Origin of the sequence: Sulfuricella sp. (assembly GCA_041651995.1) — a bacterium.
Taxonomy (GTDB): domain Bacteria; phylum Pseudomonadota; class Gammaproteobacteria; order Burkholderiales; family Sulfuricellaceae; genus Sulfurimicrobium.
The window spans coordinates 1-57,671 of the sequence record JBAZID010000013.1 but is presented as its reverse complement, the minus strand read 5'-3'; the positions used below and the strand labels follow the sequence as shown (position 1 = coordinate 57,671).

Annotated in this window: 45 protein-coding genes (1 of these 45 running past the window's edge); 28 read left to right on the top strand and 17 right to left on the bottom strand. The window is 58.7% G+C overall.

Going from position 1 to position 57,671, the window contains the following annotated elements; translation table 11 throughout:
* Window positions 1-1,520 carry the 3' portion of a bifunctional protein-serine/threonine kinase/phosphatase gene (locus tag WC392_13315; protein ID MFA5243343.1) on the top strand. The gene continues 220 nt to the left of window position 1, outside the view, so 1,520 of the gene's 1,740 nt are visible here — the last part of the coding sequence; the start codon falls outside the window, past its left edge; it ends in the stop codon at window positions 1,518-1,520.
* Between the two features lie 116 nt (window positions 1,521-1,636).
* The gene (gene hflX, locus WC392_13310; GenBank protein MFA5243342.1) at window positions 1,637-2,989 is read left to right on the top strand and encodes a GTPase HflX; all 1,353 of its coding nucleotides are present in this window, start codon (window positions 1,637-1,639) and stop codon (window positions 2,987-2,989) included.
* A 4-nt stretch (window positions 2,990-2,993) separates the two neighbouring features.
* Here the strand turns inward: hflX and nirD are convergent, their stop codons facing one another.
* The 11 genes from nirD to dnaX all read right to left on the bottom strand — a co-directional run bounded on the left by nirD (window position 2,994) and on the right by dnaX (window position 16,035).
* The gene (gene nirD, locus WC392_13305) at window positions 2,994-3,302 is read right to left on the bottom strand and encodes a nitrite reductase small subunit NirD (GenBank protein MFA5243341.1); all 309 of its coding nucleotides are present in this window, start codon (window positions 3,300-3,302) and stop codon (window positions 2,994-2,996) included.
* 136 nt (window positions 3,303-3,438) lie between these two features.
* The gene (gene nirB / locus WC392_13300) at window positions 3,439-5,865 is read right to left on the bottom strand and encodes a nitrite reductase large subunit NirB (GenBank protein ID MFA5243340.1); all 2,427 of its coding nucleotides are present in this window, start codon (window positions 5,863-5,865) and stop codon (window positions 3,439-3,441) included.
* Window positions 5,866-6,060: 195 nt separating this feature from the next.
* Window positions 6,061-8,799, bottom strand: coding sequence for a molybdopterin-dependent oxidoreductase (locus WC392_13295; GenBank protein MFA5243339.1), 2,739 nt, complete (start codon window positions 8,797-8,799; stop codon window positions 6,061-6,063).
* 32 nt (window positions 8,800-8,831) lie between these two features.
* A complete protein-coding gene (locus WC392_13290) occupies window positions 8,832-9,623 on the bottom strand; it encodes an ABC transporter ATP-binding protein (protein ID MFA5243338.1) in 792 nt (263 codons plus the stop codon).
* Between the two features lie 107 nt (window positions 9,624-9,730).
* Window positions 9,731-10,642, bottom strand: coding sequence for a nitrate ABC transporter permease (gene ntrB / locus WC392_13285; GenBank protein ID MFA5243337.1), 912 nt, complete (start codon window positions 10,640-10,642; stop codon window positions 9,731-9,733).
* A gap of 66 nt (window positions 10,643-10,708) precedes the next feature.
* Entirely contained in the window at window positions 10,709-11,122 is a 414-nt protein-coding gene (locus tag WC392_13280; protein MFA5243336.1) for a globin family protein, read from the bottom strand.
* Between the two features lie 31 nt (window positions 11,123-11,153).
* On the bottom strand, window positions 11,154-12,407 hold the full coding sequence (locus WC392_13275) for a CmpA/NrtA family ABC transporter substrate-binding protein (protein MFA5243335.1): 1,254 nt from the start codon (window positions 12,405-12,407) through the stop codon (window positions 11,154-11,156).
* 183 nt (window positions 12,408-12,590) lie between these two features.
* Window positions 12,591-13,196 (bottom strand): ANTAR domain-containing protein, encoded by a 606-nt coding sequence (locus WC392_13270; GenBank protein MFA5243334.1) that lies wholly within the window; start codon window positions 13,194-13,196, stop codon window positions 12,591-12,593.
* Window positions 13,197-13,352: 156 nt separating this feature from the next.
* Window positions 13,353-13,952, bottom strand: a complete 600-nt coding sequence (gene recR / locus WC392_13265; protein MFA5243333.1) for a recombination mediator RecR — start codon at window positions 13,950-13,952, stop codon at window positions 13,353-13,355.
* 94 nt (window positions 13,953-14,046) lie between these two features.
* Window positions 14,047-14,370, bottom strand: coding sequence for a YbaB/EbfC family nucleoid-associated protein (locus WC392_13260; GenBank protein MFA5243332.1), 324 nt, complete (start codon window positions 14,368-14,370; stop codon window positions 14,047-14,049).
* 15 nt (window positions 14,371-14,385) lie between these two features.
* Window positions 14,386-16,035, bottom strand: a complete 1,650-nt coding sequence (gene dnaX / locus WC392_13255; protein MFA5243331.1) for a DNA polymerase III subunit gamma/tau — start codon at window positions 16,033-16,035, stop codon at window positions 14,386-14,388.
* A gap of 291 nt (window positions 16,036-16,326) precedes the next feature.
* On the opposite strand from dnaX, the gene prsT reads away from it, so the two are divergent.
* The 4 genes from prsT (at window position 16,327) to WC392_13235 (ending at window position 21,800) form a co-directional block, all read left to right on the top strand.
* Window positions 16,327-19,110, top strand: a complete 2,784-nt coding sequence (gene prsT / locus WC392_13250) for an XrtA/PEP-CTERM system TPR-repeat protein PrsT (protein MFA5243330.1) — start codon at window positions 16,327-16,329, stop codon at window positions 19,108-19,110.
* Between the two features lie 173 nt (window positions 19,111-19,283).
* Window positions 19,284-20,078 carry a methyltransferase domain-containing protein gene (locus tag WC392_13245; GenBank protein MFA5243329.1) on the top strand — a complete coding sequence of 265 codons (795 nt, stop codon included), beginning with the start codon at window positions 19,284-19,286 and terminating at the stop codon, window positions 20,076-20,078.
* Window positions 20,075-20,866 (top strand): GNAT family N-acyltransferase, encoded by a 792-nt coding sequence (locus WC392_13240; GenBank protein MFA5243328.1) that lies wholly within the window; start codon window positions 20,075-20,077, stop codon window positions 20,864-20,866. The genes WC392_13245 and WC392_13240 overlap by 4 nt, the downstream gene beginning before the upstream one ends.
* Before the next feature lie 250 nt (window positions 20,867-21,116).
* Window positions 21,117-21,800, top strand: a complete 684-nt coding sequence (locus WC392_13235) for a PEP-CTERM/exosortase system-associated acyltransferase (protein MFA5243327.1) — start codon at window positions 21,117-21,119, stop codon at window positions 21,798-21,800.
* Between the two features lie 113 nt (window positions 21,801-21,913).
* Here the strand turns inward: WC392_13235 and WC392_13230 are convergent, their stop codons facing one another.
* The gene (locus WC392_13230) at window positions 21,914-22,690 is read right to left on the bottom strand and encodes a PEP-CTERM sorting domain-containing protein (GenBank protein MFA5243326.1); all 777 of its coding nucleotides are present in this window, start codon (window positions 22,688-22,690) and stop codon (window positions 21,914-21,916) included.
* 293 nt (window positions 22,691-22,983) lie between these two features.
* Between WC392_13230 and WC392_13225 the strand changes: the two genes are divergently transcribed.
* The 5 genes from WC392_13225 to WC392_13205 all read left to right on the top strand — a co-directional run bounded on the left by WC392_13225 (window position 22,984) and on the right by WC392_13205 (window position 30,971).
* Window positions 22,984-23,850: a ThiF family adenylyltransferase gene (locus WC392_13225; protein MFA5243325.1), complete on the top strand. Its 867-nt coding sequence runs from the start codon at window positions 22,984-22,986 to the stop codon at window positions 23,848-23,850.
* Window positions 23,851-23,980: 130 nt separating this feature from the next.
* Entirely contained in the window at window positions 23,981-24,811 is an 831-nt protein-coding gene (locus WC392_13220) for an outer membrane lipoprotein-sorting protein (GenBank protein ID MFA5243324.1), read from the top strand.
* Between the two features lie 46 nt (window positions 24,812-24,857).
* The gene (locus tag WC392_13215) at window positions 24,858-26,174 is read left to right on the top strand and encodes a hypothetical protein (protein ID MFA5243323.1); all 1,317 of its coding nucleotides are present in this window, start codon (window positions 24,858-24,860) and stop codon (window positions 26,172-26,174) included.
* A 51-nt stretch (window positions 26,175-26,225) separates the two neighbouring features.
* Window positions 26,226-28,532 (top strand): MMPL family transporter, encoded by a 2,307-nt coding sequence (locus WC392_13210; GenBank protein MFA5243322.1) that lies wholly within the window; start codon window positions 26,226-26,228, stop codon window positions 28,530-28,532.
* Window positions 28,533-28,562: 30 nt separating this feature from the next.
* Window positions 28,563-30,971, top strand: coding sequence for a VanZ family protein (locus WC392_13205; protein ID MFA5243321.1), 2,409 nt, complete (start codon window positions 28,563-28,565; stop codon window positions 30,969-30,971).
* Window positions 30,972-30,983: 12 nt separating this feature from the next.
* Here the strand turns inward: WC392_13205 and cphA (WC392_13200) are convergent, their stop codons facing one another.
* Window positions 30,984-33,548, bottom strand: coding sequence for a cyanophycin synthetase (gene cphA, locus WC392_13200; GenBank protein MFA5243320.1), 2,565 nt, complete (start codon window positions 33,546-33,548; stop codon window positions 30,984-30,986).
* A gap of 58 nt (window positions 33,549-33,606) precedes the next feature.
* Window positions 33,607-35,724: a cyanophycin synthetase gene (gene cphA / locus WC392_13195; protein ID MFA5243319.1), complete on the bottom strand. Its 2,118-nt coding sequence runs from the start codon at window positions 35,722-35,724 to the stop codon at window positions 33,607-33,609.
* Between the two features lie 209 nt (window positions 35,725-35,933).
* Between cphA (WC392_13195) and WC392_13190 the strand changes: the two genes are divergently transcribed.
* The 8 genes from WC392_13190 to WC392_13155 all read left to right on the top strand — a co-directional run bounded on the left by WC392_13190 (window position 35,934) and on the right by WC392_13155 (window position 44,298).
* Window positions 35,934-38,228, top strand: a complete 2,295-nt coding sequence (locus tag WC392_13190) for an ABC transporter ATP-binding protein (GenBank protein ID MFA5243318.1) — start codon at window positions 35,934-35,936, stop codon at window positions 38,226-38,228.
* A complete protein-coding gene (locus WC392_13185; GenBank protein MFA5243317.1) occupies window positions 38,221-38,697 on the top strand; it encodes a DUF1854 domain-containing protein in 477 nt (158 codons plus the stop codon). Before WC392_13190 ends, WC392_13185 begins: the two co-directional genes overlap by 8 nt.
* A 36-nt stretch (window positions 38,698-38,733) precedes the next feature.
* Window positions 38,734-39,507, top strand: a complete 774-nt coding sequence (locus tag WC392_13180) for a DUF4197 domain-containing protein (GenBank protein MFA5243316.1) — start codon at window positions 38,734-38,736, stop codon at window positions 39,505-39,507.
* A gap of 16 nt (window positions 39,508-39,523) precedes the next feature.
* Window positions 39,524-41,143 (top strand): NAD(P)/FAD-dependent oxidoreductase, encoded by a 1,620-nt coding sequence (locus WC392_13175; GenBank protein MFA5243315.1) that lies wholly within the window; start codon window positions 39,524-39,526, stop codon window positions 41,141-41,143.
* 57 nt (window positions 41,144-41,200) lie between these two features.
* The gene (locus tag WC392_13170) at window positions 41,201-41,512 is read left to right on the top strand and encodes a DUF2288 domain-containing protein (protein ID MFA5243314.1); all 312 of its coding nucleotides are present in this window, start codon (window positions 41,201-41,203) and stop codon (window positions 41,510-41,512) included.
* 17 nt (window positions 41,513-41,529) lie between these two features.
* Window positions 41,530-42,783, top strand: coding sequence for a nitronate monooxygenase (locus WC392_13165; GenBank protein MFA5243313.1), 1,254 nt, complete (start codon window positions 41,530-41,532; stop codon window positions 42,781-42,783).
* Between the two features lie 9 nt (window positions 42,784-42,792).
* Entirely contained in the window at window positions 42,793-43,221 is a 429-nt protein-coding gene (locus WC392_13160) for a hypothetical protein (GenBank protein MFA5243312.1), read from the top strand.
* 141 nt (window positions 43,222-43,362) lie between these two features.
* Window positions 43,363-44,298: a diguanylate cyclase gene (locus tag WC392_13155; protein ID MFA5243311.1), complete on the top strand. Its 936-nt coding sequence runs from the start codon at window positions 43,363-43,365 to the stop codon at window positions 44,296-44,298.
* Here the strand turns inward: WC392_13155 and WC392_13150 are convergent.
* The gene (locus WC392_13150) at window positions 44,295-46,787 is read right to left on the bottom strand and encodes an FtsX-like permease family protein (GenBank protein MFA5243310.1); all 2,493 of its coding nucleotides are present in this window, start codon (window positions 46,785-46,787) and stop codon (window positions 44,295-44,297) included. The genes WC392_13155 and WC392_13150 overlap by 4 nt on opposite strands.
* A 174-nt stretch (window positions 46,788-46,961) precedes the next feature.
* The gene (locus tag WC392_13145; GenBank protein ID MFA5243309.1) at window positions 46,962-47,648 is read right to left on the bottom strand and encodes an ATP-binding cassette domain-containing protein; all 687 of its coding nucleotides are present in this window, start codon (window positions 47,646-47,648) and stop codon (window positions 46,962-46,964) included.
* Here WC392_13145 and WC392_13140 point away from each other — a divergent pair.
* Window positions 47,647-48,249 carry an arylesterase gene (locus tag WC392_13140; protein ID MFA5243308.1) on the top strand — a complete coding sequence of 201 codons (603 nt, stop codon included), beginning with the start codon at window positions 47,647-47,649 and terminating at the stop codon, window positions 48,247-48,249. The two genes, WC392_13145 and WC392_13140, sit on opposite strands and share 2 nt — an antisense overlap.
* Window positions 48,246-49,130 carry an arginase gene (locus tag WC392_13135; protein ID MFA5243307.1) on the top strand — a complete coding sequence of 295 codons (885 nt, stop codon included), beginning with the start codon at window positions 48,246-48,248 and terminating at the stop codon, window positions 49,128-49,130. The genes WC392_13140 and WC392_13135 overlap by 4 nt, the downstream gene beginning before the upstream one ends.
* On the opposite strand, the gene msrA is transcribed toward WC392_13135, so the two are convergent.
* Window positions 49,127-49,672, bottom strand: a complete 546-nt coding sequence (msrA, locus tag WC392_13130; GenBank protein MFA5243306.1) for a peptide-methionine (S)-S-oxide reductase MsrA — start codon at window positions 49,670-49,672, stop codon at window positions 49,127-49,129. The two genes, WC392_13135 and msrA, sit on opposite strands and share 4 nt — an antisense overlap.
* A gap of 229 nt (window positions 49,673-49,901) precedes the next feature.
* Here msrA and WC392_13125 point away from each other — a divergent pair, with 229 nt between their 5' ends.
* The 7 genes from WC392_13125 (at window position 49,902) to WC392_13095 (ending at window position 57,598) form a co-directional block, all read left to right on the top strand.
* Window positions 49,902-50,453 carry a DUF302 domain-containing protein gene (locus tag WC392_13125; GenBank protein MFA5243305.1) on the top strand — a complete coding sequence of 184 codons (552 nt, stop codon included), beginning with the start codon at window positions 49,902-49,904 and terminating at the stop codon, window positions 50,451-50,453.
* Between the two features lie 43 nt (window positions 50,454-50,496).
* A complete protein-coding gene (locus tag WC392_13120; protein ID MFA5243304.1) occupies window positions 50,497-52,146 on the top strand; it encodes a tetrathionate reductase family octaheme c-type cytochrome in 1,650 nt (549 codons plus the stop codon).
* Window positions 52,147-52,150: 4 nt separating this feature from the next.
* Window positions 52,151-52,750 carry a cytochrome b/b6 domain-containing protein gene (locus WC392_13115; GenBank protein MFA5243303.1) on the top strand — a complete coding sequence of 200 codons (600 nt, stop codon included), beginning with the start codon at window positions 52,151-52,153 and terminating at the stop codon, window positions 52,748-52,750.
* A 230-nt stretch (window positions 52,751-52,980) separates the two neighbouring features.
* Window positions 52,981-53,373, top strand: coding sequence for a hypothetical protein (locus WC392_13110; protein ID MFA5243302.1), 393 nt, complete (start codon window positions 52,981-52,983; stop codon window positions 53,371-53,373).
* A gap of 75 nt (window positions 53,374-53,448) precedes the next feature.
* Window positions 53,449-54,693: a YeeE/YedE thiosulfate transporter family protein gene (locus WC392_13105; GenBank protein MFA5243301.1), complete on the top strand. Its 1,245-nt coding sequence runs from the start codon at window positions 53,449-53,451 to the stop codon at window positions 54,691-54,693.
* A gap of 21 nt (window positions 54,694-54,714) precedes the next feature.
* On the top strand, window positions 54,715-55,869 hold the full coding sequence (locus WC392_13100) for a rhodanese-like domain-containing protein (protein ID MFA5243300.1): 1,155 nt from the start codon (window positions 54,715-54,717) through the stop codon (window positions 55,867-55,869).
* A gap of 97 nt (window positions 55,870-55,966) precedes the next feature.
* The gene (locus WC392_13095; protein MFA5243299.1) at window positions 55,967-57,598 is read left to right on the top strand and encodes a tetrathionate reductase family octaheme c-type cytochrome; all 1,632 of its coding nucleotides are present in this window, start codon (window positions 55,967-55,969) and stop codon (window positions 57,596-57,598) included.
* The last annotated feature ends 73 nt before the right edge of the window (window positions 57,599-57,671 follow it).

Sequence of the window (57,671 nt, the reverse complement as noted above, 5' to 3'; positions counted from 1 at the left end):
ATTCCTGGTCGACCAAGCATGCGGCGACCAGGGTGCTGGGGGCGCTCAACCTGTGGCTCTACAACCAGGGGCAGAAGCTCTACGGCGGCAATTGCGGGCTGGCGACCACCTTCAGCGCCATCGTGCTGAAATCCCGCACCGCCCACCTGTTCCATGTCGGCGACAGCCGCATCCATCTGCTGCGCGATGGCCGCCTGGAATGCCTCACGCGAGACCATCGCGTACATTTCGGCGACAAGAGCGATTATCTGGCCCGGGCGCTGGGCATCGATGCGCGCCTCGATATCGACTACCACACCCGCGCCCTGCAGGCCGGCGACTGCTTCATTCTGACCACGGATGGCGTGCACGACGTCCTTCGCGCGGAAGGCATGGAGCAAATTCTCGCAGCCTGCCCCGGCGATCCGCAGAAACAGGCCGAGGCACTGGTGGTCCAGGCCTTCAGCCAGGGCAGTCAGGACAACATCACCTGCCAGGTGCTGTGCATCGAAACATTGCCGCAGGCCGGCAAGGACGAATTCCTCGAACAGCTGACCCGCCTGCCCTTCCCGCCCGACCTCAAGGCCGGCCAGGTGCTGGATGGCTACCGCATCCTGCGCGAACTCAACGCCACCTCGCGCAGCCAGGTCTATCTGGCGGAAGACACGCTGGATCCGCAGGCCAGGAAGGTGGTCGTCAAAACCCCCTCGCAGAATTACAACGACGATCCGCTTTACATCGAACAGTTCCTGCACGAGGAATGGGTGGCAAAGCGGCTGGATTCGCCACACCTGATCAAGGTCTGCGACCGCGCCGCGCGGCCGCGCACCTTTCTCTACAGCGTGGTCGAATACATCGAGGGCCAGACCCTGCGCCAGTGGATGCGGGACAATCCCGATCCCGGCACCGGCCGCGTGCGCGCCACGGTGGACCAGATTGCGCGCGGCCTGCGTGCCATGCACCGGATGGAAATGATTCACCAGGACCTGAAGCCGGACAACATCCTGATCGACCGCAACAACACCCTGAAAATCATCGATTTCGGTTCCACCCGCATCGCCGGGCTGGCCGAGATACAAAGCGCGCTGGAGCACAACCATATCGCCGGCACGGCAAGCTACTCGGCGCCGGAATACTTCAGGGGCGAACCGGGCAGCGATCGCTCGGACATCTTCTCGCTAGGCGTGATCGCCTATGAAATGTTCACCGGCCAACTGCCCTACGGCGAAATCACCCCCGAGCGGGCCGCGCGGAAAAAATTCACCTACACCCCGGCACGGCTGCACAATCCCGCCATTCCGGACTGGGTGGATGCCGCGCTGGAAAAGGCCACCCACCCCCACCCCAACCGGCGCTACGAGCTCGAATCCGAATTCGTCGCCGACCTGACCCGCCCCAACCAGAGCCTGCTCAACGAAGGACGCAGCCGCCCCCTGCTGGAACGCAACCCGCTGGGTTTCTGGAAAGGACTGTCGCTGATCCAGCTGGTGTTGATTGTGGTGCTGGGATATTGGCTGCTTACAGGTACGCTCAGTGCTTGAACTTCCGCTTGACCGGAAGTGATGGTTGAATCGCCCCGGATTCATAGCCAGTTTTGCACCTTGATTAAGAGGTAGGTACTATCCGGCTTCGCCCACTCAAGAGAAGCAATCCCCGAATGCAAAAAGAAGTCAAAGAGAAGCCCAAATACGCCGTCGTTGCGGCCGTGCAACTGCCGAACGTGAGCGACGTCGAGTTCGAGGCATCGCTGGCCGAGCTGCGCGATCTGGCAAAGACACTGGGTTTCGAGATCACAGCCACCTTCATGCAGAAGCGCTCCAGCTTCGACACGACGGCCTACCTGGGTGCAGGGAAGAGGGAGGAGATACGCGAATTCGTGGACAGCGCGCCAGCGCCTGTCACCTTCGAGCATACGCCACAGGCCGCCGCCGACCCTGACGCCGGCAAGATCGACGTCATTTTCGTCGATCACGAAATCTCGCCGTCGCAGGCGCGCAACCTCGAAATCGAGGCCGGCTGCGAGGTGATGGACCGCACCATGGTCATCCTCGAAATCTTCCACCGCCACGCCAGTTCCCGCGCCGCGCGCGCGCAGGTGGAAATCGCCCGCCTCGGTTACATGGCGCCGCGTCTGCGCGAGGCGGCAAAACTCGCCGGGCCGCAAGGGCGGCAGCGCAGCGGCGCCGGCGGCCGCGGCGCTGGCGAGTCGCACACCGAGCTGGACAAACGCAAGATCCGCGACCGCATCGCCGAGTTGCAGCTTGAGATCGCGGCGATGGAAGTCGAGCGCAAGACGCAGCGCGCGCGGCGGCAGGAGCGCCAGGGAATCGCCAACGTGGCGCTGGTCGGCTACACCAACGCGGGAAAGTCCACCCTGATGCGCGCGCTCACCGGCAGCGAGGTGCTGGTCGAAAACAAGCTCTTCGCCACGCTCGACACCACCGTGCGCGCCCTCCAGCCCGAGAGCAGGCCGCGCGTGCTGGTCAGCGACACGGTCGGCTTCATCAAGAATCTGCCGCACGGTCTCGTCGCCTCGTTCAAATCGACGCTCCAGGAGGCACTTGACGCATCGCTGCTGCTCCACGTCATTGATGCAAGCGATCCCGGGTTCGAGCGGCAGCTAGAGGTCACCGACAAGGTGCTTGACGAAATCGGCGCGAAGGACGTGCCGCGCATCCGCATCTTCAACAAGATCGACCATGTCGGCACTGCGGAGGCGCAAGCCGAACGCGAAGCGGCGCTGCGCGCGCAGTACCCCGATTGCATGGTGATGAGCGCGCGCCGCACGGGCGATGTTGCAGAACTGCGCGAGGCAATCGTCGCGTTTTTCCAGCAGGGCCTTGCGGAAGCCGAGCTTTTCCTTCCCTGGTCGGCACAGCAACTGCGCGGCGAAATCTTCGCCAGTTGCGAGGTGCTGGAGGAGCGCGCCGACGGTGAAGGCGCGTTCCTGCGCATTCGCGGCGAAAGCGAGGCTGTGAGAAGCCTGTGCGAGCGGCTCGGCCAGGCCTGAATTTTCAAACCTGCAGAAACACCACGCCCTCTTCCACCTTGACGGGATAGGTGCCGACGCAGCCCTCGTCCGGGGCCTGCGCCATACCGTCCTCGAAGCAGATATTCATGCCGTGCAGCGGGCAGGTGACGGTGTTGCCGGAGACGATGCCCTGAGACAGCGGGCCTCCCTTGTGCGGGCATTTGTCGTTCATGGCGAAGACTTCATCGCCAGCGTTGCGAAACACCGCGATTTCCTTGCCATCATGGCGCACCACACGCGCACCACGTTGCGGAAACTCGCTAAGGGGCGCGATTCTGATCCAGTTGCTCATTTGAAACTCCTGTGTATTAAGCTGAAAAGTTTGATTTACCACGGAGGACACGGAGAGCACGGAGAAAAAACCATGTAAAACAAAGGAATGTTTTCCTTCGTGCGCTCCGTGTCCTCCGTGGTTCAATCCGGTTTCATCAAACCGAGATAACCTCGAATTCGTGTTTGGCGACGCCTTCCGTGGCTCTTTCCTTCCACGGATCCTTTTCCACCGAAAGGGCGTAGAGCAGGCGCTGATAGAGCGCCTTGCGGCCGGCTTCGTCTTCCAGCACGCGCTTTTTCACGTAATCCATGCCCACGCGCTGGATCCAGTGCACGGTGCGGTCGAGATAGCGGGCTTCCTCGCGGTAGGCCTGGATGAAGGCGCCAGTGTATTCCAGCACCTCCTCTGGAGTTTTGACCTTGACCAGGAACTCGGCAACCTCGGTCTTGATGCCGCCGTTGCCGCCAACGTGAATTTCCCAGCCGGAATCCACAGCAATGATGCCCACGTCCTTGATGGCGGCCTCGGCGCAGTTGCGCGGACAGCCGGAGACGGCGAACTTGACCTTGTGGGGCGCCCACATTTTCCAGAAGGCTTTTTCCAGGTCGATGCCCATCTGGGTGGAATCCTGTGTGCCGAAGCGGCAGAACTGGCTGCCGATGCAGGTTTTCACCGTGCGCAGCGCCTTGCCGTAGGCATGGCCGGAGGGCATGTCCAGGTCGGCCCACACGCCGGGCAGGTCTTCCTTCTTGATGCCGAACAGGTCGATGCGCTGGCCGCCGGTGACGCGGATCATCGGCACTTCGTACTTGTCCGCCACGTCGGCGATACGGCGCAGGTCGGCGGCGGTGGTCTTGCCGCCCCACATGCGCGGCACCACGGAATAGGTGCCGTCCTTCTGGATGTTGGCATGCACGCGCTCGTTGACGAAGCGCGACTGGGCATCGTCCCTGGCCTCGCCTGGCCAGGTCGAGATCAGGTAATAGTTGAGCGCCGGGCGGCAGGTGGCGCAGCCATCCGGGGTGCGCCATTCGAGGAATTTCATGGTGTCCGGGATGGACAGCAGCTTGTGGTCCCGTATCGCGGCACGCACTTCATCGTGGGTGCGCTCGGTGCAGCCGCACACCGGCTTGACCGCCGGCGTGGCGGAGTAGTCGCCGCCAAGGGTGGAGGAAAGGATCTGCTCCACCAGGCCGGAGCAGGAGCCGCAGGAACTGGCGGCCTTGGTATGCTTCTTGACGTCGTCCAGGGTGAAGAGACCCTTTTCCTTGATGGCCTTGACGATATCGCCCTTGCACACGCCGTTGCAGCCGCACACTTCCATTTCATCGGTCATCGCGGCGGCCTTGTTCTGGCCGGCATGACCGCCGTCGCCGAGATTGCTCTGGCCGAACATGAGGTGGTCGCGGATATCCGAAACGTTGCGCCCTTCGCGCAACAGCTGGAAGTACCAGGCGCTGTCCACGGTATCGCCATAAAGACAGGCGCCCACCAGCTTGTTGTCCTGAATCACCAGCTTCTTGTACACGCCACCCACCGGATCGGACAGCACGATATCCTCGGTTTGCCCGCCACCACCGAAATTCCCGGCGGAAAACAGGTCGATACCGGTGACCTTGAGCTTGGTGGACGTGACCGAACCCACGTAGCGGCCGATGCCCATTTCCGCCAGGTGATTGGCGCACACCTTGGCCATTTCGAATAGCGGCGCCACCAGGCCGTAGGAGGTACCGCGATGGCTGACGCATTCACCGATGGCGTAAATGCGCGGGTCGTAGGTCTGCATGGTGTCGTTCACCACGATGCCGCGGTTGCAGTGGATGCCGGCAGATTCCGCCAGGGCGGTGTTGGGACGGATACCCACGGCCATCACCACCAGGTCGGCGGGGATTTCGCTGCCATCCTTGAAGCGCACGCCCGCCACACGGCCATCATTGCCAACGAGCAGTTCGGTCTGCTTCTGCAGCAGAAACCTGAGCCCCTTTTCTTCCAGTGATTTTTGCAGCAGTCTGGCGGCGGTTCGGTCGAGCTGGCGTTCCATCAGCCATTCCCCGATATGGATTACGGTTACGTCCATGCCGCGCAGCATCAGGCCGTTGGCCGCTTCCAGGCCGAGCAGGCCGCCGCCGATGACCACCGCGTGCTTGTGCTTGCCGGAGGCGTCGATCATGGCATCCACGTCATGGATGTCGCGGAAGCCGATCACGCCGTCCAGATCGTTGCCGGGCACCGGCAGGATGAAGGGATTGGAGCCGGTGGCCAGGATCATCCGGTCATATTCGGCGCTGGTGCCGTCTTCCGCATATACCACGCGGTTCTTGCGGTCGATCCTGTTGATCTTCTTGTTGAGATGCAGGGTGATGCCGTTATCGCGGTACCAGTCCACATCATTGAGCATGATGTCCTTGATGGTCTGCTCGCCGGACAGCACGGGGGACAGCATGATGCGGTTGTAGTTGCCGTGCGGCTCGGCGCCGAAGACCGTGATGTCGTACATGTCCGGTGCAAGCTTGAGCAATTCCTCAAGCGTGCGTACCCCGGCCATGCCGTTGCCTACCATCACCAGTTTGATTTTCTTCATCAGTGTTTCTCCAGAAATATTAAGCCTGAATAATCCTTTAGGTCGTAGGTCGGGCTTTAGCCCGACATGTCGGGTTGAAACCCGACCTACAACTCGACTGTGGATCACTAGAGCAAACACCGTGCCAACTATTTAATACATTGTTTTAAAATGTATTATTTAAAATCCGCCGAACTTGATGGGAAACGCATGCACTCAAAGCAATCGCGCCAGGCTGTTCATGCCCTGATTTGGGGCGGAGACAGGTGCCGACTCCCCCAGCATGCGTTTCAGCTCGGGCAGGCATGAGCCGCATTCCGTGCCACAGCGAAGCCCAGCTTGCAGGGCGGCAAGATCGCTGCCCTTGCTGATTGCAGCGCGGATTTCCTTTTCCGATACATTCCTGCAGTTGCATACGATTTTTCCGCGCGTGACCCCGCCCACCGGGGGCGTGTTCACCGGCGCCAGGGCCCACAAACGGATCTGCTCGAAGGGCAGGCCCGCGGCGATCATCTCCTTGAGCCAGTCGCGCGCCAGCGTTTCCCCGGTGAGCCTGGCTCCGATCACCTGGCCCTGATCGACCAGGATGCGCTTGGAAATACCGCGCCTGACATCGTCATAACGGATGGTGGCATCAGGATCATCCAGTCCCAGCAGGCGATCCAGCTGCTCGACCAGGGCAGGATCGACCGGTGCGTCTCCGGCCACGCGCAGCACCAGCACCGGCTCATCCTGCCCGAACAGCCCCAGCGAAGCATGCTGAAAACGCGCCAGCAGCGCCTGCACACGCGGCATCAGCGCAAGCGCGCCATGCCGCCGCAGCGCCACCATCTGCCAGGTGTAGGGCAGCTTCTCGATGCTCACCGCGGCATGCTTGAGTTCCGGCTGGAACGACACCGGGTCAACCGCCGGGGCCGTCAAGGCATTGGCGCCAGGCGTGCTCATGAAGCGGCTGCCCCAGTGCATGGGCAGGAACACCTGGGCCGGCTGCATTTCCGCCGAGGCCTGCACGCGCACCGTGCAGCTGCCGCGCCTGCTTGAAACCCGCGCCACGTCGCCGTCCTTCAGGCCGCGCAGGCGCATATCGGCAGCGTTCATCGCCAGCACCGGCTCTTCGGCATGGCTGAACAGGCGCGCCACCGTGCCGGTGCGCGTCATGCCGTGCCACTGGTCGCGCAAGCGGCCGGTGTTCAGGTGAAACGGAAAGCGGGCATTGGTTGGCTCTGCCACGCCCTGGTAGCGCACATTCGCAAACCGGGCTTTACCCGTGGCGGTGGGGAATACGCCATCGCCGTACAGGCGCGCCTTGCCGCCGGATTCGCCTTCCCTGAACGGCCACTGCTGCGGGCCGCGCTCATCCAGCAGGCGGTAGGACAGGCCGCTGATGTCCAGATCGCGGCCGCGCGTGCTTGCGCGGTGCTCGTTGAAAACGTCCTCCGCACAGGCGTAGGGAAACAGTCCCGGCCCGGCAGGGTGTTTGAGCTTGACGCTCAGGCGCCGCGCGAAATCGCTGGCAATTTCCCAATCAGGCCTCGCCTCGCCGGGCGGAATGCGGGCCGGGCGAACATGGCTGATACGCCGTTCGGAATTGGTCACCGCGCCTTCCTTCTCGCCCCAGCTCGCGGCGGGCAGCAGCAAGTCGGCATAGGGAACGGTTTCGCTGCTGCGGTAGGCTTCCTGCAGGATGACGAATTCGGCACGTTCCAGCGCTTCCCGCACCCTGCCCTGATCGGGCATGGAAAGCGCCGGATTGGTGCACACGATCCAGATCGCCTTGATCTCGCCCTGCCGCATGGCCTCGAACATCTCCACGGCGGTTTTTCCCGGGCGTTCGGGAATGCTGTCCACGCCCCATAGCCTGGCCACCTCGGCCCGATGTTGCGGGTTGGCCAGATCCCGGTGCGCGGGCAGCAGGTTGGCCATCCCCCCGACTTCGCGCCCGCCCATGGCATTCACCTGGCCGGTGAGGGAAAACGGGCCGGCGCCGGGCTTGCCGATCTGGCCGGTGGCCAGGTGCAGGTTGATCAGCGCGGCGTTCTTGTCCGTCCCGTGGATGGACTGGTTCAGGCCCTGGCAATACAGCGACAGGCTGGCGCCCGATTCGCCGAACCACCTGGCAGCCTGAATGATGTCGCGCGCCGGGATGCCGCAAATATCCGCAACGCTTTGCGGCGTGTATTCGCGCACAGTGTCCTTGAGCGCCTCGAAGCCCTCGGTGTGAGCGCGGATGAAATCCATATCTGCCAGCCCCTCCCACAGCAGCACGTGCAGCATGGCATTGAACAGCGCCACGTCCGTGCCGGGCAGGATGGGCAGGTGCAGGTCTGCGGCGGAGGCAGTATCGGTGCGGCGCGGGTCGGCCACGATGATTTTCAGGCCGGGATTGGCCTGTTTGGCGGCCTCGATGCGGCGAAACAGGATGGGATGGGCATAGGCGGTATTGGAACCGGCGATGAAAATGCAGTTTGCCTGTTCGATATCCTCGTAGCAGGCCGGCGGCGCATCCATGCCCAGCGTCTGCTTGTAGCCCGCCACGGCGGACGACATGCACAGGCGGGAATTGGTGTCGATATTGTTGGTGCCGATCAGCCCCTTGGCCAGCTTGTTGAAGGCGTAATAATCCTCGGTCAGCAGCTGCCCGGAAACGTAGAACGCCACGCTGTCCGGACCATGCGCGCGGATAATCCCGGCCAGACGGCCGGTGGCATAATCCAGCGCCTCGTCCCAGCCCAGCCTTTGGCGCGCGGATTCACGTTCCAACCGCAGTTCCGGATAGAGCGCCCGGGTATCGGTCACGGCCGAGCGGTGCAGATTGGCGCCCTTGGTGCAGAGACGCCCGTAATTCGCCGGATGATCGGGGTCGCCGCGCACCTCGACAATTTTGCCCCTATCCGCGCTAATGATGACCCCGCAGCCGACACCGCAGTAACAGCAGACTGATTTGACTTCTTTCATCGCCAATTTCTCCGATACCAATTCCCCCGGCACTAGGCCGCCGGCCGTAGCTGGCGGCGATACAGGAAGTCCAGCACCGCGCCGCGGTATTCGTGGTACCTGGCGTCGTTGGCCAGCGCCAGGCGTTCGCGCGGGCGCGGCAGGTCCACATTGAGGATTTCGCCGATGGTCGCGGCTGGGCCGTTGGTCATCATCACGATACGGTCGGACAGCAACACCGCCTCGTCGACATCGTGCGTCACCATCACCACCGTGCTGTGGGTTTCCGCCGTGATTTTCATCAGCTCGTCCTGGAGATGGGCGCGGGTGAGCGCATCCAGCGCGCCAAACGGCTCGTCCAGCAGCAGCACCTTGGGCTGCATGGAGAGCGCGCGGGCGATGCCAACGCGCTGCTTCATGCCGCCGGAAATCTCGTGCGGATGCTTGTGCTCGGCATGCGTCAGCCCCACCAGCGCCAGCGCCTCGTGGGTACGCTTCTTGAGGTTGGCGCGGCTCTCGCTCTGGCCAAACACGCGCTCCACGGCGAGATGGACATTTTCGAAGCAGGTCAGCCACGGCAGCAGGCTATGGTTCTGGAACACCACCCCGCGCTCCGGGCCGGGACCGGCGATTTCGCGCCCGGCGCACAGCATCGCGCCGTCACTGGGCAGGGTCAGTCCCGCCACCAGGTTCAGCAGGGTGGACTTGCCGCAGCCGGAGTGGCCGATCAGCGCGATGAACTCGCCCTGGGCAATGTTGAGATTGATGTCGCGCAGCGCCACGAATGGGCCTTTCCTGGTGTTGAAGACCTGGCGCACGTTTTCGATTTGGACGTATTTTTCCATGATTTTCTCCTTGGAGGTGAGGCGGGAGGGGTTAGGGGTGAGGCGAAAAAACAGGTGCGCGGTAGATTTTGACTTTCCGCCTCACCCCTCACGCCTTACCCCTCACCTCACTCGTAACTGAACCGTTTAGCCAGCAGAACCAGCGCCTGTTCCAGCAGCAGCCCGACGATGCCGACGATGAAGATGGCGATGATGATGTGTTCGACGTTGAGATTATTCCATTCGTCCCACACCCAGAAACCGATGCCGACGCCGCCGGTGAGCATTTCCGCCGCCACGATCACCAGCCAGGCCACGCCGATGGAAAGGCGGATGCCGGTCATCATGTAGGGCAGCACGGCGGGAAACAGGATCTTGGTGAAGATCTTCCATTCGGACAGGTTCAGCACCTTGGCCACGTTCATGTAGTCCTGGGGAATGCGGTTCACGCCCACGGCGGTGTTGATGATCATCGGCCAGATGGCGGAGATGAAAATCACCCAGACTGCCGCCGGGTTGGCCGCCTTGAACACCAGCAGGCCGATCGGCAGCCATGCCAGCGGTGAAACCGGGCGCAACAGGCTGATGATGGGCGACATCATGGCGCTGAGGAACTGGAAGCGCCCAATCATGAAACCCAGCGGAATGCCGATCAGCGCCGCCATGCCGAAGCCGATGGCCACGCGCTGCAGGGAGGCCAGGATATTCCAGCCGATACCCTGGTCATTGGGGCCATTGCTGTAGAACGGGTCGCTGAACAAGGCGACGGCTGAATCCCAGGTCTTGAGCGGGCCGGGCAGTTGCGGGCTGGTCTGGGACACCAGCGCCCACAGGCCGATGAACAGCGCCAGGCCCAGCACCGGTGGAACCAGCCACTTGATAACCTCCCCAGCCATTTGCCCAATCCTGCCGGGCTTGCTTGCGCCAGGCCCGGTTTTCTCGACAGACGCAACGGCTGCGAGGGATTTGCCTGTCACCACGGTCTCCGGATCTGACATGATTTCTTTCATACTTTCATTTGTTATCTGGATCGCACTCATTTTGAATCTCCTTTTACAGGCACATCAGCCGGCCACCCGGCTCACTGCGCCGGGTGGCCGGAACTTTCACGCCGGGGCGTAAGCGGCCTGTTTCATGGCGGATGACAGCGTGCCGTAGGCTTCCACCCAGGCATCCTTGACCGCCGGGGTGAACTGCTCGCCCAGCCCCTTGCCCAGCGTCCAGATCAGCGCGCTGCCCACGGTGTCGTAATGCGCTTCTGTCACGCCGTAAGCGACATGGCCGCGCCCCAGATCTTCAATTCTTTCCAGAAGGGGGCCGAGATTGTCCAGGCTGTTGACGACGGTGTTGATCATCGCCATGAGCTTGCGTCCTTGCTCGACCATATCGCCCCTGAACATGCCGCGCAGGGAGGGGTCGAGCTCGAACAGCTGGCCATAGAACAACTGCGCCGCCGTGTCCTTGATCGGAAGAACCTGTTGCCAGCTGCTGCGCACCAGTGCAATTTTTTCGGTTTTCATGATGAATTCCTTTCAAAATTATCGAGAATGATTACGCCTTGACCTTGAACCCGGCGGCGTAGGCTTTCGGGTCCTTGCCGTCCCACACCGTGCCGTCGATCATCTTGCTGCTGCGCATGACGTCTTTCGGAATCGGCGTCCTGGTCTGTGTCGCGGCCTGTTTGTAGAGTTCAATCTGGTTGACCTTTTTGGCCACAGCCAGGTAATCCGGGTCTTCCTTGAGCAGGCCCCAGCGCTTGTGCTGGGTGAGGAACCACATGCCGTCCGAGAGGTAGGGGAAGTTCACCGTGCCTTCGTTGTAGAACTTCATGTAATTGGCGTCCTGCCATTTCCTGCCGTTGCCGTTGTCGTACTGGCCCAGCATACGATCCTCGATGGAATCGAAGTCGGTATTGACGTAGGACTTTTCGGCGATGATCTTGGCCACGCCGGAACGGTTTTTCATGTCGTCGATGTATTTGGACGCATCGAGGATGGCCATGATCATGGCGCGCGCGGTGTTGGGGTATTTCGCCACCCATTCCGCCGTGGTGCCGAGCACTTTTTCCGGGTGATCCTTCCAGATTTCCTGGGTGGTGGCAGCGGTGAAACCCACGTTGTCGCGGATGGCGCGCGCGTGCCACGGCTCGCCCACGCAGTAGCCGTCCATGTTGCCGACGCGCATGTTGGCGATCATCTGCGGCGGCGGCACGGTGATGTTCTTGACCTCGGTGAAGGGATTCACGCCGTAGCTGGCCAGCCAGTAATACAGCCACATGGCGTGGGTGCCGGTAGGAAATGTCTGGGCGAAGGTGTATTCGCGCGGCTCCTTCTTGATCAGAGCTGCCAGGCTGGTGCCATCCACCGCGCCCTTGGCCTTGAGCTGGTTGGAAAGGGTAATGCCCTGGCCGTTATGGTTGAGGTTCATGAGTACCGCCATGTCCTTCTTCGGCCCGCCGATGCCCATCTGCACGCCGTAGACCAGGCCATACAGCACGTGGGCGGCATCCAGTTCGCCGTTGGTAATCTTGTCGCGCACGCCAGCCCAGGAGGCCTCCTTGCTGGGCACAATCTTGATGCCGTATTTCTTGTCGAAGCCCATCACCGAAGCGATCACCACCGAGGCGCAATCGGTCAGGGGAATGAAGCCGACTTTCACCTCGGTTTTTTCCGGTGCATCGGACCCAGCCGCCCAGGCACCACTGCGAATTGCCGGATCGACCATGGCCATCAAGGCCCCCGCACCCAATAAAGTTGCACCTTTTTTCATGAAATCTCTCCGGCTGCTTTTGAAATCTTCACTCATGGCTTTCTCCTGGATAAAAAAAACAAAACAAAAAAGGCGTCACATCCGCGAGAGAAATGTCTCCCGCGAATGGACGCCTTTGTCCTTGCTCCGATCGGCTTTGACCGGATTATTTGAATCTTTCTTACAACCCGCCGTTGGGTCGTTGTTTTTTACTTAAGCACTAAGCATGCCAGATTAATGTCACGCCAGTAAATCTGCTACGGAAATCACATTGGCCGCTACTTCAGACAGGCGCAAACCTTTGTCCATGGCCGTTTTACGCAAAGCCTGATAAGCCTCGTCCTCAGACCAGCCGCGCTGTTTCATCAAAATTCCCTTGGCGCGATCCACATCCTTGCGCTCCATAAGCTTGCTTTCTGCTTTTTCCAGATCTGCCCGCATCGCCTGAAACTCGTTGAATCGCGCAATCGCCACGTCCATGATCGGCCGCAAACGCTCGCTCTTCAGGCCATCCACGACATAAGCACTAACCCCGGCTCGGATGGCTGCGCGGATCTTGTCACTATCGTTATCGTGGGTAAACATCACGATCGGGCGCGGCTGATCACGCTTGATAACACAGAGGTTTTCCAGCGTATCGCGGTCCGGCGATTCCGTGTCGAGTATGATCAGATCGGGGTTAAGTTCGGCCACCAGTCCAGGTAGATCGGCGGTGGAAGAGACATGAGCAACAATCTTGCAGCCTGCTTCCTGCAAGGCATTCTTGAGCATCGCCGCGCGTTCGAAGGTTTCATCCACCAGCAGGACACGAAGCGGAAATTCAGATGGAGTGGCGGAGGTTTTCATATCCCGCCAGCAACGCAATTCTCATGCCATGGCAGGCAACTCGTTGATCCTGATAAAAATCAGCTTAGATATGGGGAAGAGACAAATAAGCGCTGAAATATGGGCGCACCAAAATCGGGCACGATTTCCGGCTGATGCGCCAAACCTGCACAGATTTCAGGCGACGTTGCGCCGTTCGAGAACAGCTTGCGCCAAGGTACCGCTATCCACGTGTTCCAGTTCCCCGCCGACCGGCAGGCCGCGCGCAATACGGGTGACCTTGATGCCGCGCGGAGTGAGCAGTTCACTGATGTAATGAGCGGTCGCCTCGCCTTCGACAGTGAAATTGGTGGCAAGGATCACTTCCTGCACGATGCCATCGGCCGCGCGGCGCACCAGGCGGTCGAGGTGAATTTCACGCGGGCCAACGCCATCCAGGGGTGACAGCCGCCCCATGAGCACGAAATACAGGCCGCGGTAGCAATGCGCCTGCTCCATCATCATCAGGTCCGCCGGCATTTCCACCACGCACAACAGGCTGTCGTCGCGCTTGGGCGAAAGGCACAGATCGCAGACTTCGACTTCGCTGAAACTGTTGCATTTCTCGCAGTGGCGGATGGTTTCCAGCGCGTGGGTCAGCGCATGCGCCAGCCGCCCGGCACCGGCCTGATCGCGCTGCAACAGGTGATAAGCCATGCGCTGGGCGGATTTAGGGCCGACACCCGGCAGGCAGCGCAGGGATTCGATGAGATGGTCTAGGCTGGAAGGGGTTTTCATTTTGGGGTGAGGGGTGAGGGGTGAGGGGTGAGGGGTGAGGGGAACGAAGATTTTACGCCTCACCTCTCACCCCTCACCCCTCACGATGCCTGCATCAGAACGGCAGCTTGAAGCCTGGCGGCAGGTTCAGTCCGCTGGTAAAGCCGGACATTTTCTCCTGGCTGGTCTGTTCCACGCGGCGCACGGCGTCGTTGACCGCCGCAGCTATCAGATCTTCCAGCATTTCCTTGTCTTCGGTCATCAGGCTGTCGTCGATGCTGACGCGCTTGATGTCGTGGCGGCAGTTCATGACGATTTTCACCATGCCGGCACCTGCCTGGCCTTCGACTTCTACAGAAGCCAATTGCTCCTGCATCTTTTTCATGTTGTCCTGCATTTGCTGGGCCTGTTTCATCAGACCGCCTATGCCGCCTTTCATCATGGTTTTCTCCTACTAATCAATGGGTTTAATGGTTGATTCAATGATCTGCGCATCGAAATTATCGACCAGATCACGCACGAAAGGGTCCTGTTCGATGGCGGCAATGGCCTCCGCCTGGCGCGCCTGTTTTTCCTGGTGATCCAGTTTCGCCGGAGTCAGCCCGGTCACGCTGCCAAGGGAAATATTCAAAAACACCGAGACGCCGGCAAAATCATCCAGCGCCGCCTTGAGCTTATCCTGGTAGGCCTTTTCCATCAGGTGCTTGTGCTCTTCAGGCACGCACAGCTCGATGCGTTGTCCATCATAGCTTTTGAGCTCGCAATGCTGTGCCAGCATTTTGGCCATGCCGCCCAGCCCGAGCTTCACCACCAAGCCCGGCCAATCACCATCGAAGGGTTTGCCTGCTGCCTCAGTGGCTGGCGGGGCGGGCATCACAGGAGCCGGGGCTGGCTCCTGAACTTTAAGAGGGGGAGGCGGCGCTTCCGGCTGCGGCACCACGGCGGCCGCTGGTGCCGGCTTGACTGTTTTCCTGGCCGCCGCTGCTTCATGTTTTGCGGGCCGCTCCCCTGCTGGCGGCGCATCCAGCGTAAAGGCCAGCATGCGCAGCAACGCCATGCTGAAGCCGGCGAACTCATCCGGCGCCAGGCCCAGATCCTTGCGCCCGTGAAGCGTGATCTGGTAATGGAGTTGCACCTCTTCCGGGCTGAAGCGTTGCGCCAGTTCGAGAATGCGCTGGCGCTCCGGAATATCCTCGCTCAAGGCCTGTGGCACCGTCTGGGCCAGGGCAATCTGGTGCAGCAAGGCCCCCAGATCCTGCAGCGCGGCATCATAAGATAGGCTGCGCTCTTCCATCTGCTCTGCAAGCGCAATCAAGCCGGCGCCATCCGCATCCGCCAGCCGCTCCAGCAGGGTAAACAGGTAACTCTGGTCAATCGCGCCCAGCATGGCGCGCACCTGCGCCTCTTCGACCTTGCCCCCGCCATAGGCGATGGACTGGTCAAGCAGGGACAGCGCATCGCGCATGCTGCCCTGCGCGGAGCGCGCCAGCAATTGCAGGGCAGGCACATCGAATGCCAGGGATTCGCGCTCCAGTACATCCTTGAGATGGCCGACGATGGCGGCGGGCGGCATCTGCTTGAGGTTGAATTGCAGGCAACGCGACAGCACCGTGACCGGAATTTTCTGCGGGTCGGTGGTGGCGAGGATGAACTTGACGTGCTCCGGCGGCTCTTCAAGCGTTTTCAGCATGGAATTGAAGGCCGCCTTGGAGAGCATGTGCACTTCGTCTATCAGGTAAACCTTGAAGCGCCCCGCCGTGGGCGCGTACTGCGCGTTGTCCAGCACCTCGCGCATATTGTCGATACCGGTATTCGAGGCCGCATCCAGTTCCAGCAGATCGATAAAACGCCCGGAATCGATTTCGCGGCAGGTGGCGCAAGTGCCGCAGGGCCTGGAGGTGATGCCGGTTTCGCAGTTGAGCGACTTGGCCAGGATGCGCGCCACGGTGGTCTTGCCCACGCCGCGCGTACCGGTCAGCAGATAGGCATGGTGCAGACGCTGCTGGTCGAGCGCATTGGAAAGCGCCTTCACCACGTGCTCCTGCCCAACCAGCTCGGTGAAGGATTTGGGCCGCCATTTGCGTGCCAGGACTTGATAACTCATAGGCCGGAATTGTATCAGAAACACCCAGCCATGCTTGAAACAGGGAATACCTGCCACGATAAGCAGCCAATAAATTCAGATGCAGGAAGAATGGCCCTTGATTAACCTGGCAATCGCACTTAAAACTATTTAATTTGGTATATGATGCCCAATATTACAACGCGTTATACCCAAGCTGTTACGGCCATGGCATTGAGTTCAGAAGCAGTTCGGATGCATTGAAAACTCGGCCTTGCTGCTCATCCCCGCAGAGTGATATCGCATTGACAAACCGACTTAGGGAATAAAAACATGCCTGATCCCATACAAAAACCAATAAGAATCACCTTCATCCTGTTAAGCGCCGCCCTGCTCATGGGTAGCCTGACCGCCTGCGGCAAGTCACAAACTCCCCAGGCGCTGGTCGCCGAGGCTGAGCAGCTTCAGCAAAAAGGCGACATCAAGGCTGCCATCATCCAGCTCAAGAATGCCTTGCAACAGAACCCGGATGATCCCAAGGCTCGTTATCTCCTTGGTGAGATATACCTCAAAACAGAAGATCCAAAATCTGCCGAAAAGGAACTCCGCAAGGCCTTGAGCCTGGGCATGAGCGCCGCCAATGTGCAAGCTGCCCTGGCAAAGGCCTTGCTCTCCCAGGGCCAGTTCCAGCAAGTTCTGGACGAAACGAAACAGGTTCAGGGAGATAAGGAATCTGCCGAAATATCAAGTTTGCGTGGCAATGCCTACCTGGCTTTGGGCAAAGGCAAGGAAGCCAGAGAATCGTTTGAGCAAGCACTGAAGAGCAAACCTGACTATCCGGACGCGCTTATCGGCCTGGCCAGACATTCGCTCACGGAGGGAAATATCGACGCCGCGGTACAATTCTCCGAACAGGCCGTCAGCAAAAACCCGCAGGACACCAATGCCTGGCTTTTCAAGGGCGACTTGCTGCGTGCGCAGGGGAAAGCCGAACCGGCTCACGCCGCCTATGACCAGGTTTTGAAATTGCAACCAGGTAACAAATACGCGCATATCAACAAAGCCTATCTGGAAATTGCGACAGGGAAATTCGATGCCGCCAAGGCAAATATCGAAGCAGCACGCAAGACAGCGCCAAATAATCTGATCGTTCTCTATACCCAGGCATTGCTCGATTCCCGCCAGGGCAAGCCTGAGGCCGCACTGGAATCCCTGCAGCAAATCCTGCGTGCAGCGCCAGAACACATGCCCAGCATCCTGCTGGCTGGTGCGGTGCAATTCTCGCTGGGTTCGATGCCACAAGCCGAACAACACCTGAAAAAATACCTGGGAGAGAATCCCGGCAATCTTTATGCCCTCAAGCTGCTGGCGTCTACTCTGATGAAAAGCCGCCAGACACAGCAAGCAATCGATGTGCTGTCCCCGGCGCTTGAAGCCGCGCCACAGGATGCGCAACTGTTCGCCCTCGCGGGTGAGTTGTATATGCAGGCTGGAGAATTCAGCAAGGCAACGGATTATTTTTCAAAGGCCAGTGCACTTGCACCAAAATCTGCAAGCCTCCATTCAGCCATTGGCATGAGCAAGCTGGCGCAGGGCGAAAACGAACGCGCCGTGGCCGAAATGGAAACAGCAGTAAAAATGGATGCAAAATCGCCCAAGGCAGGCACCCTGCTGACCTTGACCCATCTTCGCCTCAAGGAGTACGACAAAGCCCTTGCCGCGGCGAAATCCTTTGAAAAAGAACAACCTGACAATCCTCTGCCCTACAACCTGAAAGGCGCGGCCTATCTGGGCAAGAAAGATTTGCCCAATGCGCGTGCAAGCTTTGAAAAAGCCCTTTCCATCCAGCCATCCAATTTTCCGGCGGTGATGAGCCTTGTCCAGCTTGACTTGCAGGAAAAGAAACCGGATGCTGCAAAAAAACGCCTTGAGGCCGCTCTCGAAAAAGACCAGAAAAACGTTCCGATCATGACCGCACTGGCCAATCTTGCTCTTTCCCAAAAGCAGATCAAGGAAGCCACAACCTGGCTGGAAAAATCAAGCCAGGAAAACCCGGACGCCATTCAGCCAGCTACGACACTGGCGGCCCATTATCTGCGCATCGATGAAAAAACGAAGGCGCTTGCTCTGGCCAAGAAATTTCAGGGCTCCAACCCAAGCAGCCCGGAAGTTCAAGACATGCTGGCGCAGGCCCAGTTTGCCAACGGCGACAAGCCGGGTGCATTGGAAACTTACAACCGGCTCGCCGCCCTGAAACCGGACTCAGCCCCTGTACAGTTACGTATCGCTTCCATTCACATGGCAATGCAGAACCAGACGGAGGCATCGAACGCCCTGAAAAAAGCCCTTGAATTGCGCCCTGATTATCTGGAAGCGCAATTGGCCTTGGCCACACTGGAGAGCGGTCAAGGAAAACACGAGCAAGCCCTTGCAATTGCCCGGCAGATTCAAAAGAAAAGTGCAAAATCACCGGCAGGTTTCGAGCTGGAAGGTAATATTCTGATGGCGCAAAAGAAGCCTGATCTTGCGGCGAAAGCCTTCGAGCAGGCACTCGCTATCGGCAAGGCTGGCCAGATCATGGTGAAGCTGCATATCGCCCTCGATCAGTCCGGCAAAGGCAAGGTCGCAGACGCCCGCTTGACCCAATGGCTGAAAGAACACCCTGCCGATATTCAAACCCGCATGCACCAGGCAGGAATCCACCTCGCCAACAAGCAGAACAAAGCAGCCATCGATCAATATCAAACTGTGCTGCGGCAGAATCCAAACCACGTTCCGGCACTTAACAACCTGGCCTGGCTTTACCATCAGGAGAAAGATCCGAGAGCCGTGGAGCATGCCGAGAAGGCCAATCAACTAGCGCCTGATAGCCCGGCGATACTTGATACCCTCGGTTGGATCCTGGTGGAAAAAGGTGACGTGGCACGCGGCCTGCCGCTCCTGCAAAAGGCAAGCAATCTAGCCCCGGAAGCGGCAGAAATCCGTTATCATTTCGCAGTTGGGTTGGTAAAATCAGGCGACAAGATCAAGGCACGCAAAGAGTTGGAGCAACTCCTGGCCAAGGAGAAAACGTTCCCCCGGATTGAGGAAGTAAAAGCCTTGTTGAAGCAATTGTAATCAGCGGCCCAATATGTCCCAGATCATGCAGGAATGGTAAAGGCCAAGTTTTCCCGTCATGGTTCAGGCTGTAGCGGGGATCACATTGTAAAGGGTGGACTGGTGACAACTCTTCACCATGACATGAGAAAAAAAGAAACCAGCGAAACCAGGCTGAGGAACTCGAACATATTATGAGTACTGGTTCCTACCACTTCGAAACACTGAAAGACGCTGACTTCCAGGCCGAGCGGTTACGCCAGCAAGCCCAGGCGGTTCGCGGCCTGGAGACAGATATACTGCGCTCAGCCGGCATTCAGCCTGGGCACGATGTGCTTGAATTGGGCTGTGGTCCCGGTTTTGTCTCCGACCTGCTAGCCGAACTGGCACCAGATGGCAGCCTGACTGTCGTGGAACCAAGCCCCATATTGCTGGCTCAGGTGGCGAACAATGTTCACAGCAAACCTGCCCGAGGCTTATTTCAGATTCAGGCGTATGGAGACCGCTTGCCAATCCCTGACAGCAGCATTGACTTCTCCTACTCGCGTTTTGTGCTTCAGCACATTCCCCGGCCAGAAACCGTAATTTCCGAAATGCACCGGGTCATGCGCCCCGGCGGCCGCTTCTGTGCTGTTGATTCTGATGATGGCCTGGTTGTTTTCTATCCCGAGGACCCACGCGTCAGTCAACTTCTTCGAACAGCCCAGACAACCCAGGCTGAAAAGGGAGGAGATCGTTTCATGGGCCGTAAACTGCCGAACTTGATGGCCGAAGCGGGATTCGTCAACGTCAGGAGCCGCATCCTGGCCCTCACCAGCAGTGAACTGCCATTCAACGTGCTGTTCAATATCCTTCTCGGTTACAAGGCATCCCTGCTGGGCGACGCCATTGACATCAAGCAACTATTCCAGGATCTATCCGAGCAAGTGGCGAGTGGCCGCCAATTGGTCGCTGGTGGTGTATTCATCGTTACAGGTGAAAAATCATGAATTATGTTCAGACTGAGGGGCTCAGTATGGAAACCGGTTATTTCCATGTCGATGAAGTCGTGCCGGGAACGCGCGCCTATGAACTTTATCTCGAATTTCGTTATGAGGTTTTTTGCAAGGAACTCCATCGCGTCATTCCTCCATCCTGCCCTTTATCCAGCACTGGCCAGCCCATGGAGACTGACCAATATGACCAGTACAGCCGCCATTTCATGTCTTACCACAAAGCTTCAGGCAACCCCGCCGCTTCAGTTCGCGTGATTTTCCCCAGCAGCATTGGCCTGAATGTCACCCCCAGATACATCATTGAACACCCCCTCCCCTACCCTGGTGCAATGGATGACAATATCGGTGAAATCTCCCGCATGGCCATCGCTCCGCAGTACCGGCGCCGCCAGGAAGACCGGAACAAACCCTTTCAGGGTGATCCCGAATCTGAAATGAGCAGGCTTCCTGATAACCACCGCCATCACCAGCCGGAGCTGGTCCTGGGCATGTACCGGGAGATATACCTGGTGTGCAAGCAGAATGGCATTGATTTCTGCATGGCCGCCATGGAAAACCGCTTCAGCCGGCTTCTCAAAACACTGGGGTTCCCCTGGGTGTCGGTTGGCCCCATCAATGAAAGCGTCGAACCACCCAGGCGGGCCTACCTGATCAGCGCAGTTGAAATGGAACACAGCCTGAGTCAGAAGGAAACATGTATCCTCAGCTTCCTGCAAGCACAAGAAGCATGCAATACATCCGCTCCAAATACTGCCGTCAGGAACAACATCGGTAAGCAGTAGAATGGATGGCCCGTAGCAAACCTCGCCCAGGAGGTTCTGCCAAATTACTTTTATGTAACGAAGCCAGAATCAATTTGTTTTAAAATTGGTTAAAGGTAAACACATAAAAGACGCAGCATTTAATTGATATCACACACAATCTACGGTCATATCGGACTGTGTTTCAAGCACACTGACCGTTCCTCCCGGCACGCCCCTTCATCAATTGGTCAAGCGGCTGTATTTAAAGCACATATCGCGGGGAAATCCGGTGCTCGCGGAGAATAAATTCGAGTATTTGATTGTAAGCCCGGGTACGCAGGCATACCGGGATTACCTTGCCCTGCGGCACCATGTTTTCCGTGCGGAACTGAGTCGCTTGCCCAATCCGGATAACACCCAGATGGAAAGCGATACGTACGACACGCACAGTTTGCACGTGCTTTGCCGCTCCACGGAAACGGGCACTGCAGTAGGTTGCTCTCGTCTAATCCTGCCCAGCACCGAAGGCCTGAGCATTTTCACCCGTTACTCGATTTCACTTATGACGGCCATTTCTCCAAGGCAGATCGGAGAAATCGGCCGACTGGCCATCACCAGCGAATTACGCCGCTACCGGGGCGAACTTTCAAGCGCCGGGCTGCATCACTCCCCACCCAGGCGATCACGTCACACAAACCCGATGGACAAACAGGACGGCCCACTCGTGGCTTTGGGCTTGTATCGCGAGATTTTCAATCTCGCCCGCAAACATGGCATCACAAATTGCTACGCCGCGATGGAACCTTCGCTGGCACGATTACTGGCACGGATCGGCTTCCCATTTCAGATGGCCGGCCCACTCAACACGATGGTTCACCCCCCGCGAAAGCCCTATTTCATCGGTGCCAATGCGATTCAAAAAACCATGTCCGACCTTGATAACTGTCTGTCGCAGTTCATGTTCGGGAAATAAACTGCCCGTTTTTGCTGGCCATTGCTCAAACCCCGGCTCTTGTTGCTTCTTCGGGAAGCGCCCATAAAAAAACCGCGCAGAAAACTGCGCGGTTTTTTTAGTTCCGGTTCTGCTTAAACAGCTTTTTTACTGCGGCGGCTCAAACCCAGGCCCAGCAGGCCCAAACCCATCAGAGCGATACTGGCTGGCTCAGGAATGAACTCTACACTGCCATTCAGTACTGAGGTCCTCGCATATGTTCCATCAGCCTGAAGCGCTGGAACACCACCTTTATCCAGATTGGTATCGATACGTGCATTAATTGCAACAACCTGTGTTGACCAGTCAACAGCCGGCGGGAAGTACCACACACCAGGAGCGGCATAGCCCACTGTAGCGTAGATGTTGAAATTGCCAATCGTGCCGTCACTATTAAACACATTCAGCGTCAGCAGCTTGACATCGTTGACGCCATCAAGATCGGCATCGCCCCAGAGATCAATGGTTCCGGAAGTGTAATGAGCCAGAATGGCGCTTGGGCTAAGCATCGCAACTACCACGCCAGCCATATCGTTATAAGCGAAATTCAATGCGTGCGTAAAATTAACGCCCTCATTCGCCTGGGCTCCAATCAGGTTTATACCGCTTAACAGATAGCCGCCAACGGTGCCTACTCCGCTGTCGACGACTGTGTCGCCAAGATCCACGCCATTTGCATCAAGGTCAGTGTAGACAGAGTTCGCAGCCCAGTTCACCTGCATTTCATCCATGATCGCAGTATATCCATTTGTACCAGCGGCAGGAGTCGTATCCCAGGCGTTTACATTTTGATAGAAAAGATCCGCAGAGGCCGTACCCGAAGCGCAAGCCATGCAAATGGCCAACGCACCAGCAAGTTTTGTGAGTTTCATTATGTTCTCCTTGAGATATTCAGAACTCGTTAATCATTCAGGCTTATTTCACCTTGCCATGTACTAAGCACATAGCATGCCAGAATAATATATTCATTTGTACCAATGACTTGGCGTTTATTTATAATACCTGGCCGCGCAGTGTGTAAGATTTATCGACAAGATTTTTTGTGTGAGATTTAAGACATCCACATATCTCATGCAGCAAGGCAGGGCAAGACTCTTGCATTTCTCATTTCCACGAGTAAAGATGTACCAATCCCCCCTGCTATTTATCCATTAAGAGGCCTTCGATGACTGAGTTTGATTATGACAGTGCATTCAGCCGCAATCTTGGAATCGTCAGCTCAAACGAACATGCGCGGCTGCGGCAATCCACCGTGGCGATTGCCGGGATGGGTGGCGTGGGAGGGGATTATCTCATCAGCCTGGTGCGCGCCGGGGTGGGCGGGTTCCACATTGCCGAGTTTGACGAATTCGAACAGGCCAACTTCAACCGTCAGTATGGCGCCAACACCCGTACGCTGGGCCGCCGCAAGATTGAGGTGATGCTGGAATATGCCCTGGAGATCAACCCTGAGCTACGTGTAAAGATTTTCGACAAAGGCATCGATGCGGATAATATCGATGCCTTTCTGGCGGGGGTGGATCTGGTCGTGGACGGGATAGATGTATTCGCCGTTGACATGCACCCGCTGCTGATCAATTCGGCCACCGCACGGGGGCTTGTTACCGTGGCAGCGGTACCGCTGGGGCTGGGAGCGGGGGTATTGGCATTTGGGCCGGGAGGCATGTCCTATGACAATTACTTTGCCATCTCACCGCAGATGAGCGAGGAGGAAAAGATCATCCAGTTCGCCCTGGGCTTTGCCCCGGAGATGCATCACCTCAAATATCTTGACCCTAAATCAATCAACCTGAAGGCCCGCAAGGGTCCGAGTTCGATTGCCGGCTGCAAGCTGTGCGCGGGCTTCATTACCACCCAGACGGTACTTGGCTTGCTGCATCCGCAAGAGTTGGAATTGGTTCCCTGGTACACCTACCTGGATGCCCGCCTCAACCGCTTCCATCATCGCCGGCTATGGTGGGGCAACCGCAATCCCGTTCAGCGATTGAAGAGTTTTGTGGCGAAGAAGCGGCTGGAGAAAGCCAGCGGGTAAACATGAAATTTGATGCGTCACGGAAAGCAGTCCATTCCATGCGCATTTCATTACTGGAAATATCTCGTGTACTGTAAAATTTGGTGCCGGACTTGAATCTTTACGCCAGCGCGAGGAAATAAAGGGAAAGATGAACTGTCCAGAACCTGCGGCAATCGGCCTGAAAACAATGCGGCATGCCCTATTGATATTCTCCAGCCTGTTTCTGGCTGCTTCAGCGTGGGCCGATGCCGCCGGAGATCAATTGGCCCAGCGTGTCTATGACCGGCCCAACGGCAAGGATGCCACTTCCGCATTGACCATGACGCTTACCGAGAAAGGCCGCAACCCACGTATCCGCAAGATGATCACCTACCGCAAGGATGAAAAGGGGAGCGAAGTAGCCACGCTCATCCGCTTTACCGAACCGGCGGACATTGAAGGGACCGGTTTGCTGACCATTGATCCCGCCGACGGTGATTCCAGTCAGTGGATTTATCTGCCCGCCATGGAGCGGGTACGCCGGATCGACTCCAATCGCAAAGGCGGCCGGTTTGTCAATTCAGATTACTATTATGAAGACTTGCGCGATCGCAAGGTAAATATGGACGCGCATCGCGTCATTGGCCGGGAAAACCTTGGGGGCATCGCCTGTGAGATGCTGGAAAGCACCCCGCTCAAGCTTGGCAATTCAGTCTATGCCAGGCGGATCAGCTGGATCGATACAGCGACCTTGATTCCATTGCGCATCGATTTCTTCGAAAAGAAGGAAGATCAGCCCAGCAAACGCTTGCTGGTAACGAAACGTGAAAAAATCCAGGGGTACTGGACGGCGATGGACAGCACGCTGACTGACCTGGACAACGAACATCAAACTCGCCTGACCGTGGAAAAGATCCTTTACGATCGCCGTTTGCCAACACGCTTGTTTACCAAGCAGTTGTTGGAAGACGAGAGCATTGAAGAGGCTTACCGCCCATGATTTTGGCGCATACTTTGTAGCGTTTCAATATTTCTAGGACAGCGACATGACGCGTTTCATAGCAGGTTTGGCAGGCATTTCTCTTGCACTTGGAGTCGCCTCATTGGGCTATGCCTCTGATGAGCAAAGTCTGGATGATGGGCCGAAGCTCGGCACTGCCAAGAAAAATCCCCGCAGCAAAGCGGCCAAGGACGGCGTCAAGATCAAGATAGACGATCTGCGTGCAGAACTGGGGGCTTTTACCGATAACCCTGCTGCGTCGAGCGACACCCTGTTGCATGGCGCTATCAGTGCGAATGGCAAGTCTGGAGAGTGGGAATATGTGCTGGGTGCCCGCTTTGATGCTTATGGACAATCCGGCACCCCCGGCTTTTCCGGAGCAAAACTGGATTACACGGAAAATTACCTGCGCTGGCGCGGTGAGGATGCACGCATCACGGTGGGCACGCAGAATGTGCTATGGGGCCGGGTGGATGAGATATCTCCGATCGACCGCATGAGCCGGGTTGATCTTTCCCGCATCATTCTGGATAAGCTGCCAGAACGCCGCCGCGCCGTGCCGGCCGTGAGGATGGAGCACTTTGCGGGCGACGCCAAGATCGATGCGGTATGGCTTCCGGCGTTCGAATCTGCCGTGCTTCCCGATGAGAACAGTGTCTGGAACCCTCTGGATACGGTCAATGGCCGCCTGCTTGGCATTGGCAGCGTACCGGGCATCATCGGCGCCCAGGTGCGCGAGGAAAAGTATGGTAGCGGCGGTGGCGGCATTCGCTTTACCAATTCCGGCGGCGCGCTCGACTATGGCTTCAGCCTGCAGAGAGTACGCCAATCGCAGCCCTATTACCGGGTGTCGCCCGGCATGCTGACGGGCGTCCACCCCTTCAGCTGGATAGCCGGCGGCGAACTGGAAACTCAAAAAGGGGGCGCGACATGGCGCATGGAGGCGGCCTGGAGCAGCGATGTGCCCGTGACCACCAGTACATTCCAGTTCCAGACCGAGCAGGCATTTGATCTGGTGCTGGGCACCGAGTTCTTCCCCGGCGATGGCGAGACCCGTGCCACCTTGCAGCTGGCAGGCCACAAGACCTTCACCGATGAGCCGATCCTGGACCGGGATGAATTCTACAATTTCAACGGCGAACTTGAGCACACCTTTGCATCAGGAAACTGGCGCGCCAATCTGCGTTTTTCGGTCGGACTTGATAAACGCGATTTTTATTTGAACCCCAAACTTTCCTATCTGGGCATCGACCAGCATGAAATCTATCTGGCTGCGCATCTGTTCAGCGGCGCAACGCAGACCCTGGGTGGTTATTACGAGAAAAACGACCTGATCGCACTGGGTTGGCAGGCTAAGTTCTGATTATTCATGAGCGACTGTGACTGACGCCTTCAAAATGATGCCAGCTTGAGCATGCTAAAAATCACCATGGATGACTTTCTCAGAAAGCTGATGCAACCCAGGCTGCTCAGCCTGAAGACTGCCATCAGTTTAATCGTGCTTATTCACCTGGTGGCCGGCGCCTTCCTGCTGCGCCTGGAATTCAATAACGCACCCGAGCTATATTTTCCCAAGGACTCCCCTGCCTCTGTTCTGGAGAGACAATTACGCGCGGAATTTCCAAGCGATGAAATACTCATCGGCCTCTTCACCGGAAGCGATCTGTATTCAAAGGAGTTTCTTGCGGCAATTGACCGGGTCAGCCAGCGCATGGAAAAAATCCCGGATGTGGAGCGGGTTTTTTCCGTCACCAATGTCGACCATATCGCCAGCAGTGCGGACGGTTTCACGGTCGAACGCCTGATAGATCCGGAAAAACTGGATGACACCACTGCGGAAGAACGCAAAGCCCATGTCATGCAGGACCGCTTCATACCCGGCTGGCTGGCATCGAAGGACGGCTCTTCCCTGGCGCTCATCGTGCGCACAAAAAAACTTGAAGAAAGCCGCCAGCGCACGGCAATTGAAGCAGCTTTTCACGCGGCGGTGAAGGCAGAAAAACTGGCGGAAAAATTGGTTGCGGTGGCCGGCCCGGTCGCGCTGGACGCAGCCGAAATGCGCTCCATGCTGCATGACAGCATCCTGTTTACACCCCTGGTGGTGCTTCTGGGCCTGCTGTTGCTGCTGTGGGTCGTGGGGCGCCTCCCGCCGGTCATCATCGGTGCAGTGGCCATGAGCACCGTGACGGTCAGCTGCGTCGCGCTGATTTCGGCCATGGGAAAACCCTACACATTGGTCACGGCCATGGTTCCCACCCTGCTCTCCGCCTACACGATAGGCAACATGCTGCATCTGTATGCGGCTTTGCAACGCATGCGCAAAGCAGGATTCCGCAGCCCCAAGCGCGTTATCTTCGCCATGCAGTTCATGCACAAACCCGCTCTATTCAACATGCTCAGCACTGCGGCAGGCATGATCAGCCTGGTTCTGGTGCCCATTCCGCCGATTCAGGTTTTCGGCGTGGTCAGCGCCTTTGGCACCTTGATGATTTACCTGGTGGTGATCTATCTGGTGCCCCCCCTGCTGGTTAAATATGATCGTGGCCATTGGCCGAAAAAGAGTAGCGGCCTTGCCTGGACCAAACGCATCTCTTATGGCATTGCCAGCTTTGGCATGCGCCATGCCGCCTGGGTTGCGGCTGGAATCGCCCTGTTAGCGGTCCTGGCCACCCCGCAAATCTTCAAGGTGCAAACCGAGTCTGACCTGCTCAAATTTTTCGACGCATCCCACCCGCTTACAAAATCCACACAAATGATCGAAGAACGCCTGGTAGGCGTCACTGCATTGGAAATTGTCGTCGATGGCCCAGGCCGGGATGCATTCAAGGATGCAGACCGTCTGAAACTGCTCAAATCCGTGCAGGAATGGGCGGAAACACTGCCGGAAGTTGACCGCACCCTGTCGATGATGGACATCGTGGAAGAAATGAACTGGGCTTTCAGCGGTGAGGAGGCGTCTGCCCGCACGCTCCCGCACAACAATAAATTGCTCAGCCAGTTGCTGCTGATTTACGACGGCAGGGATTTGCAGGAACTGGTCAACAACGAATACCAGCGCACCCGCATCCTGCTCAATGTGAATGTGCATGGCGCCAATGCCATCCAGGCCGTGATAGAAAAGATCGAAGCACGCCTGGCAAAAATCGAGGCGCCTGGCATCACCTGGCAAATTGCCGGTAGCGGCCGCCTGTTCTCGGATCAGGAAGACCTCCTGGTAGTCGGCCAGCAACACAGTTTCATGGGCGCATTCGGCCAGATTTTCCTGATCATGCTTTTTCTTTGGCGCTCGGTTCCAGCCGCTGTCATCAGCATGCTGCCCAACCTGGCCCCTCTCGTTTTCATTTTTGTCGTAATGGGTTCAACGGGCATTCACCTGGACATGGCCACAGTCCTGATCGCCAGCGTAGTGCTCGGCATCACAGTGGACGACACCATCCACTTCTTTCACAACTACCTTGAGCGCCGGCACAAAGGCCGCGGCGTCGTTTTCTCCCTTGCGCGCAGCTTTGAAGCATCCGGACGCGCCGTGGTTGCCATCTCGATCCTGCTGGTAGCCCAGTTCATGTTGCTGGTCAGCTCAAGTTTCCAGCCAACTTCTCATTTCGGCCTGCTCACCTCCGCTGGCCTGCTGGCCGGGCAATTATTGGAACTGCTCCTGCTGCCGGCACTGATTGTGCTCTGGAGCCGTTTGAAGATTCGCCATCGGCTGGCGGCGGTTTAAACAGATTATCCATTTACCCGGATGACCGTCGTGCCTGAAATTCAAATTACCCGGAAGCCGCATTCGAACCCGCCGGCTCAGCACGATCGGATTTCCGGCCCTGAAAAACCGGATCGCACCCGGATGCGTTACATCCTGCTGTTACCTGCATTCGCGTATACAGCCTTTGTCATTTACGGCAGCCTGGTTCCGCTGCAATTCCAGCAGCACCCGTGGGAAGAAGCCTGGGCGCTTTTTCGTAACATTCGCTACCTTAATCTGGGGATTGGATCCCGCGCCGACTGGGTGGCAAACATTCTGCTGTTCATACCCCTGGCATTTATCTGGCTGTCCGTGTTGTGGCACGGAAAAAACATTTTCTGGCGGATTGCCGCAACCCTCTTCGTGCTTGCGGCCTGCGCGAGCCTAAGTATTGGCATCGAGTTTACCCAGATCTTTTTCCCGCCCCGCACCGTTTCGCTGAACGATATTTACGCAGAAACCCTCGGTGCCTTTATAGGCGTCTCTCTTTGGTGGGTAATCGGGGCAGCTGTGACCCGATGGTATTTGGGCTGGCGAGCCGTCAAAGGAGCAATGGATCTCGCCCAACGGCTTCTCTACGGCTACCTGTTTCTGTTGTTCGGCTATAACCTCCTGCCGCTGGATCTGACCATCAGCCCGGTAGAGATCTATCACAAGTGGCATGAAGGGCGAATTGTCTTCATTCCCTTCACCAACGGACAGGCCGGGCTTGCACAACGATTCTACGGCTTTCTCACGGATGTGTTGATATGGGTTCCAGCCGGTGTACTGGCGAGCCTTACCGCCAGACACAATGCAAAACGAATCTGGCTCGAACTGACTGCCGCGGCGGCCATGATCGAGTTTCTCCAGATTTTTGTTTACACCCGCGTCACAGACACTACCGACATTCTCACCGGCAGTTTGGGTTCTGCTATCGGGATATGGCTGGCTATTCGATGGCGAGCCGAAGAACCTGCTGTAAAACAGGCAAAAGTAGCGGGCAACCCCAGCGGATTAATCGCAGGGATACTCCTCTGGCTAGCCCTGATATTTGCCGTGTTCTGGTATCCCTTCGATTTTCGAACTGATGGGGCGTTCTTGCACAGCCGGCTTACCGAGGCAACAACCCGGATACCTCTTGCCATCTATTACTTCGGCACTGAATACCGGGCAGTGACTGAAGTATTGCACAAGATCGGGTTCTTTTTTCCGCTGGGTATACTGCTCGCCTTGCTTGCGGGCAGAATCCGCTCCGGGCCCCCCTCTCTCTGGAAGATGGCCGCCTTGGCAAGCGCAGGTATCGTTGCTGGCTCAGTGGAAGTAGGCCAGCTATTCCTGCCCGGCAAATTCGCCGACCTGACTGACTGGGTATTGGAAATGGCAGGGGGTTGGGCAGGCTGCGCACTCACATGGCGAATTATGTCCATGCGTCACCTGCGAGTACGAACTGCACCTGCCATATCGGCACCTCGCCATAGTCCATGGTTGTTTGCAGGAGGATTAGTGCTGGGGCTTGCTTTGCTGCTCCTGGCTGCAACGTATATCCCTGCGGTACCCTACAACGTACGCAAACTGATCGGACAAGAGCACCCCGTCTTGTCTTCCCTGGCCCTCGCGTGCGCTGTTGCATGGATATTTGGCTTCCCGGCCTGGGCAGCCAAATATCTGACAACAGGCTCGCAACGGCCTGAATATCTGCCCGCCTATCTGCTGCTTCACGGTCTCGTCGCCTGGTTTCTGCTGCGCATGTCAGCGCCCCTCGAAATGATCCATAAAATCGTCGGCTCGCCCATTCTGGACTGGCCTTGGGAATGGGAGTCGATCGGACGTTTTGTCAGCTTGTTCGCGCTCTGGTCTGTGGTTTCATTTGGGGCAGGATTTATCACATTGCGATCCTGGCTGCCTAAAGCAGGTGGCTTTATCTGGGCATGGTCAGTCGCTACGCTGGCCTTGTTGCCGGTTATCTATGTCGTGGTAATTCGCTACGCTGCAACAGACAATCTGACCGAGCTTCTTGCCGGGGGCGGAACACCAATGACATTTCTGTGGGTCACGGCCGGTTTGTTCATGCTTGCCCTGGCAGGCGCTCAACTGGCCGGTGCGCTCGGCTCCGGCATGCGTTCAGGCACCATGCGAGGAGTACTATGGAGTATTGTCTCGTTTCCTCTGGCTTACCTCGCTCTGCACGCTGGCTTTGAACCCTACATCATCAAATACGGCCAAGTATTTTCCGCTTTCCAGTTTCTTTTGAGCCAGGACAGGGCTCACTATGCAACACCCATGGAACTGCTACTGCGCTATGGGTTCGCACATGGGATATTGCTTTTCGCTATTGCTGCCAGCCAGGCACCATTCCTGGGCCACAACGCATGCGAGTCAAAACAACCCAGCACCAGAACCGAAAAGCCCTCACGATTTAAAAGACCCATTGCCTGAAAAACCGGCGGCTCAGCCTTCAGCAACCCGCTTGGCGATGTGTTCCAGCGCGGCATCCACATCATCGATCAGAATCAGGCACAGATCCCCGGCGCACAGCCGCGCCAGGGCGGTGTCGATGGCCAGAAATTCGCCACGGACTTCCTCGATTGCCTTGGTGCGGCTGGAATTTTCCAGGCCCTGACGCAGAAGCGCCAGCACCTCGCCGTCGGCACGGCCGCGCTGGCACTGATCCTGATAGAGGATCACTTCATCGAAGGCTTCACCCAGAATCCGGGTCTGGTCGCGGATATCCTCATCACGCCGGTCACCCGCGCCGCTGATCACCACCACCCGCTTTTCGGACGGCATGTGGCCGATTGCCTTGACCAGCGCCTGAATGGCATCGGGATTGTGTCCGTAGTCGGCGATCAGGGTCGCGCCGCGGTAGTCGAAGAGATTGAAACGACCCGGCGCGGTGGCCGCATCGCTGATGAAGGTCGCCATGCCAGCGTGGACGATCTCCCAGTCCAGCCCCAGTGCCCAGGCGGCGGCGGTGGCCGCCATGGCGTTCTCGACCTGGAAACCGATGGTGCCGTTGCGGGTAAGCGGGATCTGCGCCAGGGGAATGCGATGCTCGAAGCTGCCTTCGGTTGCCACGATGTCCTTGCCGTCCACAAACACCACGCGCAGTCCGCGCGCGCGCTGGGTGGCCATGACCGGATGATGCGGGTCGCTGGTGAAAAAAGTCACCGACCCCGGGCAGGAATCCGCCATCTTGACCACGATCGGGTCCGCTGCGTTGAGAACCGCGACGCCGCTGGCAGCCACATTCTCGACGATGACCCGCTTGACCACGGCCAGATCCTCGACGGTGCTGATATAGCTGAGGCCAAGGTGATCCCCCATGCCGATATTGGTGACCACCGCCACATTGCAGCGATCGAAAGCCAAACCCTCGCGCAGCACGCCGCCGCGCGCGGTTTCCAGCACGGCAGCATCGACGTTGGGATGGAGCAGCACGGTGCGTGCGCTCTTGGGGCCGCTGCAATCGCCGGTATCGATGCGTTTTCCCTCGATATAGACGCCATCCGAGTTGGTCATGCCGACGCGCAGCCCTTTCTGGCCCAGCAGGTGCGAAATCAGGCGCACGGTAGTGGTTTTGCCATTGGTTCCGGCCACCGTAACCACGGGAATGCGGCCATCCTCCCCCTCACCGAACATATTGGCAATAATCGCCTCGCCGACCGCCCGTCCCTTGCCAAACGAGGGCGCGATGTGCATGCGCAGACCGGGCGCCGCGTTGACTTCGATGACGGCTCCGCCCTGCTCTTCGAGCGACCGGTGAACGCCATCGCACACCATGTCTATGCCACAGATATCGAGGCCGATCATCTGTGCCGCAGCCACGGCACGTACAGCCAGATCGGGGTGGACATCGTCTGTCACATCGGTGGCCGAACCGCCCGTGCTCAGGTTGGCATTGTTGCGCAACAACACGCGCGCGCCCTTGGGTGGCACCGCATCCGCGTCGTAGCCCTGGGTGGCGAGCGTTGCCAGGGCGATATCGTCAAAGCGGATCTTGGTCAGTGATGTTGCATGCCCCTCGCCGCGCTGCGGGTCACTGTTGACCTGCTCCACCAGTTCGCGAACGGTATGAACATCATCGCCGATCACATGGGGAGGATCGCGACGAGCCGCAGCCACAAGATGGTTCCCCACCACCAGCAGACGGAAGTCGTAGCCGGGCACATAACGCTCGACCATGATGTCCGAGCTGATTTCAGACGAAGCCGCATAGGCAGCCAGAACCCGTTCGCGGGTCTCCACGTTGACCGCTACCCCTTTGCCCTGATTGCCGTCACGCGGCTTGACCACCACCGGGCCGCCGATTTCACAGGCGGCTGCCCAGGCATCCTCGGCATCGGACACCGGACGGCCTTGCGGAACGGGCACCCCGGCCGCATCGAGCAGCATCTTGGTCAGTTCCTTGTCCTGCGCGATGGCTTCCGAAATGGCGCTGGTGCGGTCGGTCTCGGCCGCCTGGATGCGGCGCTGGCGGCTGCCCCAGCCGAACTGCACCATGCTGCCGGAGGTCAGGCGCCGGCTGGGAATCCCGCGCGCATGCGCGGCCTGAACAATGGCGCCGGTGCTGGGGCCGAGCCGCTCGTCCTCGTCCAGTTCACGCAGGCGCGCCAATGCAGCGTCAAGATCAAAGGGGGAATCCGCTGCTGCCGCGCGGCAAAGCTCTTGCGCCAGATCGAACGCGAGCCGTGCCACTTTCTCCTCGCTATATTCAACCACGACCTGGAATACGCCCTCCTCGGTCGTCGTTGCGGTGCGGCTGAATGTGACCGGGCAACCTGCCTGCACCTGCAGGCCAAGAGTGGCGAGCGTCAGTGCATGCGCCATCGAGATCGCCTCTTCATGGCCCGCTGGCTGCAGGGAGCCAATTTCCGGGAAACGCGCGCGCAATCTGAGTTCGAAGCCAGACATATTCTCAATCAGGCACTCACTGCACGAGACGATGGCCTCAATCGCAGTCCGCTTGCTCCACAGGTTGGGGCCGCGCAGTGCCCGGATACGTGATACTTCCATGAATGGTTTCCTAATGTTACCCAGTATTATTATCGAGAAATTTTCGCGGTTTTACGCTCTAGACCTCGAAGGATTCGATCCCGGCACGAATCAGGTCCGGGGATAAATCCAATGCCCAGGCCACACCGACCGCCGCCAGTATATTCTCGATCTGCGCGTTCCCGGCAAGCTCGAAAAGCCGAACTTCCTGATTGCCCGTCGCAAGCACCAGAAAGCCATCGCGCAGAATGACCGCGCGCTTGCCCCGGGACAAATGTTCAACCATGGCCGGAGCCTCCGGCTCGACGCCAAAGAACATCACCTCTCCATCACACAGCGGCGCCATGTCAACCACCAGCGGGTCGTTTCCGTTCAGCACCGCGACGCCGTCCGGAAGCACCACGTCAACCTGGGTGCGCAACACGTTGAACACCTGCTCTGGCGTCTCGATGTAAAACTTTCCAAAGTGCCGGGCCGGGTCAATCCCCGTGACCACGCCAATCTGGCAGCGGTCGTAAGCCAGACCCTCGCCCAGAATCACATCGCTGCCATTTTCGATCACCGCCGCCTCGCCTACCCGGTTCAACAGCAGCTTGCGCGCGGCTGTCCAGTTGGCGCGATTCCCCGTTTCAACCAGCCTTTGGTCGTGAAAGAGACCGTCGCTGCAGGCCAGGCCCACGCGCTTTCCGCTCAGGTGCAGCAGACACGCCACGATGCGTGCAACCAGGCTGGTCCCGCTGCTGCCCGTGATGCCGACGACGGGAATACGTCCACTTTCGCCAGGCGGGAACAGGCTATCGAGAATGGCCATACCCACGGGGCGCGGCTCGCCGCTTGCCGGTTTGAGGTGCATGAGCAGGCCGGGGCCGGCATTGACCTCGACAATGGCGCCGCGCTGCTCCTCGAGCGGTCGCGAGATGTCCTCGGCAACCAGATCGATCCCGGCAATATCCAGCCCCACGATACGGGCGGCGAGCGAGACGGTGGCAGCGACATCGGGATGGACCCGGTCCGTGACATCAAAAGCCACGTTGCCGTTACGCTGGACCATCACCTTCTTGCCGAGGGGCGGGATCGAATCGGGGGTAAAACCCTGGCGCGCGATTTCGAATCCGATAGACGGTTCCTTGTCCAGGATGATCACATCGAGCGGGAAATCCTCCGTTGCACCGCGTCGCGGGTCGGTATTGAGCTGGCTGTCGATCAGTTCGGCAATACTCGAACGCCCATCTCCAGTAACGGTAACAGACTCGCCACGCGTCGCTGCCGCAAGGCGCCCTGCCACCACCAACAGGCGGTGTTCGTCGCCGCGCACGAAGCGCTCGACCATCACCTCGCTGCCCTCATTGAGCGCGATGCCATAGGCTGCCTCGACCTCTTCCCGCGTCATCAATTCGGCAGAGACGCCGCGTCCGTGATTGCCATCGGAAGGCTTTACCACCACGGGAACGCCAATGTCCTCGGCCGCCTCCCAGGCATCTTCCGGGCTATCCACCACCCGTCCCTCTGGAACCGGAACGCCACAGGCCTGCAACAGAGTCTTGGTCAAATCCTTGTCGCTTGCGATGCCTTCGGCGATGGCGCTGGTCTGATCGGTTTCGGCTGTCCAGATACGGCGCTGGCGAACGCCATAGCCCAGCTGCATCAAGTTGCCATCGGTCAGGCGGATCGACGGAATACCCCGCTCGGTAGCCGCATCGACAATGCACGCCGTACTCGGCCCGATGCACAGGGAATCGGCCAGATCGCGCAGCCGCGCAATGGTAGCGGGCACATCAAAGGGGCGGTCTTCGATTGCGGCCAGGATCAGGTCGCGGGCGGCATTCAGGCAGGCGCGGCTCACTTCCTCATGGCGCGAACGCACCACAACCTTGTAAACACCGCGCACCGGGGTGCTACGCGCCTTGCCGAAGCCGCTCTGCATGCCGGCCAGGTTCTGCAGCTCCAGTGTGACATGTTCGAGAATGTGACCCGCCCAGGTACCTTCGCGCACCCGCAACATAAAACCGCCACGCTCGCCGACACCGCAGTGATGCTCGATCAGTGAGGGCAGCCAGGACAACAGGCGCTCGTAAAAACCGGGGAGGGTGTTGGAAGGTGAATCCTCCAGTGCGCCGATATCCACCCACGCTTCAAGAGCCGGGCGATAGGTCCAAATATTCGGCCCGCGCAGAGACAGGATTTTGAGAAATTCCATGTCGAACTTTTCCATATTTTCAAGACGATGATTTTGGGGAGACGGGCCGGTCAAATTCAACACGGACCAAGGCCATATTAACGCCGTAAAGGGTTTTCGGTTTACCTGCCAAAAAAAGATTCTCCAGACATCATGGACGTAATGCAGAAGCCCCGTTCCAAAGCGCCCATAACTGTACTCTTGCGGGCAAGAGCAGTAAACTCGTCACCATGAAAACTGATCCCCTGCTTGCTGTTTCAGGCACTCAAAACCTGCCTGCCGCCTGGCGCACCGAAGTCGAATCGCGACTCTCCGGCGGCGAAGAAATCCTCGCCTGGATGGAAGTGGATCTCGACACCCGGCTACATTTTTCGCCCGGCCTGCTGCTTTTGACCAACCACCGTATTCTGGCCAGATTACCCGGCGAGATGGCCTGGCAGGACTGGCCTTTTCGGGCCGGCCTTGCTCTCCAGCACACCGATCATGCCGGCGTTGGCACGCTGGAGCTGCATGACGGCCATGGCCGCCTGGCCCGCTGGCGCTTCACCCTGTCGCAGAATATTGCAGCGCAGCGGCTGATCCGGCACTTCGAACAGCAAATCGAGAGTCTCGTTTCCGGGCGTCGCATCAACCCGCTTGAAGAAGGCGTCTGTCCCAACTGCAAGGCACCCATTCCGCCCGATGTGGATGAATGTCCGATTTGCCACCGCGAAATCCATACACCGCCATCCACCTGGACCTTGTTCCGCCTGTGGCGGTTTGCCAAGCCATATCGCGGGCAGTTACTGCTTGGATTCCTGCTCATGCTGGGCGCAACGGCTGCAACCCTGGTCTCGCCCTATCTTTACATGCCGCTGATGGACGAGGTGCTGATCCCCTTCCAGAACGGCCAACGGATCGAACCCGGCACGGTTGCCCTGTATCTCTCCGGATTGCTTGGCGCCGCACTGGTTTCATGGGGGCTGGGGTGGGCCAAGAACTACATACTCGCCCTGGTTTCCGAGCGCATCAGCGCGGATTTGCGCACCACCACCTATGAACACCTGCTGCAACTGTCGCTCGAATATTTTGGCGGCAAACGCACTGGCGACCTGATGGCGCGCATCGGTTCGGAAACGGACCGGCTCAGCGTGTTCCTTTCGCTGCATGCGCTGGATTTCATCACCGATGTGCTGATGATAGGCATGACCGCAATCATCCTGTTTTCCATCAACCCCTGGCTGGCGCTGGTCACCCTGCTCCCGCTGCCTTTGATCGCCTGGATGATTCACGTGGTGCGCGACCGCCTGCGCACCGGCTTCGAAAAAATCGACCGGGTATGGGGCGAAGTCACCAGCGTGCTGGCCGACACCATACCCGGCATCCGCGTGGTCAAGGCTTTCGCCCAGGAAAAGCGCGAAGCGCTGCGCTTCCGCGAAGCCAACCGGCACAACCTGCTGATCAACGACAAACTCAACAAAACCTGGTCGCTATTTTCACCCACGGTTTCCCTGCTGACTGAAATGGGGCTGCTGGTGGTGTGGGCCTTCGGCATCTGGCAAGTCTCCCATAACGACATCACGGTCGGCACGCTGACTGCATTCCTTGCCTATATAGGCCGCTTCTATGGGCGCCTGGACTCGATGAGCCGCATTGTTTCCGTGACGCAGAAAGCCGCTGCCGGCGCCAAGCGCATTTTCGACATTCTGGACCATGTCTCCAGCGTGCCCGAGCCGTCCCATCCGGTTCACCTCGCCCAACTCTCCGGCCAAATCGAGATCCGCGATGCCGGTTTCCGTTATGGCAACCGTGCGGTCATCCGCGGCGTGGACCTGACCATCCAGCCCGGCGAAATGATCGGCCTGGTGGGCCACAGCGGATCTGGCAAGAGCTCCCTGGTCAACCTGATCTGCCGCTTTTACGACCTCTCTGAAGGCGCAATCCGGGTGGATGGCGTGGATATCCGTTCCCTGCCGGTCGCCGAATACCGGCGCCATATCGGGCTGGTCTTGCAGGAGCCCTTCCTGTTTTTCGGCACCATTGCCGAGAATATCGCCTACGGCAAACCGGATGCGAGCCGCGAGGAAATCGTCGCCGCTGCCCGCGCCGCGCATGCGCACGAATTCATTCTGCGCCTGCCGCATGGCTATGATTCGCTGGTGGGCGAGCGCGGCCAGGGCCTGTCCGGCGGCGAACGGCAGCGCATTTCCATCGCCCGCGCGCTGCTCATCGATCCGCGCATTCTCATCCTCGACGAGGCTACCTCGTCCGTCGATACCGAGACCGAGAAGGAAATCCAGAAGGCCCTCGACAACCTGGTGCGCGGACGAACCACCATCGCCATTGCCCACCGCCTCTCCACCCTGCGCCAGGCCGACCGCCTGGTGGTCATGGATCGTGGAAAGGTTGTCGAAATCGGCCCGCACGAAGAATTGATGGCGCGCCAGGGCGCATACTATCGGCTTTACCAGGCGCAGGCGCGCAACGTCGATACCGACATGGATGAAACGAAAGCCGTTGCAGTGGAGCCAAAAACCCATGGATAAACACCAGGATGATTTTCATCTCACTCGCAATGCCTTCGGACGGCTGGTTTTCAGCCGCAGCGGTGGAGAAGTGCACGAGGGCGTTGTCCCGGTCCGCGCCTTCCCCATTCAGGCGCCCGAGTCCGGCATTTCGCTGGTGAGCGCCGAAGGTCACGAACTGGTCTGGCTCGACTCACTGGAAGAGCTGCCGGATGCAGAACGCATGCTGGTGGAAGAGGAACTGGCCAGCCGGGAATTCATGCCCGAAATTCGCAGCATTCGCAGCGTTTCCAGCTTTGCCACGCCCAGCACCTGGCAGGTTGCAACCGACCGTGGCGACGCCTCCTTCGTGCTCAAGGCGGAAGACGACATCCGCCGCATCGGCACCACCACCTTGCTGATTGCGGACAGCCACAGCATCCATTTTCTGGTGCGCGACATTCATGCACTGGACAAGCATAGCCGCAAATTGCTGGATCGATTCCTGTAGCAGGTTAGCGCCGGACCCAATCAAGGAGAAGTCGAGATGAACAAATTGACAGCAGCAATCACCGCCCTGGCTTTCAGCATTCCCGCTCATGCCTTTGACCTCGAAGGCGCGCTGAAAGGTGCAATGGAAAAAGGCGGCACCAGCCAGCCAGCTTCTGCTTCTGCCCCTGCCGCCGGGAGCGGCAGCGTCGACCAGCTCAAGCCCGCCGAAATCAACTCCGGCCTCAAGGAAGCACTGACCCGCGGCTCCGAAGCTGCCGTGGCCCAGCTCGGCAAACAGGATGGTTTCTTTGGCAACGAGGCGCTCAGAATCCCCCTGCCTTCCGGTCTGAAAAAAGCCGAGAAAGCCATGCGCATGATGGGCATGGGCAACCAGGCGGACGAACTGGTATTGTCGATGAACCGCGCCGCGGAGGCCGCCGTGCCGGAGGCGAAAACCCTGCTGGTCAAGTCGGTCAGGGAAATGTCGCTGCAGGACGCCAAAGGCATTCTCACCGGAGGCGACACCGCCGCCACGGACTTTTTTCGCAGGAAGACCGAAACCGAACTGACCAAACGCTTCGGCCCCATCGTCAAAAAGACCACTGACCGGGCAGGCCTCGCCCAGCAGTACAACAAATATGCCGGGACAGCCGCCCAGTTTGGCGCACTCGACAAGAACCAGGCCACGGTCGAGCAGTACGTGACCCAGCAGACGCTGGACCGTCTCTACAAGGTGATCGGCGAGCAGGAGCGCGCGCTGCGCGCCAACCCCATGCAGGCGGGCAGCACCCTGCTGCAGAAGGTCTTTGGCGCGGTTTCTGGAAGATAGGCGAAACTCTTAAAACATGTTGCGATTAACCGAAATAAAACTCCCCATTGCCCATCCTGAAGGCGAAATTCAGGCGGCCATCCTCAAAAGGCTGGATATTCCGGCAAGCGATCTGACCGGCTACACCATTGCCCGCCGCGGCTATGACGCGCGCAAGCCAGATGCCATCCTGTTCGCCTACACACTGGATGTCGAGGTGAAAAATGAAGCGGCGATTCAGAAGCGCCTGAAAAACGACCGCCACCTCTCACCTTCCCCGGACACCCGTTACCAGTTCGTGGCCCAGGCGCCAAAGATCCTGAAGTCGCGCCCGGTCGTGGCCGGGATGGGCCCGGCGGGACTGTTTGCCGCCCTGATCCTGGCGCAGTCAGGGTTTCGTCCGATCATCCTGGAACGCGGCAAGGCCGTGCGCGAGCGCGCCAAGGACACTTTCGGCCTGTGGCGCAAGGGCGTGCTCAACCCTGAATCCAACGTGCAGTTCGGCGAAGGCGGCGCGGGCACCTTTTCCGACGGCAAGCTGCACAGCCAGATCAAGGACCCCAAGCACTACGGCCGGAAAGTGCTGACCGAATTCGTCAAGGCCGGCGCCCCGGAGGAAATCCTCTACGTCAGCAAGCCGCACATCGGCACTTTCCGCTTGGTGAGCATGGTCGAGAAAATGCGCGCCACCATCCTCGAACTCGGCGGCGAAATCCGCTTCCAGAGCCGCGTGGACGATATCGAAATCGAGAACGGCAAGGTGCGCGGCGTGGTACTTGCCAGCGGCGAGCGCATCGCCACCGATCACCTCGTCATGGCCATCGGCCACAGCGCGCGTGACACGGTCCAGATGCTGCATCAACGCGGCGTGTACATGGAAGCCAAGCCTTTTTCCATCGGCTTTCGCATCGAACATCCGCAGTCGCTCATCGACCGCTGCCGCCTCGGCAAGAACGCCGGCAACCCGCTGCTCGGCGCGGCAGATTACAAGCTGGTCCACCATTGCAGGAACGGGCGCTCGGTGTACAGCTTCTGCATGTGCCCCGGCGGCCAGGTGGTGGCCGCCGCCTCCGAGCCGGGGCGCGTGGTGACCAACGGTATGAGCCAGTATTCGCGCAGCGAACGCAATGCCAACAGCGGTATCGTGGTGGGCATCACGCCCGAGGATTATCCGGGCGGCCCGCTGGCAGGCATCGAGTTCCAGCGCAAATGGGAAGAGCGCGCCTTCGAGCTGGGCGGCCGCAATTATGAAGCGCCGGGCCAGCTGGTCGGCGACTTCCTGCAAGGCCAGGCCTCAACGAAATTCGGCTCGGTGCAGCCTTCGTATACACCTGGCGTACATCTGTGCGACCTCGGCACGGCTTTGCCGGACTATGTGATTGAAGCCCTGCGCGAAGCCATTCCCGCCTTCGACAAGGACATCAAGGGATTTTCCATGCACGATGCGGTGCTGACCGGGGTCGAGACGCGCACCTCCTCGCCGGTGCGCATCACGCGCGGGGAAAGTTACCAGAGCCTGAACACGGCAGGACTCTACCCTTCCGGCGAAGGAGCGGGCTATGCGGGGGGGATTCTCTCTGCCGCGATAGACGGGATCAAGGTTGCGGAAGCCGTTGCCCTCGATATCATTCAACATGAACAACCGCTAACCGGATGATCAGGTATATAATTACGCCCTGAATATTTTCCCAGAAAAGTTTAAAGCGCCAGCAAAGTGACCGCAGCTATCCACCCGCAAGAAATCTTGCGCGCCAAAATCAATTTCGAAACATCGCAGATTGCCTGGAAAGAATTGCTACGTTTTTTCGCAAGTGGTACGGTGATCACAGTGAGTCCTGAACTTGATCTGCTTGATGTCGCATGTCAGATATCGGCGGACGACAAGTTGCAGATTGAACAGTGGATGTCCGCGAACAAGCTCGGCAAGGTATCGGACGAGCAGGCCATGACCTGGCTGGAAAGCGATGCCCTGTTATGGTCGGTGGTGGTGAAACCCTGGGTTCTGGTGCAGCAACGAATAAACTAAGGCTTTAAAGGATTGCAATGAAATGTGTGGATGATTTCCGCCTCCGGTTTGGCAAACACGAACTGGTACCGATCATAATTGGCGGAATGGGGGTCGACATATCGACCGCCGAGCTGGCGCTCGAGGCCGCGCGCCTAGGCGGCATCGGACACATTTCAGACGCCATGCTGCCGACCGTGACTGACCGGCGCTACGACACGCATTTCGTCAAGCAGAAGCTCAAGCAGTACAAATACAACCTCGACAACTCCGACAAATCCGCGGTGAAGTTCGATCTCGGTCAGATTGCCGAGGCCACGCGCCTGCATGTCAGCAAGTCGATGGAAGCCAAGCGCGGTGAAGGCATGATCTTCATCAACTGCATGGAAAAACTGACCATGAACGCGCCGCGCGAGACCCTGAGCGTGCGCCTGCGCACCGCGCTGGACGAGGGTATCGACGGCATCACCCTGAGCGCCGGGCTGCACCTCGGCTCTTTCGCGCTGATGGAAGACCATCCGCGTTTCCGCGATGCACACCTGGGCATTATCGTTTCCTCGCTGCGCGCGCTGCAGCTGTTCCTGCGCAAGACCGCCAAGCTCAACCGCCTGCCCGATTTCATCGTGGTCGAAGGGCCGCTGGCCGGCGGCCACCTGGGATTTTCCATCGAAGACTGGGCAAAATACGACCTGCGCACCATCACGCTCGAAGTCATGCAGTACCTCAAGACCGAAAATCTGAACATCCCGGTGATCCCGGCCGGCGGCATCTTCACCGGCAGCGATGCGGTGTCCTTCCTCGAGGAGGGCGCCGCGGCAGTGCAGGTGGCCACCCGCTTCACGGTTGCCGACGAATGCGGCCTGCCCGACAAGGTCATGCAGGAATACTTCAAGGCAAGCGAGGACGACATCGAGGTCAACACCACTTCGCCGACCGGCTACCCCATGCGCATGCTCAAGAACAGCCCGTCGATCGGCTCAGGCATCAGCCCGGGATGCGAATCATACGGCTACCTGCTGGACGGCAACGGCAACTGCTCCTACATCGAAGCCTATAACCGCGAAGTGGCCGCCCACCCGAATGCGAAGAAGATTGCGGTGATGGACAAGACCTGCCTGTGCACCCACATGCGCAACTTCAACTGCTGGACCTGCGGGCATTACACCTACCGCCTCAAGGACACCACGCGCAAGAACGCGGATGGCACCTACCAGATCCTGAGCGCGGAACACATTTTCCGCGACTACCAGTTCAGCGTTGAGCAGAAGATCGCCCTGCCTCCCCAGGAATAAGCGAATCCGATGCAGATGAAGCCCGCCTCCATCTGCATCGCAGCGGCATTGGCCGGATGGATGGCCCTCTCCAGCGCGAATATCGCAGCGGATAACGCCACCACTCCAGCAGTTGCCACGCACAGCGAACGGAAAGCCATTCTCGATGCAGTGCGGAATGAAATTAAACAGCTGCACGGCCTGCGGGTGGTTTTTGTAGTCAGGCAGCTGAAAATCGCCAATAACTGGGCGTGGCTCCACGCCCAGCCGCAATCCCAGGATGGAAAAAGCCGCCACGAAGACGTTGTGGTGCTGCTTCAGAAGCGTGCTGGCCGCTGGGAAATAATGGATATGCCATGTAGCGAAGAAGACAACCCGGATTGCCTTGGCGCCCCTGATTTTCTCAATCGCCTCCAGCTGCGCATCAAGGGTATCCCGCCAGAAATTCTGCCGCCTTGACCGGCCATGGCCCCGCCCCTACCGGGAAATCCCCGTTAAACCTGGTGCCGCCCAAAGCAGAAACCTTGCCTGCCACTGAAACCGCTTAGTGATCCGGCATATTTTATTCCGGACTGCAGGCCGGCCTTTAGGCCGACATTCATGGATAATTCGTGCCGGATCAATAGTGCTACAATCATCGGCATGCCTGAATTTTCTCCTGAAACTGACACTTTCATTGCCGAGTTTGATGCCGCAATCGAGGCGCACATGGACTGGACGCGCCGGATATTGCGCTGTGCGGTGCTGCGCACGTCGCCAGGAGAAGACGTGCTGGCGCCCATGGCGCATACCCTGTGCCGCTTCGGACGCTGGTTCACTTCAAACAGGGCGCATTTTGAAGCCATCAACACGAATTCAGTGCATCAAGTCGAAGCATTGCATCAGGCCATGCACGACGCCATTCGGGCCATCTGTGCCGACGTAATGACCGGCACGCCGGGACAAAAAGCCGATTTGGACACATTCGAGCGTTCACAGTCCGAACTGCTCACCCAATTGGCCAGACTAAAGACATTGACGCTCTCCAATGCCGTCCGGCACGACCCATTGACCGGCTTGCCCCTGCGCTACGGAATCGAAAGCGATTTTTCCCTGTGCCAGAAGGATGCCAAGCGCAACTGCACGCTGCTGTATGTTGCGATGATCGACATTGATCATTTCAAGCTTATCAACGATAACTATGGCCATCCGCAAGGCGACAGCGCATTGCGTCATATTGCCGGCACGCTGAAACAATCCCTGCGCGCCAATGATCCCCTGTACCGTTTTGGTGGAGAGGAGTTCCTGTGGCTTATGCGCTGCAAATCGGCTGAAGAGGCAGAGCAATCTGCGCGCCGGATTGTGGCCACGATAAGCACAACACCCGTGCCGATTGCCGGCAGCGAACCACTGACAGTGACGATCACCCTTGGCCTGACGCTGGTAAGAGAGCAAGAGAACATTGCCAACGCAATCAAACGCGCGGACAAGGCGCTTTACGAAGGCAAAAAAGACGGGCGCAACCGCTACGTCATTGCCGATGTTCAGCCTGACTAGCCAAGCCTGCCCAGGGTTTGCAGCGGCGGCTGGCGCAACACGTCCCGAGTCCCGAGCCAGCCTGCCAGAGTCACCCCCAGCACACCAGCGGTCAGGGCAATGATCCACAGCCAGGGGTTGAACTGGTAAGGCAGGTGAAACACGCGCGTCGCCAGGGCATATCCCAGGCCGGTCGCGGCCAGGGCCGCCACGGTCCCGGCCAGCAGGCCGATCAGAATGAATTCTGCCATCTGGCTCAGGAGCAACTGTTTGCCGCTGGCCCCCAGCGTGCGCATGATTGCGGCCTCGACCATGCGTTCCTCCCGGGTGGCTGCAATCGCCGCATACAGGGCCATCAGGCCTGCCGCAAGCGTAAACAGGAAGACGAATTCCACGGTTGAGGCGATCCGCTCCATCATGGCGCGCACTTGATTGATCAGTGCAGCCACGTCGATCACGGTCAGATTGGGAAAGGCCCTGACCATTTCGTCAAGCAGCGCCTCGTTGCCCGCTGGCAGGTAGAAGGCCGTGATGTAGCTGGCCGGGTAAGCCTCCAGCAGGGACGGCGTGGCTATAACGAAGAAATTGACGCGAAAGGAATCCCAGTCGACCTTGCGCAGGCTGGTGACCGTGGCGCTGAAGCTTTGCCCGGCCACCTGATAAGTCAATTCATCGCCGAGATTGATTCCCAGATTCCGGGCAATGCCCTCTTCAACCGACCACTGGGCAGCAGCAGAATGCTTCTCCCACCAGCGCCCGGCAACGATCTGGTTGTCGTCCTGCAATTGAGCGGCCCAGGACAAATTGAATTCCCGCTCCACCAGGCGTTTGGTCCGGTCTTCGGCATAATCCGCAGCGGACACCGCCCGGCCATTGATAGCCAGCAGTCGCCCGCGCACCATGGGAAACAGCTCTGTGGAAGCCATGCCGTGGCTGCCGAGAAAAGCCTGCAACGCCGGCACCTGGTCCGGCTGAATATTGATGACGAAGCGATTGGGGGCATGCATGGGCAAGGTGCTTTGCCAGCTGTGCAACAAGTCGCCGCGTACCAGAGTCAGGAGCAGCAGCGCCGTCAAACCCAGCCCAAGCGCCACCACCTGGCTGGCACTGGCATGACGCCGCCGCACCAGATTGGCCAGGCCATAACGCCAGGTGATGCCCACCACGCCGGCCTTGTGCCGCAACGGCGACAGCAAGCGAATCAGGGCATGCGTCAGCAACAGCGCCACCACCACCACGGCTGCCAATCCGGCCAGCACGTAAAGCCCAAGCCTGATCTCGCCCGCCTGCCACAGCAGCAGCGCCAGCAGCACGCCCACGCCAGCGGCGAAGCCGGCCAGATTGATGCGCTGCGGGCCACCCAGTTCGCGACGCAATACCCACAAGGGCGGAACACGCTTCAAACGCTGCAGGAAAGGCAAGGCAAAACCCAGCAATGTGGCCAGGCCGGTGAGGAGGCCATAAGCCAGCGGGGTCCATGAAGGAGCGGGCAAACCGGTAGCAATCAGCCCGCCCAACTGCCGCGCCAGCACCCACTGCGCGCCATAGCCGAGCAGGCAGCCGGCCAGGCTGGCCAGTATGCCGAGCCACAGGAACTGGTAAAGATACAGGAGGAACACTTGTCTCTGGCTTGCCCCGGTGCAGCGCATTACGGCACAGCCATCGAGATGGCGTTCAAGAAAACGCCGCGCCGAAAGCACGATCGCCACTGCCGCCAGAATCAGGCTGGTGAGCGCGGCCAGGTTGAGAAACTTGCCGCCCCGTTCGAGGGCAGAACGAATCTCGGGACGGCCATCGCTGACGCCTTCAAGCTTCTCGCCACGCGACAGGCGCGGCACCGCCCAGCTGCGGTAGGCGGCAATCTCCCGTGGATTTCCGGCCAGCAGGGTGCGGTGGCTGATGCGGCTGCCGGGCTGAATCAGGGCGGTCGCGGGCAAGTCCTGTGCATTCATCATCAGACGGGGCGCGATGCTGAAAAAATCCCCGCCGCGATCCGGCTCGAAGCTCAGTACTGCCGCCACCTGGAAGCGTATGGCCCCAAGCTCCAGCGAATCGCCCGGCGTCAATTGCAACTGCGCCAGCAGACGCGGATCCAGCCACACCGTACCCGGATCTGGAATCCCCTCTGCAACGCGCTCGCCTTCGCCGGACTGAAGGCGCAGCTTGCCGCGCAGCGGGTATCCGGGCGACACCGCCTTGATTTCCGCCAGCTGATTCCCCGTGGCGCTGACGACCATGCTCGGAAAAGTGAGGATGCGAACCGGCGCCAACCCACGCAGACGGGCTTCAGAAAGAAATTCGCTGTTTATCTCATGATCCGCCACCAGCACCAGATCCGCCGCCAGCAACTGGCTCGCTTCGGTGCTCAGGGCCTGATTGACGCTGTCGGTAAAGAAGCCCACGGCGGTCACGCCGCCCACCGCGATGAGCAGCGCAAAACTCAGGGCATGGAGCTCGCCAGCCCGCCATTCGCGCAGCAACATGCGCCAGGACAAACGCAGCAGGTTCATGTTAACAATCTTTGTTCAATAACCACGGAGGGCACGGAGAACACGGAGAAATGCGGTCTGAAGTCTTTTATAGTCTCACCGGAAGGTTGCATACCAAATACGATGCAATCTCTTATTTTTTCTCCGTGCTCTCTGTGATCTCCGTGGTTAAACGAGGTTTCCAGGTTCATGGTTTCACTCCGCCACCAGGTGCCCATCCACAAGACGCAACCTGCGGCCGCAACGGGCTGCCAGTTCGGCATCATGGGTGACCAGCACCAGCGTGGTGCCCTGTTCGCGGTTCAGCTCGAACAGGAGATCGATAATTCGCCCGCCGGTGGCACTGTCAAGATTGCCGGTGGGCTCATCGGCAAGCAACAGCTTGGGCTGTGTGGCGAAGGCGCGCGCAATGGCAACGCGCTGCTGCTCGCCACCGGAAAGATGCTTGGGGTAATGATGCAGGCGCTCGCCCAGGCCTACTCTTTGCAGGACAGACAGCGCCATCTCGCGCGCCGGCGCGATACCGGCCAGCTCCAGCGGCAGCATGACATTCTCGATCGCAGTCAGCGCCGGCAGCAACTGGAAGGACTGAAACACAAAACCGATCAGGCGCCCGCGCAGGGCCGCGCGGCCATCCTCGTCAAGCGCAAACAGATTTTCCCCGTTGATATGCACTTCGCCGCTGGTGGGCAGATCCAGGCCAGCAAGAAGACCCAGCAGCGTGGACTTGCCCGAACCCGAGGCGCCAATAATCGCGACCGACTCGCCGCTGGCTATGTCCAGATCGAGGTGGTGCAATATGGTGAGCATGCCATCGCTGACCGGCACTTGCCTGGACAGGCTGCTCGCCTGCACAATGAATGAGGAAGAAGGAGAATTCATGCTGATTCGCTGGTTATTGTGTGTACTGCTGTTAATCGCTCCGGCAGCCTGGGCCGGACAGGCCATCCTGGTCTTCGGCGACAGCCTGTCCGCCAATTACGGCATTGCCGCCGAAGCGGGCTGGGTGAGTTTACTGCAACAGCGCCTGGACCGTAAGCCGCACGGCTACCACGTCATCAATGCCAGCATCAGCGGCGAAACCACCGCAGGCGGCGCAGCCCGCATCCATGCCGCGCTCGACACCCACCGTCCGGCTATCGTGGTCATCGAGCTGGGCGCCAATGACGGTCTGCGCGGCCTCTCCCTCGGCGCCACCCGGCAAAACCTGGACAGCATCATGCAAGCCTGCCGCAGCCGCAAGGCGCGCATCCTGCTCATCGGCATGCGCCTGCCGCCCAATTATGGTCCGGCCTACACTGCGGGATTTGCCGCGCTCTTCCCCGAACTGGCGAAAAAACACCGCACCGCCCTGCTGCCCTTCCTCCTTGATGGGATTGCCGACAGGCGCGAATGGTTCCAGGCCGACAACCTCCACCCCACAGAAGCGGCACAGGCGGCCATCATGGAGAATGTCTGGGTAAAGCTTCAGTCACTCCTATGACCATGCGCCCCATCGAAATCATCGGGGTTGCCTCGGGCCTCGGTGCGCGCAACCCGGGCTGTGCGGCCGGGCCTGACAGCATAGCGCGATCCGGGCTCGTGCCCAGCCTGCAACAGCAGGCTTGCGACATTAGCTGGCGCACCACCCTGCGCCCTGCCGCCGCGCCCTCTTCACTGCTTGGCATTCAGGCGCTATGCACGGACCTGGCTCGGGAAGTCAGCACAACGATCCACAACGGCAAGCTGCCGCTGGTCATTGGCGGCGACCATTCCTGCGCCGCCGGCACCTGGAGCGGTACCGCGCTGGCGCTCAGGGAAAAAGGCCCGCTTGGCCTGATCTGGATCGATGCCCACATGGACAGCCATACGCCAGAGACGACGCCCAGCGGCTCAATTCATGGCATGCCACTGGCGGCGCTGCTGGGCCATGGCGCGCCGGAACTGGTCAACATCGCCGCCTTCAGCCCAAAAATATTGCCCGAGCATCTTTGCCTGATTGGTGTGCGCAGCTTTGAACCCGGTGAGGCCGATTTGCTTCAGCGCCTCGGCGTGCGGGTATTTTTCATGGCAGAAGTAAAACAGCGCGGCATCGCCCCGGTCATGGCGGATGCCCTCGCCATCGCCCTGCAAGGCACAGCGGGCTTCGGCATCAGCATCGATCTCGATGCATTCAGCCCGGAGGAAAGTCCGGGCGTGGGCACGCCAGTGCGGCATGGCTTGCACCACCTGACGCTGGATAAGGCACTGGGGGGCATCCTGCACCACCCTCGCCTCGCTGCCCTGGAACTGGCCGAATACAACCCGCGGCGCGACCGGGATCAGCGCACACTCAGGCTTATGGCGGATTTGCTCGGCGCATTCTGCCGCCGGAGCGAAACCTAGCTCCGCTTCAATTTGGCGGCAAATTTTTCTCGCAACCTGGCTACCTTTGGCGCCACCACCATGCGGCAATAGGGCTGCTCCGCATGCCGGCTGAAATAGTCCCGGTGGTACTCCTCTGCCGGGTAAAAAACCGGCGCGGGCAAAACCTCGGTCACAATCGGCTGTTCCCATATTCCTTCAGCGGAAAGCGTGGCAATCATTTCCTGCGCGGCGGACTGCTGCTCCGCTGAATGATGGAAAATCACCGAGCGGTACTGCGTCCCGGCATCGTTGCCCTGGCGATTCAGCGTAGTGGGGTCGTGGATGGCAAAAAAGACACTCAGCAATTCCCGGTAAGCGATGACCGAGGGATCAAAGCTCACCTGCACGACTTCGGCATGGCCCGTATCGCCGCGACAGACAGCTTCGTAATCCGGATTCACAGTCTGGCCACCGATGTAGCCTGAAACAACGCCGATCACGCCTTCGAGTTCCTTGAATACCGCCTCCAGGCACCAGAAGCAGCCACCGCCAAACGTGGCAATTTCAGGATATTTATTCATCTGCGCCACACCTCGTGAGTCATGAAAAATCATTCCATTTATTTATGTTTAATCCGGACGCGACAACCCATAAATATTTTTTGTTGGTGGGTTAATAATATTCGGATATTCTTATATACATAAGTTATACGGTTTATACATCTTCTAAAATACTCTTGAGCCTGTAACTTTTGCATCAGAAAATAGAAGTCGTTCCAATAATAGATCAACTGTTCCGGGGGAACTCAAAATGCTAAAAATTCTAGGTGGCTTCGTACTGGGCCTCATATTCATTGCTTTCGTGGGTTATATCATGGCCCCAGGCCTGATGTTTCATGAGCGCGTCAGTCCCTACGGACTGGAAGAAACCGTCGCACGCATCCAGCAGAATATTGAAAGTACCGGCAATGGCTGGTCGCTGTCCGGACTGCGCAACCCTGCCAAGGCAGTACAGAGTGATGGCAGCAACACCCTGCCGGTGCTGATGATTGAAGCTTGCAGCACAAAATACTCTGCTCCGATCCTGAAGGATGACTCGGTGCGCTATCTCTCCATCCTGATGCCCTGCAAAATTTCCGTTTACAAGAAAAATGATGGCAAAACCTACATCGGCAACATGAATGCCGGCCTGATGGGCAGGATGTTCGGTCCGATGGTTGGAGAAGTCATGAGCCACGTGGCGGCGGATCAGGCCAAATTCCTGGAATTCGACCCCAATAAGCCTGCGCCACAGATGAAAGTGGGCACACCAGGCGGTGGTGGTGCAGCGGGTGGTGCGGGTGCTGGCGGTGGCGGCTGTTAAATAGCCTCGCGCATCCATCACCAACCAGAATTCAGGAGGAATCATGTCCATCAGAACAAAAATCATGGCTTGGGCACTCGCAGCCGGCACCGCGCTGACTGCGTTGACCGCCCTGGCCACACCGGCTGCAACGCCTGCAGCAGTCGCAGCAGCACCGGCTGCACCAGCGGCCGAAGCGAAGAAGGCTTCGACCTCAACAGCGGACCACAGCAAGTTCAAGGAGCTGCAGAAGGACTTCAAGGAAGGCCCCGAGGTCACCAAGGCCTGCCTGACCTGCCACACCGAGGCTGCCAAACAGGTTCAACACACCAAGCACTGGACGTGGGAATTCGTCAACCCGCAAACCGACCAGAAGCTGGGCAAAAAGAACATCATCAACAACTTCTGCACTTCCATCTCTTCCAACCAGGCATTCTGTACTGCCTGCCACGTGGGGTATGGCTGGAAGGACGAGAAATTCGATTTCAGCAAGCAGGAGAGTGTGGACTGCGTGGTCTGCCACGACACCACCGGCAAGTATCGCAAGCTGCCGGGCCTTGCCGGACATCCAGCTTACCAGGATACGGAGTTCCCTCCGCATTCAGGCAAAATCGTCAAGGCGGTTGACCTTAAGGATGTGGCTCAACACGTCGGCAAGACCAGCCGCGCGACCTGCGGCGCCTGCCACTTCTACGGCGGCGGCGGCGATGCGGTAAAGCATGGCGATTTGGACAGCACCCTGGCAAATCCAAGCAAATACCTGGACGTGCACATGGCCAAGGACGGTCTCAACTTCACCTGCGGCACCTGCCATGCAACCTCCAGCCACAAAGTGCCCGGCAGCCGTTATGCGCCAACCGCCATGGACAAGGAAAGCGCGCACCTGCGCGGCAAGTCGGACAACAGCAATCCGGCGACCTGCCAGTCCTGCCACGGCAACAAGCCACACCCGGCAAAAATGGCCAAGCTGAACGAGCACACGGAAAAAATCGCCTGTCAGACCTGCCATATTCCGGAATTTGCCCGCGGCATTGCCACCAAGATGAGCTGGGACTGGTCCACCGCAGGCAAGATGAAGGACGGCAAGCCTTTCACCTCGAAAGACAGCGCCGGCCGCAATTCATACGACAGCAAGAAGGGTGATTTCAGCTGGGAAAAAGATGTCATCCCGGAGTACGTCTGGTTCAACGGCAAGGTGGACTACACTCTGCGCGAAACCAAGCTGGACCCGAGCAAAGTCGTAAAAATCAACACCATGAACGGCAGCCCGGATGATGGCAAATCGCTGATCTGGCCGATGAAGGTATTCCGCGGCAAGCAGCCCTACGACAAGGTCTCAAGCACACTGCTGATCCCGCACACCTACGGCCCTGACGACGACACTTCCTTCTGGTCAAATTTCGACTGGGAAAAGTCGCTGACAGCCGGACAGAAATCGGTAGACGGCAGCTACAGCGGCCAGTTCGGGTTCGTCAGTACAGAGATGTCATGGCCCATCACGCATATGGTTGCCCCCAAGGGCGATGCGCTGACCTGTGCGCAATGCCATAGCGAAAATGGCCGCCTCAAGGACGTCAAGGGCATCTACATGCCAGGCCGCGGCGACAACAACAGGATGCTCGACATGGCAGGCTGGGCGCTGGCGCTCCTGACCCTGCTCGGCGTGATCGCCCACGGTGCAGGCCGCATCTACATGAGCAACAGGAAAGGATAAGGTCATGTCTGAAAAAATCTATGTCTTCAAACTCTTCGAGCGCTTCTGGCACTGGTCGCAGGCTTCGCTCATCATCTTCATGCTGGTCACCGGTTTCGAGGTGCATGGCTCTTACCATCTGTTCGGCTTCGGACAGGCGGTGAACCTGCATACCATCGCCGCCTGGACCCTGATCGGGCTGTGGGTGTTCGCCATCTTCTGGCATTTCACCACCGGGGAATGGAAGCAGTACATTCCGACCCTGGACAAGGTGGTGGCCATGGTGAAGTTCTATTCCGTCGGGATCTTCGTCCATGCGCCGCATCCCTTCAAGGCTACCCAGCTCAAGAAGCATAATCCGCTACAGCGCCTGGCCTATCTCGGCGTGCTGCTGTTCATCGGGCCGCTGCTGTGGCTCTCGGGTTGGCTCTATCTGTTCTTCGGCGACTGGAACGCCTGGGGCGTGGACCAGTATGTCTCGCTGGAGTGGGTGGCCTTCTTCCATACCGCGGGCGCTTTCATGATGCTGCTGTTCCTCATCGCCCACGTCTATCTGACCACGGCAGGGCATACCCCAACCGCGCACATCAGGGCCATGATTACCGGGTGGGAAGAAGTGGAATAAAGCATCCCTTCACCCGACCAGAAGCCGGGCAGTGAAAACTGTCCGGCTTTTTTGTTCACCGCAATCAGCCAGCCCAAGCTCCATTAATTTCATAACAAATTAATTCAGAGTAGGTATATTAGTATTTGATTGGACCAATACTTCCTGCAGTCATACCATTTCCTCAATCAGAGGCTGCAAAACAATTACGCATTACTTTTACAATCAATTAGTTACAAGGGATATCCGCCATGAAAACTAAATTCTCGATCACCATCATTCTCGCCCTGCTGGCTGGCACGGCATACTCCACGGCACAGGCATACGACGGCGACTGGAAACGCGGTCGAATTTACTACCGTCAGGTGTGTACCAGTTGCCACGTTGCAAAAACTGAAAAAGCCATTTCTCCGACAAGCAAGAGCAAGGCCGAATGGGCTGCCTACCTCCAGGCAGACAAACACGCCAAGGGCAAGGACAGCGTCAAGCAGTATGTCAGCCAGCAGTATCGCGCCAGCATCAAGGCCACCAACAAGGCAGCCGAAAAATTTGCCGATGTGCCCGATCAGGAACTCCTGGAGGACATCAAGGCCTTTGTGACCAAAGGCGCAAAGGATGGCGACAGCCCAGCCAGCTGCAGTTAATCAAAGCGTCCTATCCTGTTATAAAAATCGGGAGCGTTGGGCGCTCCCGTGAGTCACTTGCCTGAGGCGCTTGCAATGAGTACTGAAAATGGTTCTTCCTGGCTCGCCGGTTTCAAGGCGGATTACGAAAACATTTTTGTCGAAGAATGGTCACCCTATCTGGGCAGCATCCTGCTGGTCATGGTGATTATTGGCCTGATGATCAACGGCCTGTTCTGGGGAGTTTTCGGCGGCGTCAAATTCTGGGGCGACTGGTTCAACAACCTGATCGGCCTGGGTCCGCTGCTCGGCATCCCCCAGGAACTCGACAGCTTCCTCATGCACCGCATGTCGCTGATGAACATCATGCTGCTGCTGGGTTCGTTCTGCGCAGCGTTGCTGTCGCGCCAGTTCCTCCCCCGCCGTCCGCCAAAACTGGAATACGTCTGGGCGGCAATGGGCGGCTGCCTGATGGGTACCGGTGCGGCGCTGGCCGGCGGCTGCACCACCGGCGGCTTCTTCAACCCGGTGCTGCACGCCTCCCCGGCGGGCTGGGCCATGTGGGCGGGGCTGCTGGCGGGAGCCGTGATCGGCCTCAAGCTGCTGCTATGGACGCTGGAGAACATCGAGTGGGGCATGGTGGCGCCTCCCGCCCTCCAGGTTCCCCAAGGCGTGCTGCGTATCTACCCCCTGCTCGGGCTTGCCGTGGTCATGGGCGTCCTGTTCTGGGCAACCCAGTGGTATGGCTCCGGCAATGAGAAGTGGGCCGCCCGCGCCGTGATCGTGCTGGCCGGATTCGCCATCGGCTTCATCATGCACCGTTCACGCCTGTGCTTTGCGCGCGCTTTCCGCGAACCCTTCATGACCGCCGAGGGCGACATGACCAAGGCCATCATCCTGGCCCTGACCGTCGGCCTGCTGATTTCCTCGCTGCTGTTCCAGAAAAAGATCATCGACCCCTATGTCGCCATTCCGCCGGCCTTCTGGATCGGTTCGCTGCTTGGCGGGCTGATCTTCGGCATCGGCATGATCTTTGCCGGCGGCTGCGCATCCGGTTCGCTGTGGCGCATGGGTGAAGGGCACCTCAAGCTGTGGGTGGCGATCTTCTTCTTTTCCTGGGCGGGCTCCGTTGCCAGCGCGCTGCTCAAGAAATTCAAGCTCACCTCCATTGATGAAGACAATGTAGAGATGTTCGAGAAAACCGCTGTCGGCTTCCAGGCCTATCTCCCGGACATGGTGGGTGGCTGGGGCTGGACTTTGCTGATCAGCGGCACGATTCTGCTGGTGTGGTATCTGTTGGTGCGCTACAACGAGTCGACTGAAAAGTTTACCGTTCTTTAGAGATCACGAGGAGACATCAAAATGAACAAGAAACTGCACAATCTGGGCCTTGCATTGCTTCTGTCCCTGCCTGTCGTTCTGCCTGCCGCAAGCGGGGTGGCACCGGCACACGCCGAACAGCTCAAGGCGAAGGAAGGCTGGTACAGCAAGCTGGTGGATATCGAATTCGTCAAACAGAATGCCGAAATCCCGCCCAAAAAGGGCGTCATGCTGATCGACTCCCGCCCGGTGGCACGCCAGTATGACCCGGGCCATATTCCCGGCGCGGTCAGTATCCCGGACAGCAAGTTCGACCAGATGGCCGCCAGCCTGCCGCAGGACAAGAGCACGCTGCTGATTTTTTACTGCGGCGGCGTGGAATGCATGCTGAGCCACAACTCCGCATTCAAGGCGGAAAAACTCGGCTACACCAACATCCGCGTTTATGCCGACGGTTCCCCGGACTGGGCAGCCAAAGGGATGAGGCAATCCGTTTCTGGCGCCTACATCAAGAAACTGCTGGATGAAAAAGCCAATTTCATGCTGATTGATGCCCGTCCAAAACGCGCTTTCGACAAGGGCGCCATCCCCGGCGCAGTGCATATTTCAGACACCGACTTTGACAAGCATGTGGATAAGCTCCCAGCCGACAAGGCCACGCCACTGATTTACTACTGTGGCGGCCTGGAATGCGTGCTTAGCGACAAGTCCGCAGATAAGGCCAGAAAACTTGGGTACACAGATGTCAAAACCTTTGTGGAAGGGCATCCGGAATGGCTCAAGCTCTACGGTCAGGCACCCGCCTCCGCCGCGACCGATAGCACCGGCCCGGTAGCCAGGGCCAAAGCGGGTGTCGAGCCCGGCAAGGAAAAAGGCACCATCACGGTTGCGTCCTTCGAACGCGTCATGAAGGAAAATCCGGATTCACTGCTGCTGGTGGACGTGCGCGATGCCAAGGAATTCAACACAGCCACCATCAAGGGAGCGATCAATATTCCCATCGGTGACCTGGAGAAAAAACTCGAAACCCTGCCCAAGGACAAACCCATCATATTTCTGTGCGGCACGGGAGCCCGCTCGGGAGAAGCCCATGACACGGCAAAACTGATGCGCAGCGAGCTTCAGACCTATTTCATTGATGCAGAGATGAAATTCAACGCGGATGGCACGTTCAGCATCAAGGAACGCGGAAAATAAGCACCGTGACTCAGGGCAAGGCGGCAGCCGTCCGCCCTGAGCCAAGGGTAACAACATCCAGATCGTTCATCTGGCACCAGCTTCGGAAGGATTCACCATGAAAACCTCGCACCCTCAATGGCCAGCCGCCCTGGCATTTGCCGGCTGGCTGGCCGCCCTGTGCGCCCTGGCCATGAGCAGCCTGGCTGGCGCCGCCAATACCTCCACGGCTGATCACAGCAAGTACAAGGAACTGCAGCAAACCTTCCAGTCCGGCCCGGATGTCACCAAGGCCTGTCTCTCCTGCCATACCGAAGCCGCCAAGCAGGTGCACAAGACCAAGCACTGGACCTGGGAATTTCTCAACCCGGAGAATAACCAGCGTCTGGGCAAAAAGAATGTCATGAACAATTTCTGCATTTCCATTTCGCAGAATTATGCTTTCTGTACCTCGTGCCATGCCGGTTATGGCTGGAAGGACAAGAATTTCGACTTCAGCTCGGAAAACAATGTCGACTGCCTGGTTTGCCACGACACCACCGGCAATTACAAGAAACTGCCCGGCCTGGCCGGACACCCGGTCTACAAGGAAATGGAGTTTCCTCCCGGCTCCGGCAAGATCGTCAAGCCGGTGGACCTTGCAAATGTGGCGCAAAAAGTCGGCAAGACCAGCCGTGACAACTGCGGCGCCTGCCACTTCTACGGCGGCGGCGGCGATGGCGTGAAACACGGCGACATGGACAGCTCGCTGGCGGCGCCCGACAAGGAGCTTGATGTCCACATGGATGCCTCCGGCGCTGACTTCACCTGCAGCACCTGCCACAAGACTTCCAGCCACGATGTTTCCGGCAGCCGCTACACGCCCACCGCGCAGGACAAGGGCGGTGCCCACATACGCGGCAAGGCGGACAGCAGCAACCCGGCCACCTGCCAGGCCTGCCATGGCAACCAGCCGCACCCGGTCAGCCTGGCCAAGCTGGGCGATCATGGCAAGAAGCTGAACGAGCACACCGCCAGGATCGCCTGCCAGACCTGCCACATTCCCGCCATCGCACGCGGCGGCGTGGCCACCAAACTGTCCTGGGACTGGTCGACAGCCGGAAAAATGGGGCCCGACGGCAAGCCCATGACCAGGAAAGATGACAAGGGGCATGTCACCTACGATTCCAGGAAAGGCGACTTCGTGCTCGGCGAGAATGTCACGCCTGCATACGCCTGGTTCAACGGCAAGGTGAAGTACACCCTGCTCGGCGACAAGGTGGACAAGAGCAAGGGCGTGAACCCGATCAACCGCATCGAGGGCAGCCCAAGCGATGGCAAGTCGATGATCTGGCCGATGAAGGTCATGCATGGCACGCAGCCTTTTGATCCGGTCAATAACACGCTGGTCATGCCGCACACCGCCGGCAACGACAACATCGGCTACTGGAAGAATTTCGATTGGGAAAAAGCCATTGCCGACGGCATGCAGAACGTCGGCGCGCCCTTCTCCGGCAAGGTCGATTTCATCAAGACCGAGATGTACTGGCCCATCACCCACATGGTCGCGCCCAAGGAAAAGGCGCTCGAATGCGTTTCATGCCATAGCGATGACAGCCGCCTCAAGGACGTCAAGGGCATCTACATGCCAGGCCGCGGTGACAACAACAAGATGCTCGACATGGCAGGCTGGGCGCTGGCGCTCCTGACCCTGCTTGGCGTGATCGCCCACGGTGCAGGCCGCATCTACATGAGCAACAGGAAAGGATAAGGTCATGTCTGAAAAAATCTATGTCTTCAAACTCTTCGAGCGCTTCTGGCACTGGTCGCAGGCTTCGCTCATC

Bases quoted from the DNA above. Each gene is read 5' to 3' on its own strand.
- hflX (MFA5243342.1), top strand. From the start codon at position 1,637: ATGCAAAAAGAAGTCAAAGAGAAGCCCAAATACGCCGTCGTTGCGGCC.
- nirD (MFA5243341.1), bottom strand. From the start codon at position 3,302: ATGAGCAACTGGATCAGAATCGCGCCCCTTAGCGAGTTTCCGCAACGT.
- nirB (MFA5243340.1), bottom strand. From the start codon at position 5,865: ATGAAGAAAATCAAACTGGTGATGGTAGGCAACGGCATGGCCGGGGTA.
- WC392_13295 (MFA5243339.1), bottom strand. From the start codon at position 8,799: ATGAAAGAAGTCAAATCAGTCTGCTGTTACTGCGGTGTCGGCTGCGGG.
- WC392_13290 (MFA5243338.1), bottom strand. From the start codon at position 9,623: ATGGAAAAATACGTCCAAATCGAAAACGTGCGCCAGGTCTTCAACACC.
- ntrB (MFA5243337.1), bottom strand. From the start codon at position 10,642: ATGAGTGCGATCCAGATAACAAATGAAAGTATGAAAGAAATCATGTCA.
- WC392_13280 (MFA5243336.1), bottom strand. From the start codon at position 11,122: ATGAAAACCGAAAAAATTGCACTGGTGCGCAGCAGCTGGCAACAGGTT.
- WC392_13275 (MFA5243335.1), bottom strand. From the start codon at position 12,407: ATGAGTGAAGATTTCAAAAGCAGCCGGAGAGATTTCATGAAAAAAGGT.
- WC392_13270 (MFA5243334.1), bottom strand. From the start codon at position 13,196: ATGAAAACCTCCGCCACTCCATCTGAATTTCCGCTTCGTGTCCTGCTG.
- recR (MFA5243333.1), bottom strand. From the start codon at position 13,952: ATGAAAACCCCTTCCAGCCTAGACCATCTCATCGAATCCCTGCGCTGC.
- WC392_13260 (MFA5243332.1), bottom strand. From the start codon at position 14,370: ATGAAAGGCGGCATAGGCGGTCTGATGAAACAGGCCCAGCAAATGCAG.
- dnaX (MFA5243331.1), bottom strand. From the start codon at position 16,035: ATGAGTTATCAAGTCCTGGCACGCAAATGGCGGCCCAAATCCTTCACC.
- prsT (MFA5243330.1), top strand. From the start codon at position 16,327: ATGCCTGATCCCATACAAAAACCAATAAGAATCACCTTCATCCTGTTA.
- WC392_13245 (MFA5243329.1), top strand. From the start codon at position 19,284: ATGAGTACTGGTTCCTACCACTTCGAAACACTGAAAGACGCTGACTTC.
- WC392_13240 (MFA5243328.1), top strand. From the start codon at position 20,075: ATGAATTATGTTCAGACTGAGGGGCTCAGTATGGAAACCGGTTATTTC.
- WC392_13230 (MFA5243326.1), bottom strand. From the start codon at position 22,690: ATGAAACTCACAAAACTTGCTGGTGCGTTGGCCATTTGCATGGCTTGC.
- WC392_13225 (MFA5243325.1), top strand. From the start codon at position 22,984: ATGACTGAGTTTGATTATGACAGTGCATTCAGCCGCAATCTTGGAATC.
- WC392_13220 (MFA5243324.1), top strand. From the start codon at position 23,981: ATGAACTGTCCAGAACCTGCGGCAATCGGCCTGAAAACAATGCGGCAT.
- WC392_13215 (MFA5243323.1), top strand. From the start codon at position 24,858: ATGACGCGTTTCATAGCAGGTTTGGCAGGCATTTCTCTTGCACTTGGA.
- WC392_13210 (MFA5243322.1), top strand. From the start codon at position 26,226: ATGCTAAAAATCACCATGGATGACTTTCTCAGAAAGCTGATGCAACCC.
- cphA (MFA5243320.1), bottom strand. From the start codon at position 33,548: ATGGAAGTATCACGTATCCGGGCACTGCGCGGCCCCAACCTGTGGAGC.
- cphA (MFA5243319.1), bottom strand. From the start codon at position 35,724: ATGGAATTTCTCAAAATCCTGTCTCTGCGCGGGCCGAATATTTGGACC.
- WC392_13190 (MFA5243318.1), top strand. From the start codon at position 35,934: ATGAAAACTGATCCCCTGCTTGCTGTTTCAGGCACTCAAAACCTGCCT.
- WC392_13185 (MFA5243317.1), top strand. From the start codon at position 38,221: ATGGATAAACACCAGGATGATTTTCATCTCACTCGCAATGCCTTCGGA.
- WC392_13180 (MFA5243316.1), top strand. From the start codon at position 38,734: ATGAACAAATTGACAGCAGCAATCACCGCCCTGGCTTTCAGCATTCCC.
- WC392_13175 (MFA5243315.1), top strand. From the start codon at position 39,524: ATGTTGCGATTAACCGAAATAAAACTCCCCATTGCCCATCCTGAAGGC.
- WC392_13165 (MFA5243313.1), top strand. From the start codon at position 41,530: ATGAAATGTGTGGATGATTTCCGCCTCCGGTTTGGCAAACACGAACTG.
- WC392_13160 (MFA5243312.1), top strand. From the start codon at position 42,793: ATGCAGATGAAGCCCGCCTCCATCTGCATCGCAGCGGCATTGGCCGGA.
- WC392_13155 (MFA5243311.1), top strand. From the start codon at position 43,363: ATGGATAATTCGTGCCGGATCAATAGTGCTACAATCATCGGCATGCCT.
- WC392_13150 (MFA5243310.1), bottom strand. From the start codon at position 46,787: ATGAACCTGCTGCGTTTGTCCTGGCGCATGTTGCTGCGCGAATGGCGG.
- WC392_13140 (MFA5243308.1), top strand. From the start codon at position 47,647: ATGCTGATTCGCTGGTTATTGTGTGTACTGCTGTTAATCGCTCCGGCA.
- WC392_13145 (MFA5243309.1), bottom strand. From the start codon at position 47,648: ATGAATTCTCCTTCTTCCTCATTCATTGTGCAGGCGAGCAGCCTGTCC.
- WC392_13135 (MFA5243307.1), top strand. From the start codon at position 48,246: ATGACCATGCGCCCCATCGAAATCATCGGGGTTGCCTCGGGCCTCGGT.
- msrA (MFA5243306.1), bottom strand. From the start codon at position 49,672: ATGAATAAATATCCTGAAATTGCCACGTTTGGCGGTGGCTGCTTCTGG.
- WC392_13125 (MFA5243305.1), top strand. From the start codon at position 49,902: ATGCTAAAAATTCTAGGTGGCTTCGTACTGGGCCTCATATTCATTGCT.
- WC392_13120 (MFA5243304.1), top strand. From the start codon at position 50,497: ATGTCCATCAGAACAAAAATCATGGCTTGGGCACTCGCAGCCGGCACC.
- WC392_13115 (MFA5243303.1), top strand. From the start codon at position 52,151: ATGTCTGAAAAAATCTATGTCTTCAAACTCTTCGAGCGCTTCTGGCAC.
- WC392_13110 (MFA5243302.1), top strand. From the start codon at position 52,981: ATGAAAACTAAATTCTCGATCACCATCATTCTCGCCCTGCTGGCTGGC.
- WC392_13105 (MFA5243301.1), top strand. From the start codon at position 53,449: ATGAGTACTGAAAATGGTTCTTCCTGGCTCGCCGGTTTCAAGGCGGAT.
- WC392_13100 (MFA5243300.1), top strand. From the start codon at position 54,715: ATGAACAAGAAACTGCACAATCTGGGCCTTGCATTGCTTCTGTCCCTG.
- WC392_13095 (MFA5243299.1), top strand. From the start codon at position 55,967: ATGAAAACCTCGCACCCTCAATGGCCAGCCGCCCTGGCATTTGCCGGC.